The organism is Curtobacterium sp. MCBA15_001, assembly GCF_001864835.1.
Lineage (GTDB): Bacteria > Actinomycetota > Actinomycetes > Actinomycetales > Microbacteriaceae > Curtobacterium.
The window spans coordinates 93550-151220 of sequence record NZ_MJGI01000023.1 but is presented as its reverse complement, the minus strand read 5'-3'; the positions used below and the strand labels follow the sequence as shown (position 1 = coordinate 151220).

Annotated in this window: 51 protein-coding genes and 2 tRNA genes (1 of these 53 running past the window's edge); 18 read left to right on the top strand and 35 right to left on the bottom strand. The window is 70.6% G+C overall.

The window, feature by feature from the left end:
• Together BIU90_RS10060 and BIU90_RS10055 are read left to right on the top strand one after the other, a co-directional pair.
• On the top strand, positions 1-531 hold the 3' portion of the coding sequence (locus tag BIU90_RS10060) for a LacI family DNA-binding transcriptional regulator (protein ID WP_083403858.1). 471 nt of this gene lie to the left of the window's left edge; only the last 531 of its 1002 coding nucleotides appear in the window; the start codon falls outside the window, past its left edge; its stop codon occupies positions 529-531.
• Positions 532-895: 364 nt separating this feature from the next.
• Complete coding sequence (locus BIU90_RS10055; protein ID WP_139195218.1) at positions 896-1111, top strand: hypothetical protein; 216 nt, start codon at positions 896-898, stop codon at positions 1109-1111.
• Positions 1112-1181: 70 nt separating this feature from the next.
• Here BIU90_RS10055 and BIU90_RS10050 read toward each other — a convergent pair.
• From BIU90_RS10050 to BIU90_RS10030, 5 genes are all read right to left on the bottom strand, one after another.
• Positions 1182-1270 (bottom strand) — tRNA-Ser (locus BIU90_RS10050).
• 560 nt (positions 1271-1830) lie between these two features.
• Positions 1831-3132 (bottom strand): LCP family protein, encoded by a 1302-nt coding sequence (locus BIU90_RS10045; RefSeq protein ID WP_071300083.1) that lies wholly within the window; start codon positions 3130-3132, stop codon positions 1831-1833.
• Positions 3133-3293: 161 nt separating this feature from the next.
• Positions 3294-4607, bottom strand: coding sequence for an LCP family protein (locus BIU90_RS10040; RefSeq protein ID WP_083403857.1), 1314 nt, complete (start codon positions 4605-4607; stop codon positions 3294-3296).
• A 199-nt stretch (positions 4608-4806) separates the two neighbouring features.
• A complete protein-coding gene (locus tag BIU90_RS10035; protein ID WP_071300082.1) occupies positions 4807-5472 on the bottom strand; it encodes a GntR family transcriptional regulator in 666 nt (221 codons plus the stop codon).
• A gap of 228 nt (positions 5473-5700) precedes the next feature.
• A complete protein-coding gene (locus BIU90_RS10030) occupies positions 5701-7164 on the bottom strand; it encodes an MFS transporter (protein WP_071300081.1) in 1464 nt (487 codons plus the stop codon).
• A gap of 285 nt (positions 7165-7449) precedes the next feature.
• Here BIU90_RS10030 and BIU90_RS10025 point away from each other — a divergent pair, with 285 nt between their 5' ends.
• The 3 genes from BIU90_RS10025 to BIU90_RS10015 all read left to right on the top strand — a co-directional run bounded on the left by BIU90_RS10025 (position 7450) and on the right by BIU90_RS10015 (position 12194).
• Positions 7450-8649 (top strand): cobalamin-independent methionine synthase II family protein, encoded by a 1200-nt coding sequence (locus tag BIU90_RS10025; protein ID WP_071300080.1) that lies wholly within the window; start codon positions 7450-7452, stop codon positions 8647-8649.
• A 130-nt stretch (positions 8650-8779) separates the two neighbouring features.
• Positions 8780-10165, top strand: coding sequence for an ATP-binding protein (locus tag BIU90_RS10020; protein WP_071300079.1), 1386 nt, complete (start codon positions 8780-8782; stop codon positions 10163-10165).
• A complete protein-coding gene (locus BIU90_RS10015) occupies positions 10158-12194 on the top strand; it encodes a VWA domain-containing protein (RefSeq protein ID WP_071300078.1) in 2037 nt (678 codons plus the stop codon). The genes BIU90_RS10020 and BIU90_RS10015 overlap by 8 nt, the downstream gene beginning before the upstream one ends.
• Before the next feature lie 72 nt (positions 12195-12266).
• Here BIU90_RS10015 and BIU90_RS10010 read toward each other — a convergent pair whose 3' ends face one another.
• Genes BIU90_RS10010 through BIU90_RS10000 form a run of 3 tightly spaced genes read right to left on the bottom strand, consistent with a single transcriptional unit; the run spans position 12267 to position 14332 of the window.
• The gene (locus BIU90_RS10010; protein ID WP_071300077.1) at positions 12267-13004 is read right to left on the bottom strand and encodes an SCO1664 family protein; all 738 of its coding nucleotides are present in this window, start codon (positions 13002-13004) and stop codon (positions 12267-12269) included.
• 23 nt (positions 13005-13027) lie between these two features.
• Entirely contained in the window at positions 13028-13555 is a 528-nt protein-coding gene (locus tag BIU90_RS10005) for a DUF3090 domain-containing protein (protein WP_071300076.1), read from the bottom strand.
• 33 nt (positions 13556-13588) lie between these two features.
• The gene (locus BIU90_RS10000) at positions 13589-14332 is read right to left on the bottom strand and encodes an MSMEG_4193 family putative phosphomutase (protein WP_071300075.1); all 744 of its coding nucleotides are present in this window, start codon (positions 14330-14332) and stop codon (positions 13589-13591) included.
• Positions 14333-14404: 72 nt separating this feature from the next.
• On the opposite strand from BIU90_RS10000, the gene BIU90_RS09995 reads away from it, so the two are divergent.
• Together BIU90_RS09995 and BIU90_RS09990 are read left to right on the top strand one after the other, a co-directional pair.
• Positions 14405-14863 (top strand): GtrA family protein, encoded by a 459-nt coding sequence (locus tag BIU90_RS09995; protein WP_071300074.1) that lies wholly within the window; start codon positions 14405-14407, stop codon positions 14861-14863.
• A gap of 3 nt (positions 14864-14866) precedes the next feature.
• Complete coding sequence (locus BIU90_RS09990) at positions 14867-15295, top strand: BLUF domain-containing protein (RefSeq protein WP_083403856.1); 429 nt, start codon at positions 14867-14869, stop codon at positions 15293-15295.
• A gap of 3 nt (positions 15296-15298) precedes the next feature.
• On the opposite strand, the gene BIU90_RS09985 is transcribed toward BIU90_RS09990, so the two are convergent.
• Positions 15299-15916: a TetR/AcrR family transcriptional regulator gene (locus BIU90_RS09985; RefSeq protein WP_071300073.1), complete on the bottom strand. Its 618-nt coding sequence runs from the start codon at positions 15914-15916 to the stop codon at positions 15299-15301.
• Between the two features lie 9 nt (positions 15917-15925).
• Positions 15926-16576 (bottom strand): SDR family oxidoreductase, encoded by a 651-nt coding sequence (locus tag BIU90_RS09980; RefSeq protein WP_071300072.1) that lies wholly within the window; start codon positions 16574-16576, stop codon positions 15926-15928.
• Between the two features lie 123 nt (positions 16577-16699).
• Here BIU90_RS09980 and BIU90_RS09975 point away from each other — a divergent pair, with 123 nt between their 5' ends.
• Both BIU90_RS09975 and BIU90_RS09970 read left to right on the top strand, forming a co-directional pair.
• Complete coding sequence (locus BIU90_RS09975) at positions 16700-17629, top strand: NADP-dependent oxidoreductase (protein ID WP_071300347.1); 930 nt, start codon at positions 16700-16702, stop codon at positions 17627-17629.
• Between the two features lie 386 nt (positions 17630-18015).
• Positions 18016-18882 (top strand): hypothetical protein, encoded by an 867-nt coding sequence (locus BIU90_RS09970; RefSeq protein WP_175470185.1) that lies wholly within the window; start codon positions 18016-18018, stop codon positions 18880-18882.
• A gap of 262 nt (positions 18883-19144) precedes the next feature.
• Here BIU90_RS09970 and BIU90_RS18325 read toward each other — a convergent pair whose 3' ends face one another.
• From BIU90_RS18325 to serS, 7 genes are all read right to left on the bottom strand, one after another.
• Entirely contained in the window at positions 19145-19564 is a 420-nt protein-coding gene (locus BIU90_RS18325; RefSeq protein ID WP_139195215.1) for a DUF4304 domain-containing protein, read from the bottom strand.
• Positions 19565-19574: 10 nt separating this feature from the next.
• Positions 19575-19823 carry a hypothetical protein gene (locus tag BIU90_RS18320; protein ID WP_139195214.1) on the bottom strand — a complete coding sequence of 83 codons (249 nt, stop codon included), beginning with the start codon at positions 19821-19823 and terminating at the stop codon, positions 19575-19577.
• A gap of 39 nt (positions 19824-19862) precedes the next feature.
• Positions 19863-20309 (bottom strand): hypothetical protein, encoded by a 447-nt coding sequence (locus tag BIU90_RS18315; protein ID WP_139195213.1) that lies wholly within the window; start codon positions 20307-20309, stop codon positions 19863-19865.
• A gap of 9 nt (positions 20310-20318) precedes the next feature.
• A complete protein-coding gene (locus BIU90_RS09965; protein WP_071300070.1) occupies positions 20319-27503 on the bottom strand; it encodes a PA14 domain-containing protein in 7185 nt (2394 codons plus the stop codon).
• A 731-nt stretch (positions 27504-28234) separates the two neighbouring features.
• A tRNA-Ser gene (locus tag BIU90_RS09960) sits at positions 28235-28322 on the bottom strand.
• Between the two features lie 200 nt (positions 28323-28522).
• Positions 28523-29365, bottom strand: coding sequence for an HAD family hydrolase (locus BIU90_RS09955; RefSeq protein WP_071300069.1), 843 nt, complete (start codon positions 29363-29365; stop codon positions 28523-28525).
• Positions 29362-30630, bottom strand: a complete 1269-nt coding sequence (gene serS, locus BIU90_RS09950) for a serine--tRNA ligase (protein ID WP_071300068.1) — start codon at positions 30628-30630, stop codon at positions 29362-29364. Before serS ends, BIU90_RS09955 begins: the two co-directional genes overlap by 4 nt.
• Positions 30631-30782: 152 nt before the next feature.
• Here serS and BIU90_RS09945 point away from each other — a divergent pair, with 152 nt between their 5' ends.
• Positions 30783-31868, top strand: a complete 1086-nt coding sequence (locus tag BIU90_RS09945; protein WP_083403855.1) for a diacylglycerol kinase family protein — start codon at positions 30783-30785, stop codon at positions 31866-31868.
• A 72-nt stretch (positions 31869-31940) separates the two neighbouring features.
• Here BIU90_RS09945 and pheA read toward each other — a convergent pair whose 3' ends face one another.
• From pheA to BIU90_RS09925, 4 genes are read right to left on the bottom strand one after another with little or no spacing between them, the layout of a single operon-like run.
• A complete protein-coding gene (gene pheA / locus BIU90_RS09940) occupies positions 31941-32897 on the bottom strand; it encodes a prephenate dehydratase (protein ID WP_071300067.1) in 957 nt (318 codons plus the stop codon).
• A gap of 9 nt (positions 32898-32906) precedes the next feature.
• On the bottom strand, positions 32907-33470 hold the full coding sequence (locus BIU90_RS09935) for a MarR family winged helix-turn-helix transcriptional regulator (RefSeq protein WP_071300066.1): 564 nt from the start codon (positions 33468-33470) through the stop codon (positions 32907-32909).
• A 9-nt stretch (positions 33471-33479) separates the two neighbouring features.
• Positions 33480-33938 (bottom strand): hypothetical protein, encoded by a 459-nt coding sequence (locus BIU90_RS09930; RefSeq protein ID WP_083403854.1) that lies wholly within the window; start codon positions 33936-33938, stop codon positions 33480-33482.
• Positions 33935-35377: a molybdopterin-dependent oxidoreductase gene (locus BIU90_RS09925; protein ID WP_254787004.1), complete on the bottom strand. Its 1443-nt coding sequence runs from the start codon at positions 35375-35377 to the stop codon at positions 33935-33937. Before BIU90_RS09925 ends, BIU90_RS09930 begins: the two co-directional genes overlap by 4 nt.
• Between BIU90_RS09925 and BIU90_RS09920 the strand changes: the two genes are divergently transcribed.
• The 3 genes from BIU90_RS09920 to BIU90_RS09910 are packed head-to-tail and all read left to right on the top strand — an operon-like array spanning position 35318 to position 38048.
• Entirely contained in the window at positions 35318-36730 is a 1413-nt protein-coding gene (locus BIU90_RS09920) for a glycosyltransferase family 87 protein (protein WP_217640911.1), read from the top strand. The genes BIU90_RS09925 and BIU90_RS09920 overlap by 60 nt on opposite strands.
• The gene (moaA, locus tag BIU90_RS09915) at positions 36727-37806 is read left to right on the top strand and encodes a GTP 3',8-cyclase MoaA (RefSeq protein ID WP_083403852.1); all 1080 of its coding nucleotides are present in this window, start codon (positions 36727-36729) and stop codon (positions 37804-37806) included. The genes BIU90_RS09920 and moaA overlap by 4 nt, the downstream gene beginning before the upstream one ends.
• Positions 37807-37808: 2 nt before the next feature.
• Positions 37809-38048, top strand: coding sequence for a MoaD/ThiS family protein (locus tag BIU90_RS09910; RefSeq protein WP_071300063.1), 240 nt, complete (start codon positions 37809-37811; stop codon positions 38046-38048).
• Positions 38049-38058: 10 nt separating this feature from the next.
• Here the strand turns inward: BIU90_RS09910 and BIU90_RS09905 are convergent, their stop codons facing one another.
• The 5 genes from BIU90_RS09905 to BIU90_RS09885 form a co-directional block, all read right to left on the bottom strand.
• Positions 38059-39078, bottom strand: a complete 1020-nt coding sequence (locus BIU90_RS09905; RefSeq protein ID WP_071300062.1) for a sulfate/molybdate ABC transporter ATP-binding protein — start codon at positions 39076-39078, stop codon at positions 38059-38061.
• Positions 39075-39875 (bottom strand): ABC transporter permease, encoded by an 801-nt coding sequence (locus BIU90_RS09900; protein WP_071300061.1) that lies wholly within the window; start codon positions 39873-39875, stop codon positions 39075-39077. The genes BIU90_RS09905 and BIU90_RS09900 overlap by 4 nt, the downstream gene beginning before the upstream one ends.
• Complete coding sequence (modA, locus tag BIU90_RS09895) at positions 39872-40678, bottom strand: molybdate ABC transporter substrate-binding protein (protein WP_175470183.1); 807 nt, start codon at positions 40676-40678, stop codon at positions 39872-39874. The genes BIU90_RS09900 and modA overlap by 4 nt, the downstream gene beginning before the upstream one ends.
• A gap of 62 nt (positions 40679-40740) precedes the next feature.
• A complete protein-coding gene (locus BIU90_RS09890; protein ID WP_083403851.1) occupies positions 40741-41859 on the bottom strand; it encodes a HesA/MoeB/ThiF family protein in 1119 nt (372 codons plus the stop codon).
• The gene (locus BIU90_RS09885) at positions 41846-42250 is read right to left on the bottom strand and encodes a molybdopterin-binding protein (RefSeq protein ID WP_071300059.1); all 405 of its coding nucleotides are present in this window, start codon (positions 42248-42250) and stop codon (positions 41846-41848) included. Before BIU90_RS09885 ends, BIU90_RS09890 begins: the two co-directional genes overlap by 14 nt.
• Positions 42251-42463: 213 nt before the next feature.
• Here BIU90_RS09885 and BIU90_RS09880 point away from each other — a divergent pair, with 213 nt between their 5' ends.
• Both BIU90_RS09880 and BIU90_RS09875 read left to right on the top strand, forming a co-directional pair.
• On the top strand, positions 42464-44065 hold the full coding sequence (locus BIU90_RS09880; protein ID WP_175470182.1) for a glycosyltransferase family 39 protein: 1602 nt from the start codon (positions 42464-42466) through the stop codon (positions 44063-44065).
• 43 nt (positions 44066-44108) lie between these two features.
• Positions 44109-44624, top strand: a complete 516-nt coding sequence (locus BIU90_RS09875) for a GNAT family N-acetyltransferase (protein ID WP_071300057.1) — start codon at positions 44109-44111, stop codon at positions 44622-44624.
• A gap of 75 nt (positions 44625-44699) precedes the next feature.
• Here the strand turns inward: BIU90_RS09875 and BIU90_RS09870 are convergent, their stop codons facing one another.
• From BIU90_RS09870 to BIU90_RS09850, 5 genes are all read right to left on the bottom strand, one after another.
• The gene (locus BIU90_RS09870; protein ID WP_071300056.1) at positions 44700-45632 is read right to left on the bottom strand and encodes a 4-(cytidine 5'-diphospho)-2-C-methyl-D-erythritol kinase; all 933 of its coding nucleotides are present in this window, start codon (positions 45630-45632) and stop codon (positions 44700-44702) included.
• 9 nt (positions 45633-45641) lie between these two features.
• Positions 45642-46946: an O-acetylhomoserine aminocarboxypropyltransferase/cysteine synthase family protein gene (locus BIU90_RS09865; RefSeq protein WP_071300055.1), complete on the bottom strand. Its 1305-nt coding sequence runs from the start codon at positions 46944-46946 to the stop codon at positions 45642-45644.
• Positions 46943-48043, bottom strand: coding sequence for an LLM class flavin-dependent oxidoreductase (locus tag BIU90_RS09860; protein WP_083403849.1), 1101 nt, complete (start codon positions 48041-48043; stop codon positions 46943-46945). The genes BIU90_RS09865 and BIU90_RS09860 overlap by 4 nt, the downstream gene beginning before the upstream one ends.
• Positions 48044-48127: 84 nt before the next feature.
• The gene (locus BIU90_RS09855) at positions 48128-49117 is read right to left on the bottom strand and encodes a RimK family alpha-L-glutamate ligase (protein WP_071300054.1); all 990 of its coding nucleotides are present in this window, start codon (positions 49115-49117) and stop codon (positions 48128-48130) included.
• Between the two features lie 93 nt (positions 49118-49210).
• Positions 49211-50053 (bottom strand): helix-turn-helix transcriptional regulator, encoded by an 843-nt coding sequence (locus tag BIU90_RS09850; protein WP_071300053.1) that lies wholly within the window; start codon positions 50051-50053, stop codon positions 49211-49213.
• 102 nt (positions 50054-50155) lie between these two features.
• Between BIU90_RS09850 and BIU90_RS09845 the strand changes: the two genes are divergently transcribed.
• Together BIU90_RS09845 and BIU90_RS09840 are read left to right on the top strand one after the other, a co-directional pair.
• The gene (locus BIU90_RS09845; protein ID WP_071300342.1) at positions 50156-50893 is read left to right on the top strand and encodes an SDR family oxidoreductase; all 738 of its coding nucleotides are present in this window, start codon (positions 50156-50158) and stop codon (positions 50891-50893) included.
• A gap of 49 nt (positions 50894-50942) precedes the next feature.
• Positions 50943-51614 carry a GntR family transcriptional regulator gene (locus tag BIU90_RS09840; protein ID WP_071300052.1) on the top strand — a complete coding sequence of 224 codons (672 nt, stop codon included), beginning with the start codon at positions 50943-50945 and terminating at the stop codon, positions 51612-51614.
• A 54-nt stretch (positions 51615-51668) separates the two neighbouring features.
• Here the strand turns inward: BIU90_RS09840 and rsmA are convergent, their stop codons facing one another.
• The 4 genes from rsmA to rsmI all read right to left on the bottom strand — a co-directional run bounded on the left by rsmA (position 51669) and on the right by rsmI (position 55948).
• Positions 51669-52520, bottom strand: coding sequence for a 16S rRNA (adenine(1518)-N(6)/adenine(1519)-N(6))-dimethyltransferase RsmA (gene rsmA / locus BIU90_RS09835; RefSeq protein ID WP_071300051.1), 852 nt, complete (start codon positions 52518-52520; stop codon positions 51669-51671).
• A complete protein-coding gene (locus BIU90_RS09830) occupies positions 52517-53431 on the bottom strand; it encodes a TatD family hydrolase (RefSeq protein ID WP_071300050.1) in 915 nt (304 codons plus the stop codon). Before BIU90_RS09830 ends, rsmA begins: the two co-directional genes overlap by 4 nt.
• The gene (gene metG / locus BIU90_RS09825) at positions 53428-55005 is read right to left on the bottom strand and encodes a methionine--tRNA ligase (protein ID WP_071300049.1); all 1578 of its coding nucleotides are present in this window, start codon (positions 55003-55005) and stop codon (positions 53428-53430) included. Before metG ends, BIU90_RS09830 begins: the two co-directional genes overlap by 4 nt.
• Positions 55006-55126: 121 nt before the next feature.
• Complete coding sequence (gene rsmI / locus BIU90_RS09820; RefSeq protein WP_071300341.1) at positions 55127-55948, bottom strand: 16S rRNA (cytidine(1402)-2'-O)-methyltransferase; 822 nt, start codon at positions 55946-55948, stop codon at positions 55127-55129.
• A gap of 54 nt (positions 55949-56002) precedes the next feature.
• Between rsmI and BIU90_RS09815 the strand changes: the two genes are divergently transcribed.
• Complete coding sequence (locus BIU90_RS09815) at positions 56003-57634, top strand: dolichyl-phosphate-mannose--protein mannosyltransferase (RefSeq protein ID WP_254787002.1); 1632 nt, start codon at positions 56003-56005, stop codon at positions 57632-57634.
• The last annotated feature ends 37 nt before the right edge of the window (positions 57635-57671 follow it).

Here is a 57671-nt window from a genome sequence, read left to right as displayed (position 1 = left end):
GTCGCCTCGGACGAGGCCGCCGGCGCCCGCGCAGCGACGGAGCACCTCCTCGCCCTGGGGCACCGGTCCGTCGCCCACCTCAGCGGGACGGGAGGCTCCGCTGCTGCCCGGCGCGACGCCACCGTGTCGACACTGGTCGCCGCCGGCATCGCCCCGGTCGTCGTCGGCACCGGCGACACGTCCGAACAGGCCGGGTACGCCCTCACGACGGCGCTGCTGCGGGACCGGCCCGGCGTGACGGGCGTGTTCGCGGCGAACGACGTGATGGCGATGGGCGCGATCGCGGCCGTGCGTGCGTCGGGGCTGCGGGTGCCGGAGGACGTGTCGGTGATCGGGCACGACGAGACCCCGCTCGCCGGGTCGCCGCTCGTCGACCTGACGACGATCGACCCGCACAACGACGAGGTCGGCCGGCTCGCCGCACTCCGGCTCGTGTCCCTGATCGGCGCGACCGAGCGGCCCGCGCCCGACGTCACGCTGGTGTCACCCACGCTCGTGGTGCGGGGCACGACGGCGCCGCCGCGGTCGTAGCGCCGGTCGCGGCGGGTGGCGGGGCTGGCGGCGGGCCCGGCGCCGGTCACCCGTCGGCTGGCTGGCGTGCGCCGGTCGCCTGCCGCATTGCACCCGTTCGCAGACATCGCACCCCGTCACCCCGGGGTGCGATGTCCGCACAGGGGTGCGACGCCGCCGGAACAGGCACGGCTCGACCCGCATCGCGCCCGCACGCCGGCTTCACGACCACCGTCCGGGCGACGCACGGGTGATGCGACTACTGTCCCCGTCAGGTGACCCAGACCCGGCCGCTGGAACGATCCTCGTTGCGAAGCCGACCGGAAGCCCTCATGCAAGCACCACCCAACCCCACCCGCACCACGTCTGTCCCGAGGTGCGCACGATGACGCTCCTCGACGGCATCTCCTGGGTCGAGGTCGACGCGCACCACTGGGAGGGCTCCTCGGGCCAGGTCCTCGTGGGCGTCGTCAGCTGGCAGGACGGCTACGTGCTGCGCTCCAGCGGCGGCGAGGTCAACGGCACGCACAGCACACTCGACAGCGCGAAGGCGCAACTCGAGAGCTGGATCCGCTGGCTCGACTCGACCAGCACGACCTGACGTCCGTCGCGAACGGAAGAAGCCCCTCCGGCCCACGTGTTCGTGGGGATCGGAAGGGCTTCTGGGAGTGCGGAGACGGAGGGATTTGAACCCTCGGTCCCCTAAAGGGGACTCCACCTTAGCAGGGTGGTGCACTCGGCCGGACTATGCGACGTCTCCATGCGCCCTCGCGGACGCAGCCTCCACCATACAGGAGGACGCGGGCTCTCTCGACCCGGAGTCGCGTCGCGCTTCTCGGAGGGTCCCCTGAAGTGGGGACATCTGGGGGTTGTCCACGCGTACCCCACCCCGTATGGTCATCGAGACGCGGCGATCACGTTCCGGGGCTCGTCCCCGTCTGTCGCGACACAGCACCCAACGTCGCTCCCTGGCCTGGGCCCGGCTCGCCCGATGATCGGCGCCCGCCGCGGAGCGACCCTCGCGGGGGCGTGGCTCCGGCCGCGTCCCCGCTTCCTCGTCCCGGGAGCGCCCGCGCCGGCGCTGCCCCACTGCCCGCTGCCCCGCCAGGTCACATCGCGCGCAGGAGGTTCAATCGCGCGTCCGTGGTCGGAAGTTCCTGCCTCCGAGGCGCGTTCCGACCTCCCATCGCGGCTGACATGGGAAGGAACGCGCCAGACGCGCCCGCCTGGAGGCCCGGAGCGGCTCCGGCGGACCGGCACCGGGCCTCCAGGCGGTCGCCACCCAAGCGTCCGCCGGCAGCCGCCCGCCACACCAGCGCCCTACGAACCGAAGGCCTTCGAGCAGGTCTCCTGCGCAGCCGACTGCCCCTGCAGCCCCTCGATCGTGGCCGCGCCCGCCGACGCCGACGCCGACGGAGCCCCAGCTTCCGGGGCCTCCGGCGCCGCGCGGGCAGACGGTGCAACCGGTGCAGCAGCCGCCGACTCACTGGGCGCGGCAGTCGCTCCCGGCGCGGACTCCGACCCGATGCCCGTGCTGCCGGCCCCGAGCGAGAACGACTTGTCCGCTGCGATCGCGGCGAAGAGTTCGTCGGCCAGGTACTTCGTCGGCTGCACCTTGCCCGCGTACACCCCGGTCCCGCTGGTCGTGCCCGGGTACTGCACGAAGTTCACCTGGTCGAGCGGCAGGTCCTGCAGCGCCCGCCCCATCTGCACCATCGTCCCGACGTCGTTCAGGCTCTGCGACAGCTGCATGTTCGACGCGGCCGCGCGTGCGAGCTTGTAGAGCGTCGCCGGCGATGTCAGGGTCTCGTTGGACTTGACCGTGCGCAACAGCGAAGACAGGAAGACCTGCTGACTCGAGATGCGCCCCAGGTCGGACCCGTCCCCCACGCCGTGCCGCGTCCGGAGGAACTCGAGCGCCTGCTCACCCTGCAGCGTCGTCGTCCCGGCGGGCAGGTCGAGGCCGGTGTAGCGGTCCGTGATCGGCGACGCGACGCAGACCGGCACGCCACCGATCGCGTTCGACATCTCGATGACCCCGTTGAACGAGACCGCGGCCGAGTACTGCACGTCGAGCCCGGTCAGCCCCTGCACGGTCTGCACGACGCAGTTCAGGCCGCCCTCGCCCCATGCGTCGTTGATCGGCCGCGCCGCCATCGCCGACGTCGTCCCCGAGCCGTCCGGCTTCTCGCACGCCGGGATCGGCGTGACGAGGTCGCGGGGGATGCTCACCGCGGTGGCGTTCGTGTGGTCGGCCGAGACGTGCAGCAGGATGTTGACGTCGTTCAGGGTCGCGTCCCGCGCGCCGTACTGCGTGCCCTGGGCGGGGTCGTTGTCGGTCCCGACGACGAGCATGTTGAAGCCGCCCTGGTAGGCGCTCAGCACGTCGCCCGCGGGCTGGACCGCCGGCTGCCCCTGGATCTGCACGCCCTCGCCCAGGTCGTCGGTGACCTGCTTCGCAGCGATCGCCGCGACCGAGGCGGACCCGACCAACGCGACCGCGAGCGTGCCCGACAGCACCTTCGCCAGGGTCCCCCAGGGGCTGCGCCGTGGCAGCCGTCCGTGTCGGGCGATCCCGTCGGCTCGGTTGAGTCGGTGGGAACGGTCACGGACGTCGTTCACGGGCACTCCTGTCGTCGGCGGACACGATGACGCGAGGCGCCCTGCGCGCCGTGCGTCGGGACCCGCGCTCGGGCCGGGGAGGCCACGCCGCGGGGTCGGCAACCGGACAAGGCTGCCACAGATCCGCCTGGCGGTTGGGTGTGGATCCGCCCACGGGTGGATCAGCGCGCGGCGACGGCGCAGGTCTTCTGCTTGGCGGTCTGCCCCGTCACCCCGGACATCTCCTGTGGTGCGGACGACGCGGACGACCCGGCATCCGCGGCCGGACGGGAGGCGCTGCTCCCCCGGTCCGCGCGGCTCGCGTCCGATGTCCCGTCGCCTGCAGTGCCGCCGGTCGCGTCCGTCGCGCCGCGTCCGGTCGCACCGGCATCGAGCCTGAACGGACGGTCACCCCGAACGGCATCCATCAGCTTGTCCGCGGTCGCACGATCGGGGACGACCTTGCCGGGGAAGGCCGGGTCGGTGACGCTGCCGGGGTACTGCACGAAGGTGATGTGGTCGAGGCCGATCCCGTCGAAGGCCCCGGCCATGTCCACCATCGTCGAGGGCTTCGCGAGCGAGGTCGACAGGGTGATGTTCTTCGACGCCGACTTCGCCAGGCCGTACAGCTTGCCCGGGTCGCTCAGCGTGCCTTCGCTCTTGACCTTCCGGAGGAGCGACGACAGGAACTGCTGCAGGCTCGAGATCCGCGACAGGTCGCTGCCGTCACCGACGCCGTGCCGGTCACGCAGGAAGGCGAGTGCCGTCGCGCCGGACACGGTGTGCTCCCCCGCGGACAGTTTCAGGCCGGTGAACGGGTCGTCGACGGCGTCGGTCACGCACACGGGCACGCCGCCGACCGCGTCCGACATCCGGATCACGCCCGCGAAGCTGACCTGGGCCGCGTAGGGGACGTCCATGCCGGTGACGTGTTCGATCGTCTTCACCACGCAGTCCATGCCGCCCCGCCCGTAGGCCTGGTTGAGCGGGGTGTCCGTGACGGAGGATTCCTTCCCGCACGCGGGCTGGTCGACGATCAGGTCGCGGGGGAAACTGACCGCCACCGCCTGGGTGTGGTCGGCCGAGACGTGCAGCAGCACGTTCGAGTCGTTGAGCGTCGCACCGCGGTCGCCGTAGGCCTGCCCCTGCGCGGGGTCGTTGTCGGCACCGATGGCCAGCACGTTGAAGGCGCCGTCGGTCGAGGCCCCTCCGCCGATGTCGACCGCCCGCTGCTGGAACCCGTGGCCGACGTCGTACGCGGCGTAGGCGGAGAGGGACGTCGCACTGGCCACGGCGACCGCCGCCACCAGCCCGATGCCCGTCGCCAGACGGCGGACCCCGAACTCACCCCGACCACGCCCGTGACGCGCACCGCTGACGCGGAACCCCGGTCCGGAGACGACCGCGGGCCGGCGGCGGGCATCCAGCACGTCGTCGAAGCGCGTGCGCGCGCCGGACGTCGCTCGGTCTCGGTACGGACCGTCGGGATCGGTCACGGCGGGCTCCCTCCGAGTGGCGTCGACCGGCCACTCGCGGGGGGACGATACCCGACGACCAACGCGCCGCCCGGCAACCACGCGGCCCGGCGTGCCCTGTTCGGGGGCCAGCCACACCCGACCGTGGGCACGGTCGCACCTGATTCGTCGGCACAGCCGCACCCGGCCGTGGGCCCCGCAGCCCTGGATCAGCGTGCGGTCATGCGGACTCCCTCGTCCGGAAGCGGTCGGGCAGCACGATCAGGCACGCCCCGAGCTCGCGCACCAGCTGCGCACAGGTCGCCAGGTCGTCATCCATGGCCGCGTCTCGTGCACGGTCGAGCAACCGCAGTCGACGCCGCCGGTCGACCACCGCGTCGATGCCGTTGGCGGCCGCAACGTCGTCCGTGTAGAAGACGTCGAGCACGGGACGCTGCGCCGCGAGCAGATCGGCGCTGACCGACGATCCCGCACGGCGCAGGAGCCAGGCACCGAGCTCGACGAAGGCCCCGGCTTCGGACAGACAGTCGCGGATACTGACGGGATCGAACCGCTCGGTCGAGTCCCCAGCGCGGGCCGGGGGCTCGGCGAGCATGGCGCACCCGAGCCGGATCCGTTCCGTCATCTGCTCGATCGACCAGTGCGCGATGACCACCCCCACGTACCGCTGCACCGACACGAGCCGGAGTGCCTCGAGGGGGACGAGGGCTTCGCGCACCGGGGTCCGCGAGACGCGCATGTCGTCAGCCAGGGCGTCGAGCCGGAGCCGCTGCCCGCGGCGGTACTCCCCGAGCAGGATCCGTTCGAGCAGCCGGAGGAAGACGGCGTCGCGCAACAGGCTGCGCGGCAGACCGTCTCGTTCGCGCGACCGCCGCTCGGCCGTCATCGTCCCACCGTCGAACCCCTGCCACCAGCGTCACGCATGGCGACCGCTCCCACTGCCCGCGCAGGACGACCGGTGGACATCCGGCCGCAGCCCGGCCCTGTGGAGGACCGAGCCCTTCACGCCGTCTCGCATCACTGCACTCCCGCTGTCGTGACCCCCGACGGGGATCGATGGGAGTGAGCGTTGCAGTTCCGGCGCTCAGCCGCTAAACATTCCGTATTCCGGATGTCAGCGCTTGGCGTCCTCCTTCTTGACGATCACCGAGAGCGGCTGGGTGACGTCCTCCAGGCCCTTGCGCGCCGCGTCGACGCCGAAGATCAACGCGACGATGCCGCCGATGATCATGATGCCGGCGCCGAGCAGGTAGCCCCAGAACAGCGGCTCGCGCGAGGTCCCGTCACCGATCAGCGCGCCGTAGATCGTCGGCGCGATCGCACCGAAGACCTGCGCCAGCGCGAAGAAGTACGAGATCGCCTGCGACCGGAGCTCGAGCGGGAAGATCTCGCTCACCGTCAGGTACGCGCTGGACGCCCCGGCCGAGGCGAAGAAGAACGAGACGCACCAGAACAGCACCTGCACGGTCGCACTGATGGCGTCGGCCTGGAACAGGAACGCCGACACGGCGAGCACGAGCCCGGAGATCAGGTACGTCGAGAAGATCATCTGCCGACGCCCCCACGTGTCGAACAACCGGCCGAGCAGGAGCGGGCCGAGCAGGTTGCCGATCGCGAACGGGAAGAAGTAGACCGCGGTCTCCGAGGTCTTCAGGCCGAAGAAGTTCGTCAGCACCAGCGCGTACGTGAAGAAGATCGCGTTGTACAGGAACGCCTGCGTGATCATCATCGTCGCTCCGACCAGCGTGCGCGTCGGGTACTGCTGGAACAGCACCTTGACGATCGTCCGGAACCGCACGTTCTCCATCGGCGTGACGGTCATCGCCTTGGACTCGTCGACGGGGTCCAGCGGCTTGCCCGACTCCCGCTCGACCTCGGCCTCGATCCGGCTGACCGTGGCCTCGGCCTCCTCCTGCTTGCCGTGCGTCATCAACCACCGCGGACTCTCGGGGATGTGCCGACGCAGGAAGATGATCGCGATGCCGAGCACCGGGCCGAGGAAGAACCCGATCCGCCAGCCGACGTTCTCGGCGAAGATCGACGTGTCGAGCAGGTAGATGTTCGCGAAGGCGCCGAGTGCCGCGCCGCCCCAGTACGTGCCGTTGATGGCGATGTCGACGTGGCCGCGGTACTTCGCCGGGATGAGCTCGTCGATGGCCGAGTTGATCGCCGCGTACTCGCCGCCGATGCCGAGTCCGGCGATGAAGCGGAACACCGCCAGGAACCAGAAGTCCTGCGCGAAGCCGGCGATGCCCGACCCGATCAGGTAGATCGCCAGCGTCAGGATGAAGAGCTTGCGCCGCCCCAGCTTGTCGGACAACCGCCCGAAGACGAGGGCACCGATGACCTGTCCGAACAGGTAGATCGTGCCGAGGGTCGTGACCTGCTGCGTCGACAGACCGAGGTCCGCCTGGAACCCGGCGTTCGACACGATCTGGATCTCGAGGCCGTCCAGGATCCACGAGATCCCGAGGCCGACGATGACGCTCCAGTGGAACTTCGTCCACGGCAGTCGGTCCATCCTGGCCGGGACCAGGCTCTTGACCTGCCCCTCCTGCAACCCGCTCGCGCTCGTCATCCCGTCCTGCTCCTCACCCGCCGGACGCGCTCAGGTCCGACACAGATGGAGAACGTACGCCCGGATCGCTGCGGTGGTTCGCGGTCGGAACGACACGCGTCGGGCAGTGGTCTCCCGACGCGGAGCCGGATCCCCCTAGTTCCAGATCCGGCTCCGTCGCCGGTGGCGGCACCGACGACGCACTACGCGCTCGGGCTGACCCTGTGAATGATCATCGCGGTTGCTATGAGAAGAAACAAGTCCCGCGGTGGAACGACGTGTGAACGGCGCCGGTACCGTGGCAACGTGCCGACCCAGAACTCGACAGACCGCATCCTGACGACCCACACCGGTTCGCTGCCCCGCACGCCCGAGCTGTCGGCGCTGCTCGTCGCCCGAGACCAGGGCAAGCCGTACGACGCAGCAGCGTTGGAGGCCGAGATCGCCGCGGTCCTGGCGCGGACCGTCGACGCCCAGCTCGACGCCGGCATCGACGTCGTCAACGACGGCGAGGTCCCCCGCGTCGGCTTCTCGACCTACATCCGTGAACGCCTGACCGGATTCGGTGGCATCGGCCACCGGAAGCCCACGCTCGACTCGCTGAAGTTCCCGGACTACGCCGCGTTCCAGGCCAAGCAGATCGACGAGGGCGCCGAGTTCGCCCGCGTCTGGGACACCCCGCTCGCGCAGGGCCTGCTGCAGTACGACGAGGAGCGCGCCGGCATCCGGTCGGACCTGGACGGCTTCGAACGCGAGCTCGCCCGGAACACCGCCGCGGGTCGCACCCCCGCCGGCACGTTCATCTCGGCGGCCACACCCGGCATCGTCGCCACCACGCTGCTGCTCGACGACGCGAACCCGCACTACGCCGACCACCGCGAGTACGTCTTCGCCCTGGCCGAGCAGCTCCGGGTCGAGTACGAGGAGATCGTCGGACGCGGGCACGTCCTGCAGCTCGACGCACCCGACCTGGCGATGGAGCGCGTGATCCACTTCGGCGACGCTCCGCTGGAGACGTTCCTGGACGCGGTGGACCTGCACGTCGACGCGCTGAACCACGCGCTCCGGAACATCCCGAAGGAGCAGACCCGCCTGCACGTCTGCTACGGCAACTGGCAGGGACCGCACCAGGACGACGTGCCGGTCGACGTGCTCCTGCCGCACCTGTACCGCGCCGAGGTCGGGGCCTTCAGCATCCCGTTCGGCAACCCGCGGCACGCGCACGAGTTCCCGGCCTTCCGCGACCAGCCCCTGCCCGACGGCGCGGTCCTGGTCCCGGGCGTGATCGACGTGACCACGAACTACCTCGAGCACCCGCAGCTCGTCGCCGACCGCATCGTCGCAGCCGCCGAGGCCGTCGGCGACCCGACCCGCATCGTGGCCGGGACCGACTGCGGGCTCGCGACGTTCGCCAGCTACGAGTTCGTCGCGACGGACGTCGCGTGGGCGAAGCTCCGCGCGCTCACCGAGGGCGCCGAGATCGCGAGCAAGCGGCTGTTCGGCTGACGGTCCGAGACCGCCCCACTGCCGGTCTGGAGGCTCGGTGCCAGCTGGCACCGAGCCTCCCGTCCGTCGGCACTCGCCCTGGGCGAACAGGTGGGCCGGTTCGTCGGCGGTCAGGCGTAGCGTCAGAGACGTGACCCGACCCTCCATCAGAACGGTCGGCGAGCTCCGCGCCTCTGGCCATGTCCAGAAGACGGTCCGCGCCGAGATCCGCGACAACCTGCTCACCGCCCTGCGCCAGGGCACCGACCCGTGGCCCGGCCTGCACGGCTTCGCCACCACCGTCGTCCCGCAGCTCGAACGTGCCCTGATCGCCGGACACGACGTCGTCCTGCTCGGCGAGCGCGGCCAGGGCAAGACCCGCCTGCTCCGCACGCTGCAGGGCCTGCTCGACGAGTGGACGCCGGTCATCGCCGGGTCCGAGCTCGGCGAGCACCCCTACGAATCCATCACCACGGCCAGCATCCGTCGTGCCGAGGAGCTCGGCGACGCGATGCCGATCGACTGGTGGCACCGCGACGGCCGCTACGTCGAGAAGCTCGCGACCCCCGACACCAGCGTGGCCGACCTGATCGGCGACGTCGACCCGATGAAGGTCGCCGAGGGACGCAGCCTGGGCGACCCGGAGACCATCCACTTCGGGCTGATCCCCCGCGCACACCGCGGCATCGTCGCCATCAACGAGCTGCCCGACCTGGCCGAACGCATCCAGGTCGCGATGCTCAACGTGATGGAAGAGCGCGACGTGCAGATCCGCGGCTACGTGCTGCGCCTGCCCCTCGACGTCCTGGTCGTGGCCAGCGCGAACCCCGAGGACTACACGAACCGCGGCCGGATCATCACGCCGCTCAAGGACCGCTTCGGGGCCGAGATCCGCACGCACTACCCGATCGAGCTCGACGACGAGATCGCCGTCATCCGACAGGAAGCGCACCTGAGCGCCGACGTGCCGGACGCCCTGGTCGAGATCCTCGCCCGGTTCACCCGGGCGCTCCGCGGGTCCAGCGCGGTCGACCAGCGCAGCGGCGTCAGCGCCCGCTTCTCGATCGCCGGCGCCGAGACCGTCTCCGCCGCAGCCGTGCACCGCGCCGCGCGCCAGGGCGAGACCGAACCCGTCGCCCGACCGATCGACCTCGAGACCGCGGTGGACGTCCTCGGCGGCAAGATCGAGTTCGAGTCCGGGGAAGAGGACCGCGCCGACGAGGTCCTCGAGCACCTGCTCCGGACCGCGACCGCCGAGACCGTCCGGTCACGGCTGCGCGGGCTCGACCTCGGCCAGCTGGTCGAGGCGCTCGACGGCGGCACGATGGTGACCACTGGTGAGCAGGTGTCGGCGCGGGCGTTCCTCGAGGGACTCCCCTCGCTCGGCGAGTCCGACCTCTACGACCAGATCTGCGAACGACTCGGCGCCACGAACGACGGCGAACGGGCCGGCGCGATCGAACTCGCGCTCGAGGGCCTGTTCCTGGCACGCAAGATCAGCAAGGAGTCCGGCGGAGGCGAAGCCGTCTATGGCTAGCCGCCAGAACCGTCGGTTGTCGCGGGACACCCGGTACGGCCGGTACGAGGGCGGTCCCGACCCCCTCGCGCCGCCCGCCGACCTGTCCGAGGCACTCGACGCCATCGGGCAGGACGTCATGGCCGGGTACTCCCCCGAGCGTGCCATGCGGGAGTTCCTGCGTCGCGGAGGCCGTGACCAGCGCGGCCTCGACGACCTCGCCCGACGGGTTGCCGAGAAGCGCCGCGAACTCACCGCGAAGAACAACCTCGACGGCACGCTGCAGCAGGTCAAGGAGCTGCTCGACGAGGCCCTGCTCGCCGAACGGGGGCAACTCGCCCGCGACACCGACCTGGACGACGGCGACCGTGCCCTCGCCGAGATGCAGCTCGACAGCCTGCCGCCCTCGCCGGCGGCTGCGGTGACCGAGCTCGGCAGCTACGACTGGAAGAGCCCGACCGCCCGCCAGAAGTACGAGGAGATCAAGGACCTGCTCGGGCGCGAGATGCTCGACCAGCGCTTCGCGGGGATGAAGCAGGCGCTCGAGAACGCTTCGGATCAGGACCGCGCCGACGTGCAGGCGATGATGCAGGACCTCAACCAGCTGCTCGAGGACCACCGCGCCGGCACCGACACGCAGGAGCAGTTCGACGCGTTCATGCGGCAGCACGGGGAGTACTTCCCGTCGAACCCGCAGAACGTCGACGAACTGCTCGACGACCTCGCTGCCCGGTCGGCAGCGGCCCAGCGGATGCGCAACTCGATGACCCAGGAGCAGCGCGACGAGCTCGATGCCCTGGCGCAGCAGGCGTTCGGCAGCCCCGACCTCATGGGCGCCCTGTCCCAGCTCGACGGCAACCTGCGGGCACTCCGACCGGGCGAGGACTGGGGCGGCTCCGAGCGGATGGAGGGCGACCAGGGACTCGGCCTCGGCGACGGCACCGGGGTGTTCCAGGACATCGCCGACCTCGACGCCCTCGCCGAGCAGCTCGCACAGTCCGGCCCCGGCTCCGACCTCGACGACCTGGACCTCGAGTCGCTCGCCCGGCAGCTCGGCTCCGAGGCCGCCGTCGACGCCCGGACGCTGCAGCAGCTCGAGAAGGCCCTGCGGAACTCCGGCACGATGCGGCGCGGTGCCGACGGCCAGTTCAAGCTCACGCCCAAGGCCATGCGGCAGCTCGGCAAGAGCCTGCTCAAGGACGTCGCCCAGAAGATGTCCGGCCGTCAGGGCGCCCGCGACCTCCGCCGCTCCGGCGCCGCGGGCGAGGCCTCCGGCGCCACCCGCCAGTGGGCCTTCGGCGACACCGAGCCGTGGGACATCCCCCGCACCGTCACGAACGCCGTCACCCGGACCGCCGCGACCGGGCGGACCGGTGCCGGGGTCCGGCTGACGGTGGACGACGTCGAGGTCCAGGAGACCGAGGCCCGCACCCAGGCCGTGGTCGCGCTGCTGGTCGACACGTCGTTCTCCATGGCGATGGAGGACCGCTGGGTCCCGATGAAGCGCACCGCCCTCGCACTGCACACGCTGATCTCGACGAGGTTCCGCGGCGACGACCTGCAGCTCATCGCCTTCGGGCGTGAGGCCGAGGTGATGGACGTCGAGCAGCTCGTCGGGCTCGACGCGATGTGGGACAAGGGCACGAACCTGCACCATGCGCTCCTGCTGGCGAACCGGCACTTCCGCAAGCACCCGACGGCCCAGCCGGTGCTGCTCATCGTCACCGACGGCGAACCCACGTCGCACCTCGAGCCGAACGGGCAGGTGTACTTCAGCTACCCGCCGGACCCGATGACGATCGCGCTGAGTGTCCGCGAGCTCGAGAACGCGCACCGCCTCGGAGCGCAGACGACGTTCTTCCGGCTCGGCGACGACCCGGGCCTCGCCCGCTTCATCGACGGGATGGCGCGCCGGGTGGACGGCACGGTCACCGCGCCGGAGAACGACGACCTGGGTGTCGCGGTCGTCGACTCGTACCTCGGATCGCGCCGCGGTGGCGGCGGCTTGTTCCGTGACGATGACTGGGGCGGATTCGGCCGCTTCGGCTGACGACGGACGCCCTGACGGACGGGAGGCCCGTGGCGACGCCGCTACGGGCCTCCCGTCCGTCTCGTGGTGCGTCTAGAACAGGGGCCAGGGGACCGCTGGCCCGTAGCCGTTCGGCGGCGGGAAGGCCGCGACTGCAGCCAGCGCGGCGCACCGCGCCTCGAGGTTGTCGATCTCGTCGACGGTCAGGTGCTCGGTGAGGGCTTCGCCCAGGTCGCCGTGGAGCGCCTCGGTGACCCGAGCGACCCCGGCCAGTTCGTCGGCGGTGAGCGGCTCGCCGACCCAGCCCCACAGCACCGTGCGGAGCTTGTGCTCGACGTGGAAGGTGAGCCCGTGGTCGACGCCGAACCGGTGCCCGTCGGGCATGGCGAGCACGTGGCCGCCCTTGCGGTCCGCGTTGTTGACCACGACGTCGAAGACCGCCATGCGCCGGAGGGCCGCCGTGTCCTCGTGCACCAGGGTGACGGGGCGGTCGTGCTCGTCGATGGCCTCGAGCACCGACTTCATACCGGACTGCTCGGCCGTCTCGACCGGGACGACGTCGACCGCGTCCTGGTCCGGGTCGACGTCCTGCCAGCGCTGCACCATGCCGCGGCCGAGTGGTCCGTCGCCGAGCCAGGTGGGCGGGACCACGTGCCAGCCGAACGCCTCGGACACCAGGAATGCGGCGTACTCGCGGCCGGCCAGGGTGCCGTCGGGGAAGTCCCAGAGCGGCTTCTCGCCGGCGATCGGCTTGTAGACGACCTCGTGGCCGTCGAGCTCGGCGAGGAAGGTGGCGTTCGAGGCCTCGCGGATACGCGCGACGAGTTCCATGCCGCCCGTGTCCGGACTGGTGCTCACAGGGAGCCGGGCGGCCGTCCGGCGGCGACGACCTCGCGGGTGCGTTCCACGAAGGCGCGCGCGGTCCCGACCGGGATCTTCACCTGCAGGAGCTCCGCCGGTTCGGGGATCTCCACGACGGCCTCGACCTCGCCGTCGACGTCCTCTTCCTCGGCCAGGATCTCGACCTCGTCGTCGATCGGGTAGGCCTCGATGACGACCTGCGCCGTGGCGGGGTCGAAGCCCAGGCTCAGCGCGCCGGCGCGGAACTCGGCCTCGACGGGCTGGTCGAGCGGCTCGACGTCGTACAGCTCGCGCGGGACAGTCGGCGGGACGCTGAAGCGGTTGTCCTCGACCGTGGCGACCTCGTCGAGGAGTTCGTCGAGCTTCTCCGCCAGCACGGCGGACTGCTCCTTCTCGAGGGCCACGCTCACGACGCGGCGGCCGTCACGGGCCTGCAGGTAGAAGGACCGCTCCCCCGGGCGCCCGATGGTGCCGACGACGAGACGGTCCGGCCAGTCGAAGCCGTGGACGATGGTGGGCATACCCGCATTGTAGGAGCGGGCGGCTGCGTCCGTTCAGGGAGTCGCGGTACCGGGCTCGTCCCCCGGCGCGGGCGGCTGGTCGTCGGCACCGGGATTGCCCGCGCCACCGCCGACCGCCGCGTCACCACTGGGCGCCGGCGCCTTCGCCAACCAGGACAAGTCGCCGGAGTCGGTGTTCGTGGCGACGACCTCGGGGCGGTGCTCGCCGTACCGGACGACCGACACCGAAGCCGGCCCGACCGTGATGCGCTGGAACAGGTCCAGGTGCATGCCGAGGGCGTCAGCCAGCACGGCCTTGATGATGTCGCCGTGGCTCACCGCCACCCACACCGCGGCAGCGCCGTGCTCGGCCTCGATCTGCGCGTCGATCCGGCGGATGGCTGCGACTGCGCGGGACTGCATCGTCTGCATGGACTCGCCACCAGGGAAGACGACGGCGCTCGGGTTCGCCTGCACCACCCGCCACAGCGGCTCCTGCGCCAGGTCGCTGAGCTTGCGGTTCTGCCACTCGCCGTAGTCGGCCTCGGTGATCGCGCGCTCGATGCGCTGCTCGGGGTCGCCGTGCTGGAACGCGGTGATCGCACGCGCCGTCTGTCGACACCGCTCGAGCGGGCTGGACACCACCGCGACGACGGGTACCTCGGCGATGCGCTCCGCCGTCCGCGCCGCCTGCTGCTTGCCGACGCTGTCGAGGGCGACGCCCGCGGTCCGTCCCGCCAGGAGTCCGGTCGCGTTCGCGGTGGTGCGTCCGTGCCGGACGAGGAGGACGGTCGCCATGTCCCCGATCCTATTCGCGCGCCGTCGGCACCGATCAGCCAGGTCCCGGGACCTGCCGTCATACTGGAGGCGATGGATGCTGTGTTCCGGTTGTTGCGCCGATACCCCTCGGCGGGTCGGTTCCTGGTCGTCGGCGGCATCGGCTTCCTGATCACGATGGTGATCAACTACGGCCTGAAGCTCTTCGTCATCCCGCAGCACCCGGTGACCGCGCTGGTCATCGGCACGGTCGTGGCAACGGTCGTGTCGTACTGGATGAACAAGAAGTGGTCCTTCGGCGACCGCGGCGGTCGGCACACCGGGCTCGAGATGCTCTACTTCGTGATCGTCAGCGCGATCGGCATCGGCCTCAACTCCGCGCCGCTCTGGCTGTCGCGCTACGCCTTCGGCCTCGAGGTCCCCCACGTCAGCCTGGCCACACAGGAGATCGCGGACTTCGTCAGCGGCCCGGTCATCGGGACCATGATCGCGATGGTGTTCCGGTACTGGGCGATGGCTCGGTGGGTGTTCGTCCAGCGGGCCGAGGTCTGATCCGTGCTGGTCTCCATCGTCTACATGAGCCGCGCCGTCGACGACTTCGACGACGCCGCGATGACCGAGCTCCTGCACGGCTCACGGCTGCGCAACGAGGCGCTGGGTGTCTCCGGCCTGCTCGTGGCGAAGGGCGGGCGGTTCATGCAGCTGCTCGAGGGGCCGGCGTGGAGCGTCGACGACCGCTACGCCGCGATCGCCCGCGATCCGCGACACACTGCGCTGACGTCACTCATACGCGAGGACATCGACGTCCGACGGTTCGACGGCTGGTCGATGGCCTACCGTGCCCTGGACGAGACCGACCTGGCATCCGAGGACGGCTTCAGCCCGTTCCTGTCCGGCGGCTCGGACTTCCCGCCGGAGTTCGACCGCACGAGCGCCGCGTGGCTGCTCCGGTGGTTCCGGGACCGCGAACTCCACGACGTCTGAGCCTCAGCCCCCGAAGGTCTCCTCGACCACCCGCAGCAGACGGTCTCGGTGGGCACGTTCGGCGACGCCGTGCACCAGCACCTGCCACATCGTCCCCACGGCGGGCAGCAGGTCAGCGCGACCCGACCGCACGTTGGACACGAGCTGCACGCCGGTGAAGTACGGCACCAGGGTCGCGCCGAGCGCCTCGGGAGGGACGTCGGAGCGGACCTCGCCGCTCGCGACGGCGAGTCGGAAGACGTCCACGACACCGGCGATCCACTGTTCGTAGAAGCTCGCGGTCTGCTGGGCGAGCACCCCGTGCTCGAGTGAGATCCGGATGCCCGCCCGGACGACCACGTCGGTCATCAGCAGACCGGCGACCCCGCGCGACGCATGGATGAGCGTCACGAGCGGGGACGGGTCACTCGACTCCAGCGCGTGGAAGGTGCGCACGTTCTGCTCGTCGATGACGGCCAGCGCGAGCGCGTGCTTCGTCGGGAAGGTCCGGTGCAGCGTGCCCTGCGGTACGCCGGCCTCCCGCGCGATCCCGGCGATGCTCGCCGTCGCGTACCCGTCGCGGTCGAAGACGACCGCCGCGGCCTCGACGATCAGCGCGCGACGGCCCTGGTCCGCGTGCATCCGCGCCGGTCAGGCCTGGTCGGCGCGGATGAAGTCCGCGACCGGCGTGCTGCCGCTGTTGAAGCGGAAGGTGCTGCCGGCGCTGCCGCTCGACTCGAGGACGTCCGCGATCACATGGGCCACGTCGCCGCGGGAGACCTTCGCTCCCGTGCCGTCCCAGTCGACGGCGCCGGTGGGCGCGTCGTCCGTCAGGGTGCTCGGCGCGACGATCGTCCACTCGAGTCCGGAGTCACGGACCACCGCGTCGGCGATCATCTTCGACTGGGCGTAGGCGAAGAAGTCATCGTCCTGCGGGATGCCGTGGTCGAGCTCCGAGCCGGACCAGGAGACCATCACGTAGCGCTCGACCCCGGCACGGGCGGTTGCCTGCACCGAGAGCACCGCGGCGTCACGGTCGATGGCCCAGGTGCGGTCGACCGAACCGCCACCGGCACCCGCGGACCACAGCACCGCGTCCTTGCCGCGCACCAGGTCCTCGAACCCGGACAGGGTGAGCTCCTGGATGTCGGCGACCGCGGCCTCGCCACCGTGCTGGGCGATCTCGTCCGCCTGCTCGGGCTTCCGGATCACCGACGTGACGTGGTGCCCACGCTCGGTGAGGATGCGCGTCGCGAGGAGTGCGACCTTGCCGTGGCCGCCGAAGATGATGATGTCGCTCATTGCAACGACGCTACGCGCGGCCGCTCGGAACTGGATGGCCGGAACCTGTTGCTTCGAATTCGCAGCAGTGGTACGGTCATGGTCAATGCTTCGAACTCGAAGCAACAACGAGAGGTGACGATCATGCGTGCAGTGCAGTTCCGCGAAGTCGGCGGGCCCGAGGTCCTCCGGTCGGTCGAGCTCGACCAGCCCACCCCCACCGCCGGACAGGTCCGGATCCGGGTCGCAGCGTCGGCGTACAACGCGGCCGACGGCGGGATGCGCGGCGGGTTCCTGCCGATCCCCGTCCAGCTCCCCCACGTGCCCGGGTACGACGTGTCCGGCACGGTCGACGCGCTCGGCGACGGTGTCGAGGGTCTGGCCGTCGGCGACGCGGTCGTCGGCTTCCTGCCGATGGAGCGTGACGGCGGCGCAGCCGAGTTCGTCGTCGCACCGGCGGAGGCCCTGGTCGCCGCTCCGACGAGTCTCCCGCTGGCGGACGCGGCAGCACTGCCGTCCGTGGCGCTCACCGCCTGGCAGGCGCTGTTCGACGAGGGACAGCTGCGGGCCGGGCAGCGCGTGCTGATCGTGGGCGCGGGTGGTGTCGTCGGGAAGTACGCGGTCCAGCTCGCCGCGCGCGCGGGGGCCATCGTCGTCGCGACCGCCAGCCCGCGCAGCGCCGAGGCCGTCCGTGTTGCCGGAGCCCACCAGGTGATCGACCACACCACGACGGACCCGTTGGACGCCCTGGACGGTCAGGTCGACGTGTTGCTCAACCTCGCCCCGATCGAGCCCGAGCAGTTCGCCGCCGACGTGGCCGCGGTCCGCGACGGCGGGATCGTCGTGAGCACCACGGCGTTCATGGCCACCCCGGGCGACGACGCACGTGGTGTGCGGGCGGCGACGGTGTTCGTGCTGCCGAACCGCGAACGGCTGACGGAGCTGGTGTCGCTCGTCGACGCCGGGGAACTCACCGTCGAGGTGACGCGGCGCATCCCGCTCGCCGAGCTGCCGGCGCTGCACGCCGAGGCCGAGGCCGGTCGGGTCGCCGGCAAGGTGATCGTCCTGCCGTGACGGCGCTGATGGTGGCGGAGCTTGTGGCAGTTCGCTTCAGCCGCCTGGGTGCTGGTCTCTGGATGGTCTCGCTGGGAGGGTTGCATACGCCCGGGAGTGCGGATTGCATCCGGTGAGAGGATCGAGCGGTGATTCTGCGACGGCGGCGGCTCGCGTAGCGAGTGTGCTGGCGTGAGGGGGGCCGTACGGCGAAGACAAGGTTCGATGCGGGGTTGATGACGTCGAGTGAGGCGTGGCGGACGATCCGGTCGTTGCGAGCAGATCCGCCGTCGCGTGTCTCGGAGTCGTTCAAAGAACGTGGTCGGCGCCGTGTTTGGCATGCGGGGCTTGAGCAGGCTCAGCAACAGTTTGATGCGGCTGCTTCTGTCGGTTACGACAGTCGCCCGTTGAACTTGTTCTATGGGCTGTCGCAGGCGGGTAGAGCGATCGCCGCAGGAAGTCATCGGTTGTCAGGGCGCGCGACGTGGCAAGCATCGGGTCACGGGATCAAATTCTCTGAGGGTCGGGTGCGCAGCGACGGTCTTTGGGGTTCGGTGTCGAAGGTGGTGCCGACGAATGACGACCTGTTCTCGGTGGTCGGAGCGGCACTCGGTTATCCCGTCGGTGGTGGTGGTGCGGCGGTCGGGGCGCTTGTGTCGCAGCTGCCTGAGTTCCAGTACGAGTTCGGGGTGGTTGGTGGAGAGCTTCCTGCCCTCTCACTGCACGGTATCTCCGCGCAGGTGCCGCAGCTTCCTCCGCCCGCCGGGCTGGACGTGACGTTGCCCGGGGTGACGCTGACGTCGGAGACGACTGCGGACGAGATCAGCCGTGTGAGTGAGAGGTACCCGGCGCTCGGTGGGTTGCCGCCGTGGATCGGGTCCGATGGGACGGTGCTCGGGTCCGTGGGCACCGGCACCGTGATCCTGCAAGTCGATGACCGGGAGCGCCTCGCCTTCGATGGAGCGTGGTTCAAACCGGTCGGTATGCGCCGGTACCGGCGCCACTCGTTCATTTTTCCGAGGATTGCCGGCCTGGACGAAGAGCTGCATCCGCTGCAGTCGTGGTGGTTGGTACTCCACGCGTTGTCGATTCTCACGCGGTATGCGCCGGACGTTCGGACTCAGATGCTGACGATCTCCGAGAGCCGTGATGCTTCGCGGATTGAGTTTCTGCTGGACACCGCGCTATCTGCTGTGCCGGAGCTGATCGCGGAGGTTATCGACGAAGAGTTGCAACAAGAGGGGTTCGAGGCAAGTGAGTCTGATGCATCATGATTAAGGTGTCATGCGAGCTCCACGTCGGGCACTTTGCGTCAACGACCATGGCCGCGCGCCTTCGCTAGTCGCATTTGTGGTTGCAGCGCCCTGCTCCGCAACGCTCCCCTAAACAAGGGTCAGTGTGTGGAAATCTTCACGACCACGCGATCGCCGTTCCCTACTTCGGCTGCGGTGGTCTGAACGTCCTCAGCCTAGTTGCGTACCAAGAAAAGCCATAGCTCATCGCTCGTTCCGTACCCTGCGTGCGGCTGCATAAGAATCAGGCGCGGTCGTCGACCCGAAAAAAGTTTGACGCAGCTTCAGTCACGTAGCCGATCTCTAACAGCTTGTGCCCCTCTGCGGAACGCAAGTAATCGGAATCCAGTTTTTCAACTAAAGGTATTGCGTGTATATGAAGGAAGTCGGAGATCTTCGATTCCACAAATGGGTCCGCTTCTTTGAAGGATATCCCGACCTTATCGACATCAATCCAGTAGTCAATACGGGTCGAGACGTCAGGTTTTTGCGACCCGATCAACGTAAGTTCAATATCGACGAAATATTCGGTGCCAAATCTGGACTTGAGCAGTTGCAGAGAAACGATGAGATCAGCTTTTGTTATGGACCAGCGCTTCCCTTTGCGTCGATATCGAAGTGGGCTGAGGCGTTCTGCAAACAAAGACACGATGCGATCGACCATCCTGCACTCCTTATTGCTTCTTGTAAGGCGGGTAGGTGATGAGACTACCCGTCCAGCGCTTCCCTGTCGGGTAGGCCTTATTCAGCGCTTTGATATAACGCTTGAGTTGCGCTTTGCCGTTTCGGATTTGACGCGCGAGCCGGGCGGTGCCGGTCTGCTGCAGGTAGTTCATTCGTATCCGCAGATACTGCCCGGCGACGACGGTGAACGACTTCCTCGCACCCGCGATTTGATGGCCGCCATCTTTCCAGACGTTCATGACGAGCTGATCCTTGACTCATATCACCACCCCCGCACTCTAATCAGCTGAGCCGTTCGAGATATTGCGCAGATGACGCTTAGCACGCATGAGCTTGAAGAAACTCAGCCCATACAAAAGAGTGATTGCCGTCAATACGCCCGTGACACTCCCGATCAGGAATGAATCGATCTGCGATGAACCCGACCAGATATGGACAAAAGAACCAAAGCAAATCAAAGTTGACAAAAAGGATAGCACGAACAACGCGCCGCTCAGAAACGGCCGCGCAGTCATCTTCCACCATGGCCTCGAACCGGTGGCTTCATCGCGACCCCGAAAGAGCCGCCCGCCCGCGATCACCGCCATGACAAGAGCAATCCCTCGAGCAGTGGCCGCCGTAGCGAATGGGACATCAAGAAATCGCATCACTAACCCCAGCCCGAAGTAGCCTACGATCACGGCGGCGATGAAAGCAACCTTTGACCAAAAACGTTGAATATACATAACTGCTCTTTATCGGCGTCGTCGATGGTGGTGGTGGGTTGTGGGAATTGCGCGCCTCGCGCTCCTCGCGTGGCGTGCAGCGGGCGAACGACCAGACCGGAATGTAGTGAGTGATGCTCGCGTGTTCGATCGAGCATGAGGAGCTGCTCTCACAACCAACCCGTCGCCGTAGAGACTTGCAAGCCATTCTGAGAAGGCGTCGAACGTCTCATTGGCCGCTTCCCAAGTTTCAGGATCGAAAAGCGGCACTTCAGACTCTCCTGCCACCTCCCCGGTAAAGCCGGCTTTCCAGAATGGCTTTGAGTAGTCAGCGAGCTTGCCCATGCTTTCCACGAAAGACACCGTGTCAAATTGCGACTTGTGGTGGAGTGCTGCCGGATCACAATAGGCGTTGAAGCTACCACAAGCCTGCGCTTGCCCTCTCAATTCACCGTATTGTCCTGTGATGTCAAATGCGTTGACGGGGTCGTTGACGTATGCGTAGGCGTTGTCGGTGCCGCCTTCGATGGGGTCGACTTGCAGGAACCGTCCGAGTGCGGCGACGTACTGGCGGGCGCCCATCTCGATCGTGGCGATCGAGCCGAGGTGTTCGCTGAGCTTCTGATGCTGCCCCAACCAGCCGTAGTCAGCGTTGCCCTGCTGCGTGTCCGGCCCTGCTTGGTTCGCAGTGGACGTGCCGAACAGGCCGGTGGTCGGGTCCATGACCTGTCCGAACGGGTCGTACACCGGCAGCGTCGTGCTCGCGAGCTGCCCTGCGGCGTCGGTGGTGGCGATGATGTCGCCGTGGATGTTCGGGTACGACCACACCGCCGTGGAGCCTCGGAGTTCCGCGGTGACACCGCCTGGCAGTGGGAGGTCCCACTCGGTGAGCTTGCTGGCACCGTCGTAGACGAAGTCCGGGGTGTCACCGTCGCCGGTGAACCCGTACCGGGTCACCGTCTTCGTCCCATCTGGGGTTTGTTCGGTGCGTTGCACGATTCGGTTCGACGCGTCCCGCACGTAGGACACCTTCGACCCGTCGGTCAGGGTGGTCTGCACGTGGCGGTCCTGCCCGTCGTAGACGAGGGTCTCGTCGGCCAGCGTGGTCGTGTTCCCGTGCGCGTCGTACGCCAGCTGCGTACCGGTCAGGGACTGGTTCACCGGGATGGCACCCGTGACCGGGTTCGTGACCGTGGTGCCGAGGAGCCGGTCGGCTGCGTCGTAGCAGGACGCGACCTGCGTCGCCGACCCGACCGGGTTTCCGGCGGCATCGAGGAGCTGGTCCGATGACGCCGTCCGGTTCCCGTTCCGTCCGGCCGCAGCGACCGCACCCGTCTGGGTGCAGGATGCTGTTCCGAACCCGTAGGTCAGGCGGTGCCGTGGGATCGTCGCGGCCACGAGCCTCCCGGCCGTGTCGTAGGAGTACGTCGACGTGTTCACCGTTCCACCGAGCGCGGTGATGTCCTGGAGGATGTCGCCGGACTGGGACCGGACCACCTGGTCGGTGACCTGCGGCTGACTGTTCGGGAAGGACCACGCCAACCCCGTCAGCGCACCGGCACCGTTCTTCGTCACCGTGACCGAGGTGCCGTTACCGGCGTTCCCGGTACCTGCCGGGTACGCCACCGATGTGACCTCACCCTGCTGGTATGTGGGTACGGCGACGACGTTGCCGTCCGCGGTGAACTGCGTCACCTTCGAGTCGACGTCGTACGACTGCCCCGTCGAGTGCTGCACCCCGTCCGCAGTCACAGCCAGCGACGAGGTGACCCGGCCGGCCTGGTCGTAGGACGTCGTCGTGGTGGTCCCCCACACGTCGACGTACTTGACGGCGCGGCCGAGGAGGTCGGTCGTGGTGGTGGTCGTCGATCCGTTCGGGGACCCGGTCGCGGCGTTGTCGGACACCGCGGTGGTGAGTCCGTCGGCGGAGTACGCGGTCGTCGCGGTGCTGCTGGCTTGCCCGTTGAACGCCGCGGTGACGGCCTTCACCGGGCGGCCGCGGGCGTCGAAGGACACGCACGACCAGTCCGCGTCACCGGTGGTCTTCGTTCCGGCGGTGCGACCCCACACGTCGTACAGGTACGAGGTCACGACCGCGCTCCCGACGGCGGGTGTCGGCCCGGTGGTGCTCTTCAACATCCCGCCCTGCGGGGTGGACACGTCCACCCCGCAGATCTGCCCGTCGGTGGTGCCGTAGGCGTCCTTGATCGTCTGCGACGCACCGAAGTACGCATTCGTCGACGCGGCAGCCGTCTGCGCGGGCAGGGTGCGGGTCAGGGCGCGGAGATAGCCGGCGCCGGGAGCCTCGGTGCTGGTCGAGGTCTTCAGCGCCAGCCCGGCGGGGTCGACGGTGGTGCCGTCGACGGTGCCGTACCAGGGACGTGAGTACGTCGTCGCGGTGGTGATCGGACTGATCTGGCTGGCCTGCGCACCCGAGGGCACGGAGTCCGCCGTCGTCGAGGATGTGCCGAGGTTGTACGCCGGGGACAGCATCGACGCGGGCACCACGTCGGCTGCCGTGTACCCGGCCGGGACAGCGCCGGTCGTCATCGCCAACGCGAGCCGGGCGGTGCCGGTCTGCTGCAGGTAGTTCAACCGGATCCGCAGACTCTGACCCGCGACGACCGTGAACGGTTTCGTCGCAGCTTGGATGTGCGGACCGTGGGGGCCCCAGTCGTTGCTGATCAGCTGGTCGTTGATCCACAGTTTCGTTCCGTCGTCGGCCCACGTGTAGAAGCGGTAGGTGCCGGCGGTCGGGAAGGTGATCAGGCCCGTGAAGGACGCCGTCCAGTTCGCGCCCGCGGTCCCGCCGAGGACAGTGCCGGTGGGAGTGGTCATCGGACTGACGGCGTTGTTGCCGGTCGACCAGTCGTAGTCGACCGCTCCGTCGGTCTTCCCGCCGTTCGCGCCGGCAGCCGCCGGGACGCCCAGCGTCATCGCCGCCGGAGCGCCGGAGAGCGTCTGGTTGTTGTACCAGGACGCGGCAAGCCCGCGGAGGTTCCCGTCGATGCTCGTCGTCGTCTGCGCCACCGGTGTTCCGGTCCCTGCGCAGACACCGCTGGTCGGGAGCGGCCCGTTGGTGTTCTGGATCGCGGTCGCGGGTTGCACCTGGCCGAAGCACGACGTCGGTGCGGGCCCGTAGGAGGCGACCGCGCGGTCCTGCTGGTCGTACACGGTGCTCGACTCACGGCCCTGCGGGTCGATCGACGCGAGCTGGTTGTCGCGGCTGTTCCACACCGTGCTGCTCGTCAGCCCCGACGCGGACGTCGCCGACGTCTGCCGCAGCGCAGCATCCATCGTCACCGTGGACGCGTGCCCGTTGGGGACCGTGATCCCCGCGACGTCGACCGCGCTGCTGCGGTTCCCGTTCGTGTCCGGGTCACCGTAGGTGTACGTCTTCTGCGGCCGGGAGGCGCTGCTCACCCCGTCCGGGGCGGGGAGCGTCACCGAGACGGCACGGTCCGAGGCGTCGTAGCGGATGTCGGTCGTCACCGGTCCGGCGGCGTCGCGGCTGGTGTCCGCGGCGAGCCAGTCGTTGGTGAGCGAGTTCCGGATCGTGGACAGCAGGTACGTGCCGCTGGCCGAGCTGCGCGTGTACCCGAAGTCGGTGACCTCGTTGCCGGGGTCCACGACACGGGCGAGCTGCCCGGTGGTGTCGTAGAACAGCTGCGTGGTGGTGCCGTCCGGGTACAGGATCTGGCACAGCATCCCCGCGTCCGACTGCGACCCCGGCGCGGTCGTGGTGACCGCCGTCGGGTACGAGGAGCCGGACGGTGGCGCGCACGCTCCCGCGGCACGGTTCGCGCCGTTCGTGGCGCTCGAGCCGATGGTGGTGTTCGACAGGTACGAGAACTGCACCTTCCGCGAGTACGTCAGCGTCGTGCCCGACCCGGACGCGGACAGCGGGTCCGCGATCGAGGTCAGCTGTCGGCTGCTGTTGTACGCGGGGACCGGGTTCGCCGGCTTGGACCCGAGATCAGCAGCGGGCGTCACGGAGGTCACGAGCCCGGCGGTGTCGAACTGGTAGACGGTGCCGCCCTCGTCGGTGAGGACCAGGTTCCCGGCTTCATCCGACGCCAGCACCCCCTGCTCACCCGGCGGCGGGGTGTACCCGCCGGTCGAGGCGCGAGCGTACGTGTGGGTGCCGCCGTCGGTGTCGGTGATGATCACCGACCCGCCCTGCTTCGACGCCGAGACGTACGAACCGGCGTCACCCATGATCGCGGCGGAGGACGCCCAACCCGAGGGCAGCAGCGTCGGCGACTTCGTGAACCAGTCCGACGGGACGACCTGCGCGGTCCCCCACGTCCCGGATGTCTGCGTCTGCGCCTCGAGGTACACGTTCGACGAGCCGCCGCGCTGGTAGTAGTCCACGGTGATCGGGATCGGCAGCTGCCCGGACTGGGAGCCGATCGACCACTGCGAACCCTTCACCGTCAGGACCTGGTTCGCCGCGGTCTCCATCTGCGGAGCCGTCTGGTGCTGGTCCTTCCACTGGTCGGTGATGATGCCGGTGGTGCCCAACTGCAGGGCGACGCCGTCATCGGCCTGGAAGCCGAACGCGTACGTCCCGTCCCGCGGCGTCATGTACCCAGTCCACTTCGCCTGGAAGTACGACTGGGAGACAGCATCATCAGGTGCGGCGCTGCCCCAGTCGAAGTTCACCCCGGTGTCCGTGCGGACGAGGGTCTGCACCGCGTTCGCCGTCATCGAATCGCCCCGACCGAACGTGGCCGTGTTCGCCGGAACATTCCAGTACGTGCCCACGAGGCCACGGTTGGAGGCGATGCGGGAGTTGTAGGAGAAGTTCATCCCCATGTCGCCGCCGAGGGTGTGCACGGTCGGTGAGGAGAACGACGCGGCCACGTTGCCGTTGCCGAGGTTCACCGTCACCGGACCCGCAGCGTCCGTCGGGGCGGGACCGGGATCGGTGACGCGGGAGTTCACCGTCAACCGGTTCACACCCGTCGTCGAGTTCGCGGTGTACAGGTAGTCGCCGTACGTGTCGTTGACGACCTGCACCCACGTGTACGAGCCGCCGTCCTGCAGGACCGCGTCAGGGACCTTCCACGACATCGTCCCGTCGGGGTTGATCGTGCACGCCGAGCCCGACGTGGCGCACAGCGGTGACTGCGCGATCTGCCCGGACGTCCCGTCCGCACCGCTGGTGACCCGGATCTCGTACTGCAGGGGCTGCCCGTTCGTTGCCGTCGCGGCCGGCGCCGTCAGGGTCGGCGTCGTCGTCGCGACGACGGAGCTGTCCGTCGGCGAGAACACGCCGCTCGCACCCGCCGTGGGCAGCGATGTCGTCACGAACGGGTACGCGGGAGTCCAGGTCCGCACCCCGTAGGGGTCCTGCACGACGACGTTCCACCAGTACCGTGTCCCCGGCTGCAGCACCCCTTGCGGGACGGTCGCCTGGAACGTCGGGTTCTGCACGGTCGGCGCGTTCGTCCAGTCCGTGTTCCACCGCCGTGACCCGTACGGATCCGACGTGGTCCCGACGAAGAACTGGTAGGTCAGCGGGTACGTCTGTGCACTGTCCTGCGTCGCCTTCACCGCCAAGGTCGGCGTCGACGACGCCGTCACCGGAGCCGACGCAGCCGCTCCGGAGGACGTCGCACCCGGCGAGGTCTGCTGGTCCGGGAAGCCCGGGTTCGGGTCCCGGATCGCCGAGACGCTGCCCGCGACGGTCGGCTTGTCCTCGTACTGGATGTACAGCGCGGTGTCGAGCTTCTTGTACGTGTACGCCCCGGCCGTCTCGTCACCCTGCAGGCAGAACGCTCCACCCGAGGACCGCGAGTCGACCCATGACTGCACCTGCGCGGTCACGTCGAAGCTGGCCGAACCGGTGTAGCCCGCGGAGAACGTCGACCTGTTGAGGTTCCGCGACCCACAGTTCCACGAGAACGCCGAGGCCCATCCGATGAGGGACGTCGTCGGGTCCGACGTGCCCACGTTCGCCTGCGTCTCCCAGAGCTGCGCGTTCAGGACCTGCTTGCCCATGAGGGACTCGTACGGGTAGTACGCAACGCTGCGCCAGATGCTCGGAGCGTTGTTGATCCGCGAGTTCCCGATGTTCGCGTACGACGCCGTCGCGGTGACACTCGCACCGCTGTTGGTCGACATGTACGCCTGCAGCGTCTGCGCACCGTTCTCGATCGACGGGTCCACCGTCACCGGGTACACCCGAGCCGGGTCCCGGAGCCAGTCGGCGTCCGGGGTCAGCGAGATCGTCCATTCCGCGCCGGAGACGTGGTCGATCGTCACCGGCAAGGTGGCGACCGCGTCGTCAGAGACACCGGCTGTCCCCGAGGAGTCGGTCATCACCGGGGTCGGGGTCGAGAAGACCGTCCGGCCCGTCGCGTCGACGAACGCGATCGACCCCGCGGGGCCGTCCTGGACCTGCAGCCCGGGCGCGTGCACCTTCCACCGGTACACCGGGTGCGACGACGACGGCGCGGCGTCGAGGATCAACGACTCCTTCACCCCAGCCGGGTACACCTGGTACGTCATGTCCGTGCCCGGGAGCACGTCGTCGTACGCGACACCGTGCGACGCCTTCGCACCAGGCTGGTCCGACGCGTCGACCTGGTCAGCCGTCGGCTGGTGCGCGTCCGCATCCCGCTCACCCTCGAGCTGGAACGACACCGAAGCACCCGTCGCCGCAGAGGTGACCGAGTAGTCGGGACCATCCGCCCCGGTCGACGCGGCGAACTCCGGCTGGAGGGGGTGGTCCTGGACCGCGTAGCCGCCGTCATCCGTCTCCGACACCTTCGAGGAGACATCGACCCAGTGCCCGGAGTCGTCCTTCACGTTCAACGGCACCCGCGACAGCTCCATCACCTTCGTGCCGTTCGGGTTCGTCCACGTGTTCTGGTACGTCGACTTCGACGTCAGCTCAGCACCCTTCGCGATGCCCGTCGCAGACGCACCCGCCGCAGGATCCTGCGCAGCCGGAGCAGGATCGTTCGGGTCACCCGTCGGAGTGGCCTTCGTCCGCAGCGACCCCGGTGCCTGCAGCCCGTCAGCCGTCAGCGCCGAACCCGCATGCGCGTCATCGGACTGCGACGTCGGCAGCGCCGCCACATCGGTCGGAGACTCATGCGACACCGTGTCCGCGTGCGCAGGCACCGTCACCAACACCCCAGCCACCAACGCGATCGTCGTGATCACCGACGCGAGCGTCCCCGCCCGCGCAACCCGTCCCGTCATGGGACTCCCCTACCGCTCCGACCAGTCGCGAAACCAGCCACGCTTCGCTCCCCTGGGAGCACGAGAACTGAGCGTAGGAAAGGCCGCACTCAGCGCCATACGTCACCGATGACCCCTGTTCGGGGAAGCCAGAGGCACCGGGGTACAGCGCGGCGACCCAACCGTTCCTGACGAAAGCATTGGGCAGCGATCAAAGACACCTTTCGGGGTACGGACCGGGTGTGAAACTCCACACAGGAGAGCGGGTCGCGGCGCACTGTGGAACGTTCTTGGCGCGTCCCTTGACCCGAGGGCCACTCGCCGCGCTTCGCCGCTTCCTACCGCAAGACCTCTCGCTGCTCGTACTCGTGACCGAGCGAGAGGTTGGGCGTGACCGAGGCTGCTTCCGAACTTGGACTCACCGCCGTTGCCGCCCGGAGCCGACTGCACCGCGCACGGCACGGGCACCTCACCAGGGCACTGCGCTGATGGCTCCTATTACCTTGGCGGGTTCCGAAGCCGCCGTTCGGCTCCGATGACTCGCATCGCCCCCACCGCGTCCGGTGGGCAAGAAACCCCAGGTCATCCCGGCCACTGCCCGCTCCACGACGGCACGGGCAACCTTGGCGCGTACGGAAGAACTCGGCGGGAACTCCCCGTCCGCGCGGGAAAGCCTGCTGCAGAGCTGCGCAGGCACGCGGATCGGCAACAGAAACCGTCAAATGACACCTTCACAATTCCGGAAGGTGCCGTGGCGGAGAGTGTGGGATTCGAACCCACGAGACATCGCTGCCCACCTGTTTTCAAGACAGGCTCCATCGGCCACTCGGACAACTCTCCTGGTGACACGGCCACGTGGCGAGACGTGACCGTGTCCCGACGAGTGTACCGGGCCTCCCGTCCGCGCCGCTCTGCGGACGTGTGGTGCGAGGTCCACCGGCTGGTGCGGCCGAACAGTGCCGCACCGGGCCGTCAACCTCGCACGAGGCGCGCCAGCGCCAACACCACCGCCACGCGCACGAGGCGCGCCAGCGCGAGCCCTACCGGGGCAGCGTGTCCAGCGCGGCGGCCAGACCGTCGTCCGTGACGCCGCCGGTGATCTCGCTCGCGGCGTCGACCACGTCGTCCGGCGCCTGCCCCATCGCGACACCGCGGCCCGAGGTCGACGCCCACCGCAGCATGTCGATGTCGTTGCGGCCGTCCCCGGCGGCGAACACCCGGGACCGCGGGATGTCGAACCACTCGCGGACGCGTTCCATCGCGGTCGCCTTGGTCACACCCTCGGGAGCGATGTCGAGCCACGCGGTCCAGCCGACGTTGTACGAGACCTTGTGCAGGCCCATCCGGTCGACGATCTGCAGGAACTCCTCGAGCCCGTGCTCCGGGGAGATCACCACGACGCGGGTCGCCTGCACCCCCAGCAGCTCGGAGAACTCGACGTGCGAGCCGTGCTTGGTCATCGCGTCGTCGGGGAACTCGCCGGAGAGCAGGTAGTGGCCGTCGGGCGACTCGACACCGTAGGCGCCGTTCTCCAGCGCGCCGCGGATCGTCTGCAGCACGTCGGTCGGGTCGAAGGTCTCGACGTGCACGCGGACGTAGCCGTTGATCGCGGTCGGGGCACTGGACCGGCGGAGCGTCACGGCACCGTTCGCGCACACCAGGTACTCGGGCTGGATGCCGAGGCGCTCGAGCACGGGGACGGTCATGCCCTCGCTTCGACCGGTGGACAGCATGACCTCGTGTCCCGCGGCGTCGGCGGCCTGGATCGCGTCGATCGTGGCCTGCGTGACGACACCGTCCTCGCGCATCACGGTGCCGTCGATGTCGAGTGCGACGAGCCAGCGCTTCACGCGGGTCGCGGCCGTGCCGTGGGCGTCGTTCATCGGGGTTCGATCACCTCGACGCCGCCCAGGAACGGCCAGAGGACCTCGGGGACCACGACCGAGCCGTCGGCCTGCTGGTGGGTCTCGAGGATCGCGACGAGCCAGCGGGTGGTGGCCAGGGTGCCGTTCAGCGTCGCGACGGGCGCGGTCTTGCCGCTCTCGGTGCGGTAGCGGATGTCGAGGCGACGGGCCTGGAACGTGGTGCAGTTCGACGTCGAGGTGAGCTCGCGGAAGGTGCCCTGCGTCGGGACCCATGCCTCGAGGTCGTACTTGCGCGCAGCACTCGTGCCGAGGTCGCCGGCAGCGGTCTCGATCACGCGGTAGTGCAGCCCGAGGTCCTGCAGCATCGACTCCTGGTACGCCATCAGCTTCTGGTGCTCGGCGTCGGCCTGGTCCGGGTGGACGTAGGAGAACATCTCGAGCTTGTTGAACTGGTGCACGCGGAGGATGCCGCGGTTGTCCTTGCCCGCCGACCCGGCCTCGCGTCGGTAGCAGGTCGACCAGCCGGCGTAGCGGAGCGCGGGGTCCTCGGCGTCGAAGGCCAGGATCTCGTCGGCGTGGTACCCGGCCAGAGCGACCTCGCTGGTGCCGGTCAGGTACAGGTCGTCGGCCTCGAGCCGGTAGACCTCGGCCGCGTGCTCGCCGAGGAACCCGGTGCCGGCCATGGTCTCGGGGCGCACGAGGGTCGGCGTGATGAGCGGGGTGAACCCGTGCTGTACGGCACGGTCGAGCCCGAGTGACATCAGCGCGATCTCGAGTCGGGCGCCGAGGCCCTTGAGGAAGTAGAAGCGCGAGCCGGAGACCTTGACGCCGCGGGGGATGTCGATGATGTCGAGCAGCTCGCCGAGGTCGGCGTGGTCCTTCGGCTCGAAGTCGAACGACGGCTTCGAGCCGACGGTCTTGATCGTGACGAAGTCGTCCTCGCCGCCGGCGGGCACGCCCGGCAGGACGGTGTTCGGGATGGCGCGGACGACCTGGTTGAAGGTGTCCTCGGCAGCGGTGACGGTGGCCTGGGCCTCCTTCACCTTCGCGGCGAGCGCCTGGGCCTGCTGCACGAGCGCGGCCTTCTCGTCCTTCGGGGCCTTCGCGACGGTCTTGCCGAAGGCGTTCTGCTCGGCACGCAGTGCCTCGAACGACGTGATCGCGCTCCGGCGGGCAGCGTCCGCGTCGACCGCCCGGTCGACGACCTCGACGGAGGCGCCACGTGCCGCCTGCGAGGCCTTGATGACATCGGGATCGTCGCGCAGCAGCTGTGGGTCAATCACCGCCCCATCCTAGCCAGAGCCGGTTGCGGCTCCGTCCGCCCCGGTGACCAAAGGGCGGACGGGAGGCCCGGTGCGGGCCCGCCTCGCTCCTCCCGTCTGGTGGGTGGTGCGGAACCGGCGCGCTGCCCAGCGCCCGCCGGTACGTTCGGTGCATGTCATCGCCCTCGGAGACCGCGCCCGCGCAGTCGGACGCCCTCGCCTCAGAGCACCGCACCGCCGCCGTCGTCTACAACCCCGTCAAGGTGGACCTGCCCACCCTCAAGCAGACCGTCGAGCGGTACCAGCGCGAGGCCGGGTGGAACGAGACGCTGTGGTTCGAGACCTCCGAGGAGGACCCGGGCGGCGGCATGGCGCGCGAGGCGATCGCAGCCGGGGTCGACGTCGTCGCCGCTGCCGGGGGTGACGGGACCGTGCGTGCGGTCGCCGAGGTCGTGTGGGAGTCCGACGCGGCGCTCGCCCTGCTGCCGAGCGGCACGGGCAACCTGCTGGCGCGGAACATCCCCGCACCGATCGACGACCTCAGCGCGAGCGTGCACACGATCTTCCGCGGTGAGGACCGCCCGATCGACATCGGCACCGTCGGCGTGGAGCGCGAGGACGGCACGCGCGAGGAGTTCGGCTTCCTGGTGATGGCCGGCCTCGGGCTCGATGCCCGAATGCTGGCGAACACGAACGACGACCTCAAGAAGAAGGTCGGGTGGCTCGCCTACGTCGACTCGTTGATCCGCTCGCTGCGCGACGCCGACGCGTTCGAGTTCCGGTACCGGCTGGACGGCGACGGCAACCGGTCCGTGCGCGCGCACTCGCTCATCGTCGGCAACTGCGGCACGCTGCAGGCCGGCGCCACGCTGCTGCCCGACGCCGAGATCGACGACGGGGTCTTCGACGTGGTCGTCATGCGGCCGCGCGGGTTCTTCGGCTGGGTGCGCATCGCCGCCCGGATGCTCTGGGAGAACGCGATCCTGCGCTCGTTCCGCCGTTCGGCGCTCGGCAAGACCGCGATCGGCAAGCGCATCACCACCCGCGCCCGCGAGGAACGCCCACTGCGCTACCTGCGCGGCGAGGAGTTCACGGCACGGCTGGAGCGTCCGGACGAGTTCGAGATCGACGGCGACCCGGTGGGGAAGATCGTGGCGTTCAAGGCGGCCATCCACGCCGGGGCCCTGCGGGTCCGCGTGGCGGGGCCGCGCGACCAGACGCGCCAGACGCGGCAGGTGCGGGCGGCGCACCGGCACTGAGGCGCGGCGCCCGCGCACCCGCACGGTGCGAGGTTTCGTACACGGTGCGAGGGCGCGCGGCGCCCGCGGGCGTCAGCCCGCGTCGGGCTCGCCGGCGACGATCGCGCGCAGCCAGTCCCGCGCCTCGACGAAGGCCTCGTCCGAGTAGCGCAGCGGCACCTCGGACTCCTGCCGATCGGCACGCGGGTACGAGCCCAGGAACGTCACGCGCGGGCTGAACCGCCGCAGGCCCAGCAGCGCGTCCGCCACCCGCTCGTCGAGCACGTGGCCGTCCAGGTCGATGACGAACCGGTACCGGCCGAGCTCGTCGCCGATCGGCCGCGAGGACAGCAACCCCATGTTGATGCCCCGGGTGGCGAACTGCTCGAGCATGTCGACGAGGGCACCCGGGTGGTCCGCGGGCAACTCGACGATGACACTCGTCTTGTCCGAGCCCGTCCGTGACGGGATCGACAGCGTCTTCGAGACCAGCACGAACCGGGTGACCGCGCTGGCGTTGTCGCCGATCGAGTCCGCGAGCACCGCCAGGTCGTAGTGGTCGGTGATGCCGGGCGGGGCGACCGCGGCGTCGGCGGTGGGGTGGTCGTCGAGCAGGGCTGCCGCGGCGGCGACGTTCGACGACGCCGGGATGTGCCCGTGCCCGCGGACGTTGGCCTCGAGCCAGTGGTGGGTCTGCGCGTAGGCGACGGGGTGGGCGTTCACCGTGCGGACGTCGGCGAGCGCGGTGCCGGGTCGGGCGACCAGCACGAAGTCGACGGGGACCAGGTACTCCCCCACGATCCGCACGCCCGGGATCCGTGCCAGGGCGTCCTGCGTCGCGCTGACCCCGCCGTCGACGCTGTTCTCGATCGCGATGACGGCCCCGACGGACCGGCCGGAGACCACGTCGTCCAGGGCCTCCCCGACGTTGTTGACGCTCCGCCAGGGCTTGCCGGCCGCGGCGTCGACGAGCTTGAGGGCTGCCTCGGTGAAGGTGCCGGCGGGTCCGAGGTAGCTGTAGGTGTCGGACGCGACGTCGGGCTGGCTCATGCGGCGAGCCTATTGCAGCGGCGCGTCCCGACCGGGCGAGCGTCCTGTCAGCCGTGCTTCGCAGATCGCGGTGTCGTCGTCGTCGCGCGGGTAGGTGACCGCGGCGAAGCGCCCCTCGGGGTCGAGCCGCTCGAGCAGCGAGCGGGTGATCCCGTCGAGGGCCTCGACCTGCTCGTCGCTCAGCGCGTCGATGACGAAGGCCCTGGCAGTGCGGACGTGGTCGGGCGCTGCGTCGACGATCAGGGCGTACCCGGCGTCGGTCAGCCGCACGTCGGTCGCCCGGCGGTCGTCGGCCGAGGGGCAGCGGGACACGAGCCCGCGCTTCTCGAGGCGGGACACCACGTGGGACAGCCGTGGCAGCGAGGCGTTCGTGGCCGATGCCAGCGCGGACATCCGGAGCGTGCGGCCCTCGGTCTCCGAGAGCATCGCGATGACCATGTAGTCGAAGTGCGTCAGGTCGGCGTCGCGCTGCAGCTGCTGGTCGAGCGCTGCGGGCAGCAGCTCCATCACGGCGACGAGCTTCATCCAGGCGCGCAGCTGCTCCCGCGTCAGCCAGGGCACCTCGTCGCTCATGTGCCCATCCTACGAAGAGGTTGTCGGTTCAACCAGCGGCTCGGAGCCTCGACGCCGAGCCGTGACCCACCCGACGACCAGCACGGCGATGACCACGACGAGCAGCGCACCCTCGACCAGCAGCAGCCGCGTGGTGTAGTCGAACGGCACGACGGTCGGGTTCTTCGCGCCGTGGGCCTTCGCCGCGATCTCGGGCAGCACCACGAGCGCCAGGACGCTGCCGAGCACCACCGCCGCCTGCACCACGACGAGCACCCAGGTGCGCAGGGCGCGTCCGGCCCGGCGCAGCCCCAGCCCGACGAGCACGACGAACGGCGACAGGATCGCGTCGTGCAGCACGACCGCGGCGATCAGCCACGTCGCCAGCCCGCCGATCCGGTTCGGCCGCACGGTCTCGATCATCGTGTACGCCCCGAAGGCCAGCACGAGCACGCCGAGCACGGCCAGGGTGATCCGCGCGGCCCTCACGAGCGCACCTCGATCCGCTCGATCCACTTGGTCTGCAGCACGCCGGGCCGCCCGGGAGCGATGATCCGCGCGGGGAACCCGTGGTCCAGGTCGAGCGTCCCGCCGTTGAGCTCGAGCGCCACCAGCGTCGTCGGGTCCGAGGCGTACTCGGGCCCCATGTCCATGATCCGGTAGCCGCCGTGGCGCTCCAGGCTCGTCACCCGGACGTCCGACGCCGGGTCGGCCTGCACGGCCTCGAGCAGGTCCCGCATGCGCACGCCCTTCCACGTCCCCATCTGGCTCCAGCCCTCCACACACGAGATCGGCAGCTCGACCATGGTCATCCCGAGCGCGACGAGCTCGGCGCGCGAGAACGTCCGCGTGACGGCCGGCCCCACGACGGTCAGCGTCCAGTCCGCGGCGGTCGCGGTCGCCAGCACACCGGCGGCACGCGCGGTGCGGTTCACCGGCAGGTCGTTCGGTCCGCGGTGGCGCTGGCGGGGCGCGAAGACGTTGAACGGCTCACCGAGTCGCGAGGACTGGCCGACGGTCAGCACGACCACCCCGGCCGTCGCCGCGGCGATCCCGGCGAAGAACCCGCGACGGGCCACCCGCTGACGGCGCCCGGCACGCGGCTGGCGGTCCGCACGCGGCTGGTCGTCCGGACGGGAGGCCCGACTCGGCTCCGCCCCGTCGGCCCAGCGCATCACGCGACCCGTGATCCCCCGGGGGTACGTGGCGGAGTCGCCACGAGCCTCCAGTCCGTACTCCGGCAGCTCGCTGCCCACCGAGCCGTCGTGGACGAACCGACCGTCGGCGTCGTAGGCGTCGCGCGCTCGCCAGTAGCGGGCGATGATCCGCAGCTTCGCGGCGATGTGGATGGCCAGCGACCCGATGAGCACGTAGGACAGCGCGTAGTGGACCTGGCGGAACGGGAACGGCCACGGGTACCACTGGTACGTGTTCACCAGACCGGTGCCGACCTGCACGATCGCGGCGGACACGAACACCGCGATCGAGAGTCGCTCGAGCAGGTGCAGCACGCCTCGGACGGGCGGGTCCTGCGCCAGGGCGGGCATCACGGTGTTGAGCTTGGCGAGCAGCAGCGGGATGATCGCGATCCCGGCGGTGATGTGCAGCCCCTGCGTGAACTGGTAGAGCTGCGTCGGCCGGGTCGGGAAGCGCATCCAGGGCAGCGGGTCCTGCAGGAAGTGGCTGTAGAGCCCGGTGCCGAAGCAGATCAGGAAGGCGATGCCGAGCAGCCGACCGAGCACGACGGCGCTGCGGGCGTTGCGGTTCGGCGACGCCATCGCGGAGCGGGCCTCGTGCAGGGCGCGGCGGACGATCGTCGGTAGCCTCGACGCACCATGCGACTGCGACTCGGCCATCCCCTGCCCACTGTGATCGCCGTCGTCGGCGTGCTGGCCCTGTCGGGCGTCATCGCCGTCGGCGTCACGCATCTGGGGTTCCTCCGGTCCGGTCATCGACTGTCATTCGTCACGTGGACCCTGATCGCTTGGGCGGTGTTCGTGATCGCGGTCCTGGCACTGCGCTGGGTCCCGGCACGACTGGTGACCATCATCGTCCTCGGAGGCGCTCTCGTGGTGGGACTCGCCGCCCTCGCCGGACCCCCGAACACCAGCACGGACTCGGCGCGGTACGCGTGGGACGGCATCGTGCAGCATGCCGGGATCTCCCCCTACGCGTACACACCCCAGTCCGAGGCGTTGGCACACCTGCGCCCGGACTGGCTGTTCCCGGACAAGGTGGGCGGCACGTGCACGCCGCTCGAGCCGCGGTACCACGGGCTCGGCGACGGCGCGGACGGGCACTGCGTCGCGATCAACCGCGTCGACGTGCCGACGATCTACCCGCCGCTCGCCGAGATGTGGTTCGCGCTCGTCCGCGCAGTGGTGCCGGCCACCGCACAGTACCTGCCGTTGCAGGTCGCTGGGCTGGTCGTGTCGCTCGGCGTCACCGTCGGCCTGCTCGTCGTGCTGCGGCGGATGGGGCGTCCGACGTGGTGGGCCGCGCTCTGGGCCTGGTCGCCGCTCGTCGCGTCCGAGGCCGTGACGAACTCGCACGTCGACCTGCTGGGCGCCGCGCTGGCCACGGCCGGTGCGGTGCTCGTCGCGTTCGGACGGCCGGTCTGGGGCGGCATCGCCCTCGGCGCCGCGACCGCCGCCAAGCTCATCCCGGCGATCGTCTACCCGCCGTTGCTCGGTCGGTGGCGGCACTGGTGGGCGATCCCGGTCGGCATCGCCGTGTTCGGGTTGCTCTACGTGCCGTACGTCATCAGCACCGGGGCGAAGGTGCTCGGCTACCTGCCCGGGTACCTGAGCGAGGAGGGCTACGAGGACGGCTCCCGCTTCGCCCTGGTGTCGTTCGTGGTGCCGGGAGACGCCGCGACCGTCGTCGTCGGGTTGGTCGTGCTCGTCGCCGCGGTGCTGGCGTGGCGGCTCTCCGACCCGGCACGACCGTGGTCCGGCGAGGTCCTGATGATCGGCGTGACCTTCCTCGCCGTCACCCCGCGGTACCCCTGGTACGCCCTGCTGCTCCTGCCGTTCGTGGTGCTCTCCGGCCGCTGGGAGTGGTCGTCGATCGGCCTGGCCATCACCGTGCGCGGGCTCTGGGTGAACGCCGACGCCTACCGCTGGTGGCTGCTCGGGGCGATCGCGCTCATCGTCGTCGTGACCCTGGTCCGCACCGACCGGCAGGACTGGCTGCGCTGGCGTGACCGACTCGTCCCGGCGCGGTGGCGGGACAGGTCGGTCCAGGAGCGTCGGGCGCGCGACGTATCATCGCTGCCATGACCGCCGTCGCGCTCCCGGCCACCGGGCTGCTCCGCCGGGTCCGCACCGAGACCGCCGTCCCGCCACGACCGGAGGGCGACCCCGGGCTGGTCGACCGCTTCGGGCGTCGCGCCGTGGACCTGCGGGTGTCGCTGACCGAGCGCTGCAACCTCCGCTGCACGTACTGCATGCCCGCCGAGGGGCTGCCGGTGATCCCCTCGGACGCGCTGATGACCGCGGCCGAGATCGAACGGCTCGTTCGGCTCGGAGCCGAGCACCTGGGCGTCCGCAAGGTCCGGTTCACCGGCGGCGAGCCCCTGCTCCGCGCCGACCTGGTCGACGTGATCGCCCGGTGCGCCACCCTCGGCGTCGAACTGTCGCTGACCACGAACGCCATCGGTCTCGCCGGTCGGGCGCAGGCGCTCCGCGACGCCGGGCTCGTCCGGGTGAACGTCTCGCTCGACACCGTCGACCCGGACGTCTTCGCCACCGTGACCCGACGTCCGTTCCTGACGCGTGTGCTCGACGGCATCGCGGCCGCCGACGCCGCCGGGCTCGGGGTCAAGGTGAACGCGGTGCTGCTGCGCGGGGTGAACGACCACCTGGCGGTCGACCTGCTCGCGTGGTGCCTCGAGCGCGGCCACGAGCTGCGCTTCATCGAGCAGATGCCGCTCGACCCCGGGCACGCCTGGGACGGCACGTCGATGGTGACCGCCGCCGAGACCCGCGCGGCGCTCGGCGAGCACTACGTCCTGACGCCGGACCAGGCTCCGCGCGACGGTGCCCCGGCGGAGCGCTTCCGCGTCGCGTCCCGCACGACGGGTGCGCACCTGGGCACCGTCGGCGTCATCGCGAGCGTCACCGAGTCGTTCTGCGCGGACTGCACCCGCACGCGACTGACCGCCGAGGGACACGTGCGCAGCTGCCTGTTCTCCGACGAAGAGTCCGACCTGCTCGGCGCGATGCGGGCCGGCGCCTCGGACGAGCAGGTCCTCGACCGGTGGCGCCGGGCGATGTGGGCGAAGCCCCGCGACCACGGGGACGACGCCGACGGCATGGTGCACCCGTCCCGCGGCATGAGCGCGATCGGGGGCTGACGATGACGACGATGCGCTTCTTCGCCGCGGCCCGCGCTGCGGTCGGCACCGAGCAGACCACGGTCGACGCGGCGACGCTCGAGCAGGCGCTGCAGGGGCTCGACGCGGCCGACCCGGCACGGTGGCGGGCGCTGCAGGAGCGCTGCTCGTACCTGGTCGACGGCCTCAGCACGCGGGACCGCACGACGTCGCTCGACGGCGTGGACCTGGTCGACGTGATGCCGCCCTTCGCCGGCGGCTGACCAGCTCCGGTCAGCGCGGGGAGACGTCGACCTCGTCCGGCGGCACGGCGATGTGCACGGTGTCGCCCGGGGCCAGCCCGAGCCGTGCAGCGGCAGCGACGGTGACGTCGGCGACGAGCTCGCCGGCCCGCACCCGCACGAGGCCGTCCCGCGGCTCGAGGGCGGTGACGGTGCGCTCCGGCCCGTCGCCGGTCCGGGACACGACGGCGGCCGTCGGGTGCCACGCGGCCAGGACTGCACGGCCGGGAGGCTCGGCGTGCGCCCGCGACGCCAGCTCGCCGCCGCCGTCCAGCGCGACCCCACCGCGCGTGGCCGTCCCCGGGGCGAGCACCAGACCCGAGAACGCGGCACCGAAGGCGCTGGTCGGTCGTGCGAGCACCGTCCCGACGGGGCCGGACTCGACGACCCGGCCACCCTCGACCACGACGATGCGGGACGCGAGCGCGACGACCTCGACCGGGTCGTGCGTGACGAGGATGCTCGGCCGTCCGGCGACCGCGGCGCCGAGGGCCCGTCGGACGTCCGCGCGCGCCTCGACGTCGAGCGCCGAGGTCGGTTCGTCCAGCAGCAGCACCGCGGGGTCGGCGGCCAGGGCCCGTGCGATGGCCACCCGCTGCGCCTGCCCACCCGACAGCGTGGCCGGGGCACGGTCTGCCAGGGCGACCGCGTCGACGGCGGCCAGGGCCGCGTCGGAGCGGAGCCGCGCCTCCCGTCGGTCCACGCCGGCCGCACGCGGACCGTAGCCGACGTTGCGGGCCACCGACAGGTCCGGGAACAGGTCCGGACGTTGCCCGAGCAGGCCGACCCGGCGACGGTGTGGCGGGACGGCACGGCGGCCGTCGTCCACGGTCCGCCCGTCGACCTCGATCGTGCCGGCGTCGATCGTCAGGAGCCCGGCGACCGCCTCGAGCACCGAGGTCTTGCCGGCACCGTTCGGCCCCACGACGGCGACGCACTCGTCGGGGGCGACCTCGAACGCGACGTCGAGGTCCCGGTCCCGCAGGACCACGTGTACGCGCAGCCCGGTCATGCCAGGGCCGTCCTGGCCCCACGGAGCGAGGTCGCACCGATGACCACGACCGCGACGACCACCAGCACGAGCGCGAGCGCGACCGCGGTGTCCGGGTCGATCTCCCGCTGCAGGTAGATCTCCAGTGGCAGGGTCCGCGTGACGCCCTGCAGGCTGCCGGCGAAGGTCAGCGTCGCGCCGAACTCGCCGAGCGCCCGGGCGAAGCAGAGGACCAGGCCCGACGCGATGCCGGGCAACGCCCGCGGGATCGTCACGGTGACCAGCACGCGGGTGGGTCCGGCGCCCAGGGTGGCCGCGACCTGTTCGAGCCGGTCGCCGCCGACGCGCAGGGCCCCCTCGACGGCGGACACCAGGAACGGCATCGCGACGAAGGTCTGCGCCATCACGACGGCGACGGTGGTGAACGCGATGCGGATGCCGTGGTCGTCGAGGAAGCTGCCGACCGGTCCGATCCGGCCGAACCCTGCCAGGAGCGCCAACCCGCCGACGACGGGCGGCAGCACCAGGGGCAGCAGTACGAACGCCCGCGCCACCCCGACCCAGCGGGACCGGACGCGCGAGAACAGCACGGCCAGGGGCAGGCCCAGCACCAGCGCGATGCCGGTCGCGGCAGCCGCCGTGCCCAGGCTCAGGCCGAGCGCGGTGAGCGACGCGGGCGACCCGACCAGGGCACCGAACGACGACCAGTCGACCCGGCCGACCATCGCCAGGACGGGGACGACGACGAACAGCCCGCCGAGCACCGCGGGGACCGGGAGCCACCACGGGACGGCCGTGCGGGGCCGCCGGTCGGTCATGGCTGCCCGAAGCCCGCGGTGCGGAGCACCTGCGCGCCTGCGTCCGACCGGACGAAGGCGCTGAACGACGCCGCGAGCGCCGCGTGCTGCGAGCCCTGCACGACGCCGATCGGGTACGTGTTGACGGCCTTCGACGCGGCCGCGAAGTCGACCCCGTCGACCTTGCCGTCGGCGCCCCGCACGTCGGTGACGTACACCAGTCCGGCGTCCGCCTGCCCCGACTCGACCTTGCCCAGCACGTCGGTGACGGACTGCTCCTCGCTGACCGGACGCAGCGTGACCCCACTCGCCTGCTCCACCGCGTGCGTCGCCGCACCGCACGGCACGGGTGCGGCGCAGGTGACGACCTGCAGGCCGGACGCGGTCAGGTCCTGCAGGTCCGCGATCCCCTTCGGGTTGCCCGGGGCGACGGCGATCTGCAGTGTGTTGGTGGCGAACGCCGGGGTGCCGCCGGCGATCAGGCCGGCGTCGGTGAGCTTGGTCATGTTCTTCTCGTCCGCGCTGGCGAAGACGTCGGCGGGGGCACCGTTCTGGATCTGGGAGACGAGGTCGCTCGACCCCGCGAACGAGAACGTCACGGTGGTGCCGGGGTGCGCACGCTCGTAGTCCTTGCCGAGCGTGGTGAAGGTCTGCTGCAGGGACGCCGCGGCGAACACCGTGATCGACCCGGTCGGCGTCGCACTGGCGGAGGCGCCGTTCCCGCCGGTGCTCGCGCTGCTGCCGCCGTTCCCGGGGCCGCCGGCGCTGCACCCGGCCAGCAGGAGCACGAGGGCGGTGGCCGCGAAGGCGATGGACTTGCGCATGTGGATCCCCATCCGGAAGCGCACGTGCGGCGTCCCGGTTCGATCCTAGGCGCAGATGCGGATCACGATGTCGGTCGTCCCTCGCCGAGCCACGCCTGCATGCCACCGTCGAGGACGACGCTCGGACGCCCGGAGGACGCCGCCCACGCGATCGCCCGCGGGCCACGCGCGCAGACGACCACGAGGTCCTGCGCCTCGGGTGGCAGCTCGTCGGGCGTGAGGGCGCCGGCGATCACCCCGGCGGCCCGCTCCTCGGGGGTGCGGACGTCGACCACGACGACGGGGTCCGCGGGGTCAGCGAGCCGGGCGGCGAGTGCCGCCGGGGCGATGCGTGCGGGCTCGACGATCTCCGGGGGCGCCGGACGCCGCGACGCCGGCCCACGGCGCAGGGGGCTCTCCGTCCAGTGCCACCGGCGGGCGTCCACGGTGAGCACCCGACCGACCAGGGGTTCACCGAGCCCAGCGACGAGTGCGGTGACCTGCGCGGCCATCACGGACCCGACAGCGCCGCACAGTGCGGGCAGCACCCCGTCGAGCGCGCACGACCCCTCGTCCGGCTGCACGTCGGGGTGCAGGTCGTGGAAGTCCACCGCGGTCCCGGTGACCGTCCCGGCGTCGTCGAACACCGCGACCTGGCCGTCGTAGCCGAGCACGGTCCCCCAGACGAACGGCACCCCGACCGCAGCGCACGCGTCGGACACGGCCCGGGTGACGACCACGGAGTCCGCGGCGTCGACGACCACGTCGTGCCCGGCGACCATCGCGGCGTCGAACCGACGCACGAGCGCCTCGACGCGGGCCTCGGGGTCGACCGCCCGGGCACGGGCAGCGGCCACCTCGGCCTTGGACGACCCGACGTCCGCCGTGGTGAAGAGGGTCTGCCGAGCCAGGTTGGACGGGTCGACGGTGTCCGGGTCGACGATCGTCAGTCGGCCGATCCCGCTGCCGGCCAGGTAGGCGACGACCGGCGCGCCGAGGCCGCCCGCGCCGACGACCAGGACCCGGGCCGCCGCCAGGCTGTGCAGCGTGCCGTCCCCGCCGGCGTCCAGCGCCGCGGTCCGCGACCCGAGGGTCCGGCGGGCAGCGCTGAGCACGGGTGCCTGCGCGGCAGCGCCAGCGGGCTTCGTCACCGGGGTCGGAGTGGTCTGCATCGCCTGGGTCGGAGTGTCACTCGTCGTCACGGGGCGCCTCCACCGTGACCATCGTCGCCTTGACCGATGCCGTCGCGACCGAACCGACCTCGAGCCCCAGGTCGCGGACGGCTTCGGCGCTCATCAGCGACACCACCCGGTGCGGGCCGCACTGCAGCTCCACCTGCGCCATCACCGTGTCGACGACGACGTCGGTGACGATGCCGACGAAGCGGTTCCGCGCCGAGCTCCGGCGAGCGTCCGGGTCCACCAGCGCCGCACCCTGCGCCTTCGCGTGCTCGGCGAGCTCCCGCCCGTCGACGACCGCCCGCCCGGCGTCGTCCGAGAAGCGCGTGAAGGTCCCCGCGTCCACCAGCCGTCGGACGGTGTCGTCACTGACCCCGAGGTAGCGGGCGGCATCGCGGACACGCAGGCGGCTCATGCCCGGATGCTAGCCGCTCGGAGCGCGTACCACGCTGCTGCCGTCCGACGCGGGCCACGGTTTCCTGTGAGGACTGTCGATCCCGGACGTGCGCTTCCCAGTCGTCTGGGCCGTCCCACGGGGTCGCTGCCCAGGAGCCGCCGATACCGTGGGGCTGTGAGCGCACCTCGGACCGGTACCATCAGCGTCCCTCGGCCGCTGTCCGCACCCACCGTGCGCAGTCGGCTCCAGGGTGCCACCGGTGCGGTCAGTGCAGCGGTCGTCCGGACGCCGGAGCTCACCGTCGGCGCACTCGCCGTCGTCGCGACCGCCGCGTTCTCGTGGGTGCCGTCGCTCTGGTACGACGAAGCCGCGACGGTCACCAGCGCGACGCGCAGCTGGCCCCAGCTCTGGGCGGAGCTCCACTCGGTGGACGCCGTCCACGGGCTGTACTACGCCCTGATGCACGTCTGGTTCTGGCTCGTCGGCTACACGCCCTTCACGCTCCGGTTCCCGAGCGCCCTCGCGATCGGCGTGGCCGCCGGGCTCGTCGTCGCCCTGGGTCGTCGACTGGGCGGACGGCGACTCGGCATCGTCGCCGGCATCGTCTTCCTCGCACTCCCCCGCGTGCAGTGGGCGGGCGGCGAGGGGCGTCCCTACGCGACGATCACCGCGCTGTCCGTCTGCCTGACCCTCGTCGGTCTGACCGCCGTCCGACGCACCCGCTCAGGGCGACGTCCTGCACTGTGGTGGACGGCGTACGGCGTCCTGGCGCTCGTCGCCGTGACCTTCAACGTCTACCTCGCGCTCGCCGTCGTGGCGCACGCGGTCGCCCTGGTCTGGACCGGGCTGGCCGAACGTCGTCGGGACCGACAGTCCGCGCTGTCCATGCGGGGCGGCCTCAGCGCGCAGCCCCTGGTCGGACGGCGAACCCTGCGACGCTGGGCGATCGCTGCCGGCGCGGCCGCGGTCATCGCAGCGCCCTTCGTGCTCGAGGTCATGTCCCAGTCCAAGCAGGTGGGGTGGATCAGCGGCATCACGTCACGCACCGCCGACCAGGTCTTCGCGACCGCGTGGTTCGGCGGTCTCGGCTGGTACGCCGCAGTGGCCTGGGTCCTGATGGCCGTGGGTGTCGTCGCCGCCGTCGTCCAGGCGCACCGCCGCAGCCCGTCGGTGCGTGCCCTGTTCCGGATGCAGGCCGTCCGAGTCGCGCTGCCGCTCGCCATCCTGCCGGCCGCCGCACTCGTCGGCGCCACCGCGGCGGGCGAGCACCTCTGGTCGCCGAAGTACGCCAGCCTGAGCCTGCCGTTCGTGGCGCTGCTCATGGCGATGGCGATCACCCTGGTTCGACCGAAGGCGTGGCTCGTCGGCGCACTGGCGGGCGTGCTCGTGCTGTCGATCCCCAACGCCTACGACGTCAAGACCCCGCTGTCGAAGCAGGACTCCACCTGGGCACAGGCGGCGGCGATCGTGGCCAGTGCCCGCGACGCCCGGCCAGATGCCGACGAGGGGATCATCTACGGCAGCGTGTACCGCCACCCCGGCGCCACGGCCGACATCATCCGCGTGTCCTACCCCGAGGCCTTCACCGGCATGACGGACCTGGGCGTGCGGAAGAACGGCGCCGAGAGCGGCGTCCTGTGGAACCAGACGGGTGACCTCGCCACGACCGTCCCGGAACGCCTCGGCGACATCGACACCGTGTGGTTCGTCGGCGGGACCTCGCGCAACATCGAACCCGAGGCTGCGTCCGTGCTGGCGCAGCACGGTTTCGTCGCCGAGCACCACTGGAAGACCGGCAAGGTGATCCTGACGGAGTACACGCGCGCCAGCTGAGCACCTGCGCGGCCTCGGTGCAGCGCTGTGCCATGCTGCGAGGATGCGCCACGACGTCCGCCTGATCGCACCGGCCGACGCCGGACCGCTCGCCGATCTGCTCGTCCGGAACCGGGCCTGGCTCGCGCCGTGGGACCCCGCACGCCCCGAGTCGTACTTCACTGTCGATGGGCAGCGGGCCGAGATCGACGCGTGTCTGCGCCGCCGGGGTCGCGGACAGATGCTGCCGCTCGTCATCACGACGGACGACGTGGTCGTGGGGCGCCTCAACGTCAACTCGATCGTCCGCGGGGCGTTCGACTCGGGGACGCTCGGGTACTGGGTCGCCGAGGAGTCCGCCGGCCACGGTGCGGCGACCGCGGCCGTCGAGCTCGCGGCGCGGATGGCGTTCGACGGACTCGGGCTGCACCGGCTCGAAGCGGGGACGCTCCCGCACAACGTCCGGTCGCAGCGGGTCCTGCAGAAGAGCGGCTTCGAGCGGTACGGCTACGCGCCGAAGTACCTCAGGATCGCCGGCGACTGGCAGGACCACGTGCTGTTCCAGCGCCTGGCCGACTGACCCGCGAAGCACACGGCTCCGCCGCGCAGCACGCGCGCACCGTGCAGGACGCCCGCGCCGTGCAGCGGGCTCGCGTCAGTGCAGCACGCGCGCGCCGTGCACGGGTCCGGTGGCCCGCACGGCGACGAAGCCCGCGGCGCTCAGCGCGACCTGCACCTCGAGCGCGCTGTCACGGTCAGCGACCAGGAACGCCACCGTCGGCCCGCTGCCGGACACCAGCCCGGCGAGCGCGCCGGACTTCTCCCCGAGCTCCAACGTCGTCGCGAGCGTCGGCTGCAACCGCATCGCCGGGGCCTGCAGGTCGTTGTGCAGGCAGTCGGCCAGCAGGTCAGGATCCCCGGCACGCAGGGCCTGCAGCACGTTCGTCTCCACCACGGGCATCGACGGCGCCGGCGCGATGTCCGCCCGGTAGCGGTCCCGGTGCGCGTCGAGCGCCCGGTACACCTGCGGGGTGGAGAGCCCGTCGTCGCTGAGCGCGAGCACCCAGTGGAACTCGCCCTTCGCCAGCGCCGGGCTCAGTTCGTCGCCTCGGCCCGTGCCGACCGCCGTCCCGCCCGCGAAGGCGAACGGCACGTCGGCACCGAGCTGCGCGGCGATGCGCAGCAGTTCGTCCCGCCCGAGGGCCGTGCCCCAGAGCGTGTCCACGGCCAGCAGCGTCGCGGCGGCGTCGGCCGACCCGCCGCCCATGCCCCCGGCGACGGGGACGCGCTTCTCGATGGTCAGGCGCACCCCGCCCGTGTACCCGGCCGACTCGGCGACCATGCGTGCGGCGCGGATGGCCAGGTTCGTCTCGTCGACGGGCACGGCAGAGGTGTCGATCGAGCCGGTGAACGTGACCGAGAAGTCGTCGGCGTGCTCGGCGACGACGTCCTCGAACAGCGAGACCGCCTGGTACGCCGTCGCGACGTCGTGGTAGCCGTCGTCCTGCAGGGCCCCGACGGACAGGAACACGTTGATCTTGCCGGGAGCGCGCGTCCGGACGCGGGTCGGTGCGGCCAGCGACGTCATGCCCCCAACCTATCCCGCGCGCGCTGCGGCGAAACCACGCTCCAGGTCCGCCAGGATGTCGTCCGGGTGCTCGAGACCGACCGACAGCCGGATCAGCCCCTCGCCGACCCCTGCCGCCGCGCGCTCGGTCGGCGTCATCTGCACGTGGGTCGTGGACGCCGGGTGCACGACGAGGGACCGCACGTCGCCGATGTTCGAGACGTGGTCGAAGAGCTCCAGCGCGTCGACGAACCGTCGTCCCGCTGCCACCCCGCCGGCCAGGTCGAACGCCAGCACCGCCGAGGGACCGGCCGGCACGTAGCGCTGCTGCAGGTGGTGCCAGGGCGACCCGGGCAGGCCCGCGTAGTGCACGTGCTCGACCTGGTCGTGAGCGTCGAGCCAGGTGGCGACGGTGGCCGCGTTCGCCACGTGCCGGTCCATGCGGAGCGACAGGGTCTGGATGCCCTGCAGCACCAGGAAGGCGTTGAACGGGGCGATCGCAGGCCCGAGGTCGGCGGACAGCTTCGACCGGGTGCGCTGGATGAAGGCACGCCGACCGAACTTCTCGGCGAAGTCCGTGTTCGCGAACCCGGAGTGCTCGGTCGTGGTCAGCTGCGGGTACTGCTCCGGGTACGCGGCCCAGTCGAAGTTGCCGCTGTCGACGATGATCCCGGCGATCGCACTGCCGTGCCCGGCCAGGTACTTCGTCGCCGAGTGCACGACGATGTCCGCACCGTGTTCGATCGGTCGGACCAGGTACGGCGTGGCGATCGTGTTGTCGACGATGAGCGGCACGCCCGCGTCGTGCGCGACACCGGCGACCCCGGCGAAGTCCAGGACGTCACCGCGGGGGTTCGGGATCGACTCCCCGAAGAACGCCCGCGTCTCCGGACGGACCGCGGCTGCCCACTCGGACAGGTCGGTCGGGTCCTGCACGAACGTGAACGCGATGCCCAGGTCCCGCAGCGTGGACGCGAAGAGCGTGTACGTCGCGCCGTACAGCGACGCGCTCGACACGACGTGGTCGCCGGCCCGGGCGAGTCCGAGCACCGCGAGGCTCGTCGCCGCCTGCCCGGACGCGAGCGCCAGGGCGCCGACACCGCCCTCGAGGTCCGCGATCCGCCGCTCCAGCGCCGCGGCCGACGGGTTGTTCACGCGCGAGTACGTGTGCCCGGGCGCGTCGAGCAGGAAGCGCTCGGCGGCGTCCTCACCCGAGGGGTAGACGAACGCGGCCGTCTGCGCGATCGGCGGCACGTTCGCACCCCACCCCGGGTCCGCCTTGTAGCCGGCGCGGATCTGCCGGGTCTCGAACCGCCAGCCGTCCTCGACGCTCATGCGCTGCCCAGTCGTATCGGGCTCGCAGGCTCGCCCGGCGCGTCGGCGGCGCCGCGCCGCGACGCTCCACCAGCCGACGCGCGGACGAGCGGGATGACCTGCTCGCCGAAGCGCTCCATCTCCTCGAGCTGCGGCGAGAACTGCAGCAGCAGCGTGTCCACGCCGGCGTCCTCGTACTCGCGGATCCGGTCCACCACCTGCTCCGGGGTCCCGACGAACTGCGGACGCAGCCCCCGGTTCGACACCGAGTAGTCCTCGAGCGACGGCACGTGCTCCAGCTGCGACTTCGAGATGAAGTCCTGGTACGACTCGTACGCCTTGCCGTGCTGCACGTCGGTGATCCGCGCGAGCTCGGCCTGCGCTTCCGCTTCGGTGTCGCGCACGATCGCGTAGGCGGCCATGCCGAACGCCTCGAACGGCGGCAGCCCGGCCTCGTCCCGACGGCGACGCATGTCGGCGATCTTCGTCCGGAGCTCCTCGACGGTGCCACCGTGGGTCACGTACGCGTCGGCGTACCGGGTGATCGAGGCCTTGCCGGCCTCGCTCTCACCCCCGGCGTAGATGCGGGGCGTCACGCGCGGCTTCGGCTCGAGGTGCGCGTTCTCGACGTCGTAGTACTCGCCGTGGAACGAGTACGGCGTCTCGCGCCACAGGCCCTGCATGATCTCGACGAACTCGGCCGTGCGCTTGTAGCGGTCGTCGTGCTCGGAGAAGATCCCGCCGTACTGCCGTGCCTCTTCGGCCCACCAGGCACTCACCACGTTGAAGGTGAAGCGGCCGCCGGAGATGTCGTCGATCGTCGCCGCCTGCTTCGCCGTCACGGCCGGCAGGTGGTACCCGGGGCGCATCGCCGCCATGATCTCGAGCCGGTCGGTCGTCGCCGCGATGGCCGCGGCGAGCGCCCACGCTTCCAGGCTCGGGGCTGCGGTGCCCTTGATGTCGTTGAGGTTGAGCTCCGGCACGAGCGTCAGGTCGAAGCCGATCTGCTCGGCGCGCTGCGCCAGGCGCTTGACGTAGTCGAAGGTGACCGGCATCTGCTCGTCGTCGACGTTGCGCAGCCAGCCGCCGAAGAGCGGGGTCCAGTATCCGAATCGCACGGGGGTTCCTCAGGTGGGGACGGTCGGACTGGAGGCTCGGTGGCGGTGCCGAGCCGGGCCTCCCGTCCGGTGGGTGGTCGGGTCTCAGGCCGTGGTGACGGCCGCGTACTGCTCCGTCAGGAGCGCACCCAGGTAGCGGGCGATGGAGCGCGGGCCGGAGGCCGGCGCGGTCTCCTCGACCGCCGGGTTGTAGTTCGTGTTGGTGTTGATGTCGTAGACGACGGTGCGGCCGTCGGTGGTCTCCATGAACTCGACGCCCGCGATGGTGATGCGCTGGTCGGCCAGGAACGTGCGGAGCTGCTGCACGAGGGGGTGCGTTGCCGTGACCTCAGTGCGGACTTCGAACGGGCTCGGCTCGTTCGCTCCGGGGACGTCGCAGACGGCTCCTGCGATGACCTGGGGGACCTCGCACGCGTCGGCGGGGCAGAGCTCGAAGCTGCCCGCGCTCGTGTCGACGCGGACGGCGTAGACGAACTCGCCGCCGACGAACTCGACGCGGGTGATGAAGGGCTCGCGGGCCGTCAGGTACTCCTGCAGCAGGGTGATGCCGTCGACGGGTTCCTCGAACTCGGGACTGTCGACGTAGGCGTCGAACTCCGCGAGCGAGTCGAAGCGACGGACACCGAGGCCCTTGCCGCCCTGGTTGTGCTTCGTGATGAAGGGGACGTCCCGCCCGCCGGTGAAGGTGTGCGCGGCGTCCTTGAGTGTGGACTTCCCGAAGACCGCGGTGGTCCGGGGGACGTCGAACCCGGCGCGCTGGAGCAGCCCGTGCTGGGCGACCTTCGACACCTCGAGTTCGAGGACGTGGCTGCCGCCGACGACCTGGCGACCGGCGCGCTCGAGGTGCCCGAGGAGGGCGCGGGTGTACTCCTTGCTGTGCTCGTGCCCGCGGGTGTGGCTGCTGGCCGACATGCGGCTCCAGTACACGCCCGGTTCCGGCTCGCTGGTGAGGTCGAGCTGGCCGTCGGTCAGCAGGATCTCCTGGACCGGCACGCCCTCGGCCTCGAAGGCAGCGGCGAGCGGCGGGAACCACTCGGGGTTCTCGTGGATGACGTACACGCGCGGAGTGCTCACCCGTCCACCCTAGGCACCGCGCCCCGGCGGCTGCCAGGAGTGTGACGCGGTGTTGCTGGTGGGGCGCTGCCGCGCTGCCCGCAGTGTGCGAGGTCAGCGGGCGAAGGTCTGGCGCCCGACGACGGCGAGCAGGTCGAGCTTCTGCGCGTCCTCGCTGCCGGCCGGAGCCGTGAAGAGCAGCAGCGCCTGGGTCTGGTTCGTCGTGTGCAGCACCTGGCAGTCGACGGTGATGCGCCCGAGTTCGGGGTGCACGAAGGTCTTGCGGTCCTCCCACCGGCTGGCCACCTCGTGCAACGACCACAGCGCTGCGAAGTCCGCGCTGTTCGCCTCGAGCTCCGCGATGAGCTGCATCGCCCGACGGTCCCCCGGTCCGGCCGCACCCACCGCCGCACGGAGCGCAGCGACCTGGGCGCGCGCGAGTCGGTCGTGCTGCTCGGGGGCGTAGCGGGCCGGTTCGGCGGCGGTCATGAACCACCGCCACGGCTGGTAGCGCTCGTTGCCGGCGAGCCCGACGGTACTGCCGAGCAACGCCGCCGCGAGCGCGTTCTCCACGAGGGTCTCGCCGAGGTCGCTCACCACGATCGCGGGGGTGTCGTCGAGCCGGTCGAGCACCCGGAGGATCGCGGGGTCGACGTGGTCCGTCCGGTACACCCGCGCCGGGGCAGTGTGTCCGGCCAGGCGGAACAGGTGGTCACGTTCGTCCAGGCTGCAGCGGAGCGCCCGGGCGATCGCCTGCACCATCTGCTCGGACGGCTGCGGGCCGCGCTGCTGCTCGAGTCGTGTGTAGTAGTCCGCGGACATCCCGGCGAGCGCCGCGACCTCTTCGCGCCGGAGCCCGGGCGTGCGACGCCGCGCGCCGGTGCCGAGCCCGACGTCCTCGGGGCGCAGGCCCTCGCGGCGTCGGCGCAGGAAGTCGGCGAGGGCAGGACGGTCCATGCCGTCCAGTCTCGTGCGCACGAGCCCCTCGTGCCAGGGACCGCCGGTCCCCCGATGTCCGCACTCTGGTTGCCCCTGCCGCGGTGCCGGATCGTCGTCGTCATGGACATCACCACCTCGACCGTCTTCATCTCCGGCGCGACCTCGGGCATCGGCCTGGGCCTCGCGCTCCGACTCCAGCAGGCCGGCAGCACCGTCGTCATCGGCGGGCGCCGGGCCGCACTGCTCGACACCCTGGCCGCCGAGCACGGCTTCGACACCGTCCAGATCGACGTGGACGACCCGGCCTCGATCACCGCTGCCGCCGAGGCCGTCATCGCATCGCACCCGTCGCTCGACGCGATCGTGACGATGTCGGGCATCATGCGTCCGGAGGACCTGCGGTCGTCCGAGCACCTCGCCGTCACCGAGGCAACGGTCACGACGAACTTCCTGGGCACGGTCCGACTGGTCGACGCCTTCCTGCCGCACCTGCTCGAGCAGCCTGCCGCGACCGTCATGACCGTGTCGTCGGGCCTCGCGTTCACGCCGCTCGCTCCGACCCCGACCTACAGCGCGATGAAGGCCGCGGTGCACTCGTACACGCTGTCCCTCCGTCAGCAGCTCGTCGGCTCCCCGGTCGAGGTGCTGGAACTCGCCCCACCGGCCGTCGCGACGGACATCCAGGGTGTCGGCGTGGACTTCGGCGGGATGCCCCTCGAGGCGTTCCTCGACGAGGTCGTGTCCCTCCTGCGCGCCGGTGCCGGGCCGGAGGTCCTCGTGCAGAACGTGCTGCCGCTGCGGTGGGCGGAGCGCGACGGGACGCAGCAGCAGCTCATCGAGCGGCTCGCCGGGCGCTAGCAGTGGAGCGGGTGCTGATATTCCGCATTCCGTGCAGACTGGAAGCGAGATGGCACACGACGACGACACGAGTACCCGGATCCTGCTCTCCCACGAGGTGGAGGCGGGGCTCCGCAGAGCCATCCTGAGCGGGCGGTTCCGACCCGGTGAGGTGCTGCGCGACCGAGACCTCCTGGCGCTCTACGGCGTGTCGCGGACTCCGGTGCGCGAAGCGCTCCACGCCCTGGAACACGCCGGACTGGTCGAGGTCCTGCCGAACCGCGCGGTCCGCGTGGTCGATCCCGCGCCGGACGGAGCGCTCTGCGCACTGCAGACCCTCGGCGTCCTGATGCGCGGGATCGTCCGCACGGCCGGACAGATGCTCGCGGGTCCGCGGGCGACCTCGCTCACGATGATCGACGAGACACTCGCCCGGCTCGAGCACCAGGACCGACGGGCCATCGACCGCGTCGCGGCCGGGTACTACCGCGGCTGGGCCGAGCTCACTCCGAACCCGGTTCTGCGTGGTCGGGCGCACCAGGTCATGGACGGGCTGTCGTACCGCGTCCGCTTGGCGTCGGGGCGGTCGGAGGTGCCCTGGGAGCACCTCATCCAGGCGAACACGGCGTTGCGGCGTGCGGTCGACGACGGGCTGCCCGACGCGGCCGTCAGCGCGATCGAACGGATGCACTTCCTGGACGACGACCGTCCCGCGGACGACCGAGCCCGGACGGGACCCTGACGGGCGTTGGCCCGCAGCAGGTTCAGCCCACGGCGGGGTCAACCCGCAGCGGGGTCAGCCTGCGGCGGCGAGGACTGTGCGCCCGAGCCGGACGAAGTCGTCGACGCCGAGTTCCTCGCCCCGCGCCGTCGGTGCGATCCCCGACGCCTCGAGGACCTGGGACGCGTGCGCACTCCCCCCGAGCACGCCGGACAACGCCTGCCGGAGCATCTTCCGACGCTGCTGGAACGCGGCGTCGACCAGGGTGAACACCCGCGACCGCAAGACCTCGTCGCCGGGCGGGTCGTGTCGCTGGAAGCCCACCAGGACACTGTCGACGTTGGGCACCGGCCAGAAGACCTGCCGCGAGACCTGACCGGCGATCCGCCACGAGCCGTACCAGGCGGCCTTGACGCTCGGCGACCCGTAGACCTTGCTGCCCGGATCGGCGGCGAGCCGGTACCCGACCTCGGCCTGCACCATGACGAGCGAGCGCTCGATCGAGGGGAACGTGGCAAGCAGGTGCAGGAGCACGGGTACGGAGATGTTGTACGGCAGGTTCGCGACGAGGTGCGTCGGGGCGACGGGCAGGTCGTCCGCAGTGACCGTGAGCGCGTCCTGGTGCACCACCGTCAGCTGCGCCGAGGGCTGCATGGTCGACACCGTCGTGGGGAGCTGTGCGGCCAGCCGGGCGTCGATCTCCACGGCGGTGACGGCAGCGCCGGTCTCGGTCAGCCCGAGTGTCAGGGACCCCAGGCCCGGACCGACCTCGAGCACGCGGGACTCGGCGCTGACCCCACCGGCGACGACGATGCGGCGCACGGTGTTGGCGTCGTGCACGAAGTTCTGGCCGAGCTTCTTGGTGGGCGTGACGTCGAGCTGCGATGCGAGCTGCCGGATCTCGGCGGGCCCGAGGAGCGCGCTCACTGCTCGACCGAGATCGGCTCGGCGTCCCACGCGCCGTACACCAGTTCGGTGTTGGACGCGATCTGCGCCGCGAGCATCGACGGGTCGGTCCCGATCGTCTCGGCCATCGAGCGCAGGGTGAGCGGGATCAGGTACGGCGCGTTCGGCCGACCGCGGAACGGCGTCGGCGTCAGGTAGGGCGCGTCGGTCTCGATCATGATCAGGTGGCGCGGGGCGGTGATCAGGGCGTCCCGCAGCGACTGCGCGTTCTTGAACGTCACGGTGCCGGCGAACGACATGTACCAGCCCCGCTCGGCGCACAGGCGTGCCAGGTCACGGCCGCCGGAGAAGCAGTGGAACACCGTCTTCTCCGGAGCACCGACCCGGTCCAACACCTGCACCACGGCGTCGTGCGCGTCGCGGTCATGGATGGTCAGTGCGAGGTCGTGTTCCTTCGCGATGCGGATGTGCTCCTCGAACGAGCGGATCTGGGCATCGCGGCCGGACTCCCCGGTCCGGAAGAAGTCGAGGCCGGTCTCGCCGATCGCGCGGACCCGCGGCAGGGCGGCCAGCGCTTCGATGCCCGCCAGGTGCTCGTCGAGCAGGCCCTGTTCGTGGAGCACGGGTGCTTCGTTCGGGTGCAGCGCCACGGCGGCGAGGACGCGCGGCTCGCGTGCTGCGATCTCGGCCGACCACTGCGAGGTCGCCAGGTCGGTGCCGACCTGCACGACGCCGCGCACGCCGACGCTCGACGCCCGGTCGAGGTGCTCGCGCCAGTCGAGCGCGCCCTCGGGTCCGCCGTCCGCGATCTCCATGTGCGTGTGGTTGTCGTACACGGGGACCACGAGCGGCTGGGGCAGCGGCGGGTACGACAGGTCGCGCTTGGAGCCCTCGGCGCCGTCGCCGCGGGACCGCAGGTGGGCGTCGGTCACGCTGCGCCCTGCTCGGCCTGCTCGATGCGCGGGAACAGCCCGGACTCGAGCTGCGTCACCGCGGACGCGCCCTGCCACTCCCAAGCGCGGTCGACCCGCTGCTCGGCGATGGACCCGCCGGCGCCGATGGCGGCCCAGAGCTTCTCGGTGGCCTTCGGCATCACCGGCGAGACGAGCACCGCGACGGTCCCGAGGCCACGGAGCGCCGTCGCCAGCACGGTGCCGAGACGCTCGCGCTGCGCGTCGTCCTTGGCGAGGGCCCACGGCTGCTGCTCGGTGATGTACCCGTTCAACGCGTCGACGAGTTCCCACGTGGTGGTGATGGCGTCGTGCGGGGCGAACCCGGCGATCGCCGCGTCCGCGCGCTCGGTGACGCTCTGCGCCAGGGCGTCGATCGCCCGGTCCGACGCGGACAGGTCACCGCGGGCCGGGACCGTGCCACCGAAGTACTTCTCGATCATGGCCAGGAGTCGGGAAGCCAGGTTGCCGAAGCCGTTCGCGAGCTCGGCCTGGTAGCGCGCCGAGATGTCCTCCCACGAGAAGTTGCCGTCCTGCCCGAAGGTGATGGCGCGGAGGAAGTAGTAGCGGAAGGCGTCGGAGCCGAACGTGTCGGTGATCTCCGACGGCGCGATGCCGGTCAGTTTGGACTTCGACATCTTCTCGCCGCCGACGAGCAGCCAGCCGTGCCCGAACACGCGCTTCGGCACGGGCAGTCCGGCAGCCATCAGCATCGCCGGCCAGATCACCGCGTGGAACCGGGCGATGTCCTTGCCGACGACGTGCACGCTCGGCCAGAGGCGACGGAAGGCTTCGTCGTCGTCGGACCCGTAGCCGAGCGCGGTGACGTAGTTGAGCAGCGCGTCGAACCACACGTACAGCACGTGGTCCTTGTCCCACGGGATCGGGATGCCCCAGTCGAAGCTCGACCGCGAGATCGACAGGTCACGCAGCCCCTGCTTGACGAAGGAGACGATCTCGTTGCGGACGCTGTCCGGCTGGATGAACTCGGGGTTCGACTCGTACAGGTCGAGCAGCGGCTGCTCGAAGTCGGACATCCGGAAGAAGTAGTTGCGCTCGGACAGGACCTCGACCGGGATCGAGTGGATCGCGCAGACCTGCTGCCCCTCGTACGCGCCGGTGCCCGCGACCAGGTCGCTCGGCTGCTTGTACTCCTCACACCCCACGCAGTAGAAGCCCTCGAACTCGCCGGCGTAGATGTAGCCGTCGTCGTACAGCTTCTGCAGGAAGGCCGTCACGCCGCGCTCGTGGCGGGCGTCCGTGGTGCGGATGAAGTCGTCGTTGGCGACGTCGACCGTGTCGAGCAACGGCTTCCACGCGTCGTTCACCAGCCGGTCGGCCCACTCCTGCGGGGAGACGTCGTTCGCGCTGGCCGTGCGCAGGATCTTCTGCCCGTGCTCGTCGGTGCCGGTGAGCAGCCAGGTGTCGTCGCCGCGCTGCCGGTGCCAGCGCGCGAGGACGTCCGCTGCGACCTCGGTGTACGCGTGCCCGATGTGGGGCACGTCGTTCACGTAGAAGATCGGCGTGGTGATGCTGAACGAGGAGCCGTCGGACATGCGGACCATCCTACGGGCGCAGGCCTCCCCCGTGACGCGGCCGGCGGCCGCCTGTGGAGAACTCGTGACGGGAGGAGCGGGGCGGGCCCGCACCGGGCCTCCCGACCGGTGGTGGTGCTGACTACCGCGCCGCGAGCGCGCCTTCGTACAGGTCCCGCTTCGACAGCCCGGTCGCGTCCGCGACGGCGGCCGACGCCTCCTTCATCCGCGTGCCGGCGGCGACCCGCTCGAGGACGAGGCGGACGCCGTCCTCGAGCGAGACCTCGTCGACGGAGCCGGACGCGCCCGCCACGACGATGCAGATCTCACCGCGCACCCCGTCGGCGGCCCACTCGACCAGCGCGTCGAGCGGACCACGCTCGACCTCCTCGTAGAGCTTCGTGAGCTCACGGCAGACTGCAGCGCGGCGCGAACCGCCGAACCCGGCGGCCATGTCCGCGAGCGTGTCACCGAGCCGATGCGGCGACTCGAAGAAGACCATCGTGCGCTGCTCCCCCGCGAGCGCCTCGAACGCGCGCCGACGCTCCCCCGGCTTGCGCGTCGGGAACCCCTCGAAGGTGAACCGGTCCGTCGGGAGCCCGGAGACGGCGAGCGCCATGAGGACCGCGGACGGGCCGGGCAGCGCGGTGACGGTCACACCGGCGGCAGCCGCAGCCTCGACCAGGGGGAACCCGGGGTCGCTGATCGCCGGCATCCCGGCGTCCGTGAGCACGATGACGTCCTGGTCCCGCGCGAGCTCGACGACCTCTGCTGCCTTCGCCCGCTCGTTGTGCTCGTGCAGCGCGATGAGGCGCGGGCGGTTCTCGATCCCCAGTGCGCGCATGAGGTGGATGGCGGTCCGGGTGTCCTCCGCTGCCACGACGGTCGCGTTCGACAGGGTCTCGACCAACCGGCGCGACGCGTCGCCGAGGTTGCCGATGGGGGTTGCTGCGAGGACGATCACGGGGACCATTGTGGTCGCAGCCGACCCGTGTGCGGCATCCGTAGGATGCTGCGGGTGACCACGGACCTGGCTGAGACGCTCGACACTGCGCCCGCAGCGCCCCGTGGCTCGCGCCTGGACGACTGGTGGGCGCGGTTCCTGTCGGTCTCCTGGCGGTTCGCCGCCTGGCGCTGGGGAGGCCCGATCGCGGTCACCGTCATCGGCGCGTTGCTGCGGCTGATCGACCTGGGCCGGCCGCACTCGCTCGTGTTCGACGAGACGTACTACGTCAAGGACGGCTGGTCGATCGTCCACCTGGGCTACGAGGGCACGTGGCCGGCGAACCCGTCCGACAGCTCGGCCCCGACGACCGACCAACGCTTCGCGGACGGGCAGACGAACCTGTTCACGAGTGCCGCCGAGTTCATCGCGCACCCGCCGCTCGGCAAGTACCTGATCGGGCTGGGGATGCTGCTGTTCGGGCCGGACAACGCGTTCGGCTGGCGCTTCGCGGTCGCAGTGCTCGGGATCGCCACGGTGTTCCTGGTCGCGGTCATCGCCCGCTCGCTGTTCCGGTCGACGTTGATCGGGACGCTCGCGGGCGGGTTCATGGCCCTCGACGGGCAGGCGATCGTGATGTCGCGGGTGACCCTGCTCGACGGGATCGTGACGTTCTTCGTGCTGCTCGGCTTCGGCGCACTGTTGCTCGACCGGCGCTGGACCGAACGACGTCTCGACGCCTGGGTGGCTGCGCGCGCTGCCGCCGGACGCGCCACGCTGTGGGGCCCCGTCCTGTGGTGGCGGCCGTGGCTGTTGGCGATGGGGCTCGCGATGGGACTCGCGACGAGCACGAAGTGGACCGGGATGTACTTCCTGGCCTTCTTCGCCGTGTACTCCGTGCTGAGCGACATGATGCTGCGTCGCCGAGCGGGGATCGAGTTCTGGTCCTCGAGCGCGGTCCTGCAGCAGGCACCCGTCACCTTCCTGCTCACGGTGCCGATCGCCGCGGTGACCTACGTCGTGTCGTGGACCGGCTGGTTCCTGTCGAAGGACGGCTGGGACCGGAACTGGCTCGCCTCGGGCGGGCACCGCTTGACCGGCGTCCTCGCCTGGGTGCCGGACAGCCTGCAGAACTGGTGGCACTACCAGTCGGAGATCTACGGCTTCAACATCGGCCTGCACACCCCGCACGCGTACCAGGCGAACCCGTTGCTGTGGCTGTTCATGCAGCGCCCGACGTCGATGTACTACGTGGGGACGAACGCCGGACAGGACGGGTGCATGGTCGACCGCTGCGGCGCGGCGATCACCGGGGTCGCGAACCCGTTCATCTGGTACCCGGCCGTCGCCGCGGTGGTGGCACTGCTCGTGCTGTTCGTCACCCGGCGGAAGTGGGAGTACGGCTTCGTCGTGATGGGCGTCGCGGCGGGGTACCTGCCGTGGCTGCTGTACGTCGACCGGACGGTGTTCCAGTTCTACACGATCGCCTTCGAGCCCTTCATGGTGATGGCGCTGGCCGCCGCGGTGGGGCTGCTGCTCGGGTCACGCGACGATCCCCGCCCCCGACGGACCCGCGCGATCGTGTGGATCGGCGTGTACCTCGGCGTGGTGGTGCTGGCCTCGGCGTACTGGTACCCGATGTGGTCGGCGATGCAGGTGCCGTGGGACTTCATCCGGTCGCACTACTGGCTGCCGAGCTGGTTGTAGGCGGCTGGTCGGCGTCGGGACGTTCCGGACGTTCCGG

Coding starts and splice junctions, on each gene's coding strand:
- BIU90_RS10055 (WP_139195218.1), top strand. CDS start 896: ATGACGCTCCTCGACGGCATCTCCTGGGTCGAGGTCGACGCGCACCAC.
- BIU90_RS10035 (WP_071300082.1), bottom strand. CDS start 5,472: ATGACGGCCGAGCGGCGGTCGCGCGAACGAGACGGTCTGCCGCGCAGC.
- BIU90_RS10030 (WP_071300081.1), bottom strand. CDS start 7,164: ATGACGAGCGCGAGCGGGTTGCAGGAGGGGCAGGTCAAGAGCCTGGTC.
- BIU90_RS10015 (WP_071300078.1), top strand. CDS start 10,158: ATGGCTAGCCGCCAGAACCGTCGGTTGTCGCGGGACACCCGGTACGGC.
- BIU90_RS10010 (WP_071300077.1), bottom strand. CDS start 13,004: ATGGAACTCGTCGCGCGTATCCGCGAGGCCTCGAACGCCACCTTCCTC.
- BIU90_RS10005 (WP_071300076.1), bottom strand. CDS start 13,555: ATGCCCACCATCGTCCACGGCTTCGACTGGCCGGACCGTCTCGTCGTC.
- BIU90_RS10000 (WP_071300075.1), bottom strand. CDS start 14,332: ATGGCGACCGTCCTCCTCGTCCGGCACGGACGCACCACCGCGAACGCG.
- BIU90_RS09995 (WP_071300074.1), top strand. CDS start 14,405: ATGGATGCTGTGTTCCGGTTGTTGCGCCGATACCCCTCGGCGGGTCGG.
- BIU90_RS09985 (WP_071300073.1), bottom strand. CDS start 15,916: ATGCACGCGGACCAGGGCCGTCGCGCGCTGATCGTCGAGGCCGCGGCG.
- BIU90_RS09980 (WP_071300072.1), bottom strand. CDS start 16,576: ATGAGCGACATCATCATCTTCGGCGGCCACGGCAAGGTCGCACTCCTC.
- BIU90_RS09975 (WP_071300347.1), top strand. CDS start 16,700: ATGCGTGCAGTGCAGTTCCGCGAAGTCGGCGGGCCCGAGGTCCTCCGG.
- BIU90_RS18325 (WP_139195215.1), bottom strand. CDS start 19,564: ATGGTCGATCGCATCGTGTCTTTGTTTGCAGAACGCCTCAGCCCACTT.
- BIU90_RS18320 (WP_139195214.1), bottom strand. CDS start 19,823: ATGAACGTCTGGAAAGATGGCGGCCATCAAATCGCGGGTGCGAGGAAG.
- BIU90_RS18315 (WP_139195213.1), bottom strand. CDS start 20,309: ATGTATATTCAACGTTTTTGGTCAAAGGTTGCTTTCATCGCCGCCGTG.
- BIU90_RS09965 (WP_071300070.1), bottom strand. CDS start 27,503: ATGACGGGACGGGTTGCGCGGGCGGGGACGCTCGCGTCGGTGATCACG.
- BIU90_RS09955 (WP_071300069.1), bottom strand. CDS start 29,365: ATGAACGACGCCCACGGCACGGCCGCGACCCGCGTGAAGCGCTGGCTC.
- BIU90_RS09945 (WP_083403855.1), top strand. CDS start 30,783: ATGTCATCGCCCTCGGAGACCGCGCCCGCGCAGTCGGACGCCCTCGCC.
- pheA (WP_071300067.1), bottom strand. CDS start 32,897: ATGAGCCAGCCCGACGTCGCGTCCGACACCTACAGCTACCTCGGACCC.
- BIU90_RS09935 (WP_071300066.1), bottom strand. CDS start 33,470: ATGAGCGACGAGGTGCCCTGGCTGACGCGGGAGCAGCTGCGCGCCTGG.
- BIU90_RS09925 (WP_254787004.1), bottom strand. CDS start 35,377: ATGCGTGACGCCGACGGCGATGACGCCCGACAGGGCCAGCACGCCGAC.
- moaA (WP_083403852.1), top strand. CDS start 36,727: ATGACCGCCGTCGCGCTCCCGGCCACCGGGCTGCTCCGCCGGGTCCGC.
- BIU90_RS09910 (WP_071300063.1), top strand. CDS start 37,809: ATGACGACGATGCGCTTCTTCGCCGCGGCCCGCGCTGCGGTCGGCACC.
- BIU90_RS09905 (WP_071300062.1), bottom strand. CDS start 39,078: ATGACCGGGCTGCGCGTACACGTGGTCCTGCGGGACCGGGACCTCGAC.
- BIU90_RS09900 (WP_071300061.1), bottom strand. CDS start 39,875: ATGACCGACCGGCGGCCCCGCACGGCCGTCCCGTGGTGGCTCCCGGTC.
- modA (WP_175470183.1), bottom strand. CDS start 40,678: ATGCGCAAGTCCATCGCCTTCGCGGCCACCGCCCTCGTGCTCCTGCTG.
- BIU90_RS09885 (WP_071300059.1), bottom strand. CDS start 42,250: ATGAGCCGCCTGCGTGTCCGCGATGCCGCCCGCTACCTCGGGGTCAGT.
- BIU90_RS09875 (WP_071300057.1), top strand. CDS start 44,109: ATGCGCCACGACGTCCGCCTGATCGCACCGGCCGACGCCGGACCGCTC.
- BIU90_RS09870 (WP_071300056.1), bottom strand. CDS start 45,632: ATGACGTCGCTGGCCGCACCGACCCGCGTCCGGACGCGCGCTCCCGGC.
- BIU90_RS09865 (WP_071300055.1), bottom strand. CDS start 46,946: ATGAGCGTCGAGGACGGCTGGCGGTTCGAGACCCGGCAGATCCGCGCC.
- BIU90_RS09850 (WP_071300053.1), bottom strand. CDS start 50,053: ATGGACCGTCCTGCCCTCGCCGACTTCCTGCGCCGACGCCGCGAGGGC.
- BIU90_RS09845 (WP_071300342.1), top strand. CDS start 50,156: ATGGACATCACCACCTCGACCGTCTTCATCTCCGGCGCGACCTCGGGC.
- BIU90_RS09840 (WP_071300052.1), top strand. CDS start 50,943: ATGGCACACGACGACGACACGAGTACCCGGATCCTGCTCTCCCACGAG.
- metG (WP_071300049.1), bottom strand. CDS start 55,005: ATGTCCGACGGCTCCTCGTTCAGCATCACCACGCCGATCTTCTACGTG.